The organism is Xanthomonas nasturtii, assembly GCF_001660815.1.
Classification (GTDB): Bacteria; Pseudomonadota; Gammaproteobacteria; order Xanthomonadales; family Xanthomonadaceae; genus Xanthomonas; species Xanthomonas nasturtii.
In genome coordinates, this window is record NZ_LYMI01000008.1 from 57,672 (window position 1) to 101,464 (window position 43,793).

Genomic DNA, 43,793 nt, shown 5'->3' on the forward strand with positions numbered 1-43,793 from the left:
GGATTGGCGACCGGGCTCGGCAGTCTCATGGTGGTGTTCGCCAAGAAGCCCAATCCGCGGCTGTTGGCGTTCGGGCTGGCGTTCGCCGGTGGCGCGATGGTGTACGTGTCCTTGTCGGAGATCCTCAACAAATCGATCGCCGCGTTTTCGCATGCCTACAACGACAAACTCGGCTTCACCTTCGGCACGCTGACCTTTCTCGGTGGCATGCTGTTGATCATGGTGATCGACCGCCTGGTGCCCAATCCGCACCAGAGTCTGTCCAGCGACGATCCGCAGTTTCGTGACGACAACCGCGCCTACATTCGCCGGGTCGGCTTGATGACGGCCATTGCGATCACCGCACACAATTTCCCCGAAGGGTTGGCCACCTTTTTCGCCACGCTGGAAAGCCCGGCGGTGGGCATGCCGCTGGCCTTCGCGATCGCCATCCACAACATTCCCGAAGGCATCGCGATTGCGGTGCCGGTGTATTTCGCCACGCGCAACAAGTTCTACGCATTCGGTGCCAGCCTGCTCAGCGGACTGGCCGAACCGATCGGCGCGGGGATCGGGTATCTGGCCTTATCCAATGTGCTGTCCGAAGCGGTGTTCGGCACGGTATTCGGCCTGATTTCCGGGGTCATGGTGTTTCTGGCACTGGACGAACTGTTGCCAGCCGCCAAACGCTACGCACAAGGCCACGAGACCGTGTACGGCCTGGTGTCGGGCATGGGGACGCTGGCGATCAGCCTGGTGCTGTTCCGCTTCGCGACACCTTAAACCGCGTCTTACGCCGGCGGCGCCAATCCTCATTCGCTGGTAACGACGCCTGACCCAGTACCGACTGACACAGCCACTACAGTGGTGATGTTGCTGTGTCGCGACTGGCAAGCGCATGACGCTTGCGGCGTGTTCGCAATCGCGCTGCCTTACTCTCAGCGAGTCCTCACGCACGCGGCTCCCCGCATGCCTGCTGAACACCGCTGCGCCTGGTCGGCCGCACAGCCGTTTCAGCAAGCTGCCAGACATCCAAGCCGACGCATGGTACGCGCGTCATAAACGCGCACACTGCGAGGTGCCGTATGCAACGCACATGGTCACAAGGGCGCCTTGCCTGGGCGCTGGCTGTCGCATCCACCGTGGACGCGTGCACTTGGCGATGCGTATGCCAAGGCAGCTGACGACGTGCTCAACGCGGTTCAGCTCATGCGCCAGCGCGCCCAGGCCAGCGGCCATTTGCGCAGTACGCCGCAACAGCAAGTGCAGGTGGCGCGCCATGTGCTAACCCCCGATCCTGGGTGAGGCGCGCATTGCGCCGCCCGCACAGGTGATCACCATCGAGCCAGCACAGCCGGATGTGGTGTAAGTGCAGCGCTACGACCCCGGCGTGGTCTACAGCACGCCGGTCGATGTGTATCGCGATTATCGCTATCGCCCGGTGCGTTGGGACGATCACAGCGACGTGGTTACCACCGGCCTGGTGTCGTTTTGCGTCGGCGTGCTGGTAGGCGGCGCACCTGAGCACCATCACGGCTGGTTCGGCTGGGCCGAGCCAGCGCCGTCCTGGCACCGCTGGGGCTGCAACAACTGGGGGTGGACTGGAACGCGCCGCCGGCCTCACCGCATTACGTGGTCTACCAGAACGTGGTCTACCAGAACGTGGTCTACCAGAATCATGTCTATGCACTACGCACCACCATCATCAACAACCGAACGACCTATATCGATGCACGTTCGTATGTGCATCAGGATCAGCGTCACGGGTTCAACACGACCTCTGCGCCTGCGCCCGTTGCAGGCGTTTCGCCGCCCGGCTTTGCTGTGGCGCGGGCGGCTGCTGTGCCGGCCGCGGCGGCCAATCCGCGTGCACTCAGCGCGTTTTCCGGCTCCGCTACGCCGGCGCCCTCGCCCGCCCAGTTTTATCGCGCGCCCGACTACGCGCATCTGTCAGCGCCGCATTTCAACGCGCAGATGCTGCAGCCGGGGCGTCCGGTGGCGCTGCATGCCTCGTCGCCGCCGCATGCAGCGTCAGTGGCAGCTGTGTCGAATCCGATGCGGCAAGTGCCGGCTGCGCTGCATGCGTCTGGTCTGCAAGCGCCGCCATCCGTACCGCGCCCGGCCATGAAGCCGGAACCGCAGCAATACGCGCAGCGGATGGCTTCGTTTACTCCGCCACGCGCTGCAGTGGTGCGTTCGGCCGATCCGCACCCGCAGCGCCCGCATCCGTCAGCGCAGCCGCAGCATCACGACCACCGCCAGGACAGTTGAGCCAGCGCGCTGACGCAACCACCCTGGCCGTGTCAGCGACCCAGCCGGCCCAGCGCTTCGGCCAGTTCGGGCGCCAGCGGTGCGCTCAGCACGTACGGCGTCTTGCCAGCATCCAGCGCAAATTCAAGCGACGCCGCGTGCAGGAACAGCCGCTTCAGACCCAACTGGTCGCGCAACCGCTTGTTCACCTCGGCCTCGCCGTACTTGTCGTCACCCGCGACCGGGTGTCCCAGGTGCTGGGCATGCACACGGATCTGGTGGGTGCGGCCGGTCTCGATGCGAACTTCGCAATACGAATGCCCGCCGCGCCGTTCCAGTAACTTGAAATGGCTCAGCGATGGCTTGCCGATCGCATTCACCTGTACATGCCGCTCGCCACCCTGGCGCAGGCCGATGTGCAATGGCGCATCTACGGTCATCACGCCGTCGGGCATGCGCCCGACCAGCAAGGTCAGGTAGCGCTTGGTGATGCCGCGGCCTTCGACACGGTCGTCCTCACGCATCAGCGCCTGCAGCTCGGTCAGCGCCGAGCGCTTCTTGGCCACGATCAATAGGCCGGATGTATCGCGGTCGAGCCGGTGTACCAGCTCCAGGCTCTGGTTCGGCCGCAGCGCCCGCAGCGTTTCGATGGCGCCGAAACTGATCCCGCTGCCGCCGTGGCTGGCCACCCCGGACGGCTTGTTGAGCGCGAGCAGGCGCGCATCCTCGAACACGATCGCCGCTTCCAGCCGCGCCATGAACGACGACGGTGGCGCTGTCTTATCGCCTTCCTCAGTCACCCGCACCGGCGGAATCCGCACTTCCTCGCCACCCTCGAGCTTGCGCTCGGCCTTGGCACGCCCACCGTTCACCCGCACCTGACCGCTGCGGACCAGCTTGTAGATCAGGCTGCGCGGGGCGCCCTTGAGCTGGCCAAGCAGGAAATTGTCCAGCCGCTGCCCAGCACGGTCTTCCGGAACTTTGAGAATGCGCACGCCGACACGGTCGGTCGGCGGCTTGGGGGGCTGGGGGTCGGTCATCCGGCTCTTTATTCTGTTACACTCGGCGAGCGAGATAAGGGTTTGATTTTGTTGGAAGTTGATTGGCCAGAAGCCTGTCTTCCGATGATTCCGGCACAGTGCGCGACCACCGCCCCCGGGGCGGCCATGTTAGCGGCTCACCGGCCTGCCCGGCCATCGCCTGCGGTTTTTACCGCTGCGCTGAACATGTCCCGTGCGCTGCCCCGGTTCGTCCGGACGCGGCTGCCGGCCCTGAAACACCTATAAAACTTAAATACAAGCGCTCCCGCGGCCTGCCGTGGTGTTGCAGCGCTGGAAACCCTGGTCAGGCCTGTCCGCGCGTTGCGCGAAGGGCCGACAAGCTGTTCCAGAGGCGAAACGTCACGGCGTTCCGCGCGGTAGAGCGCGTGAGGAACGCAACAATGAAGCGAATGCTGATCAACGCAACGCAGGCCGAAGAGCTGCGCGTGGCGATTGTGGACGGCCAGACCCTGTACGACATCGACATCGAACAGCCGTCTAAGGAACAAAAGAAGTCCAACATCTACAAGGGCCGTATCACCCGGCTTGAGCCTTCCCTGGAAGCGGCGTTCGTGGACTACGGCGCCGAGCGTCATGGCTTCCTGCCGTTGAAGGAAATTTCCCGCGATTACTTCCAGGCCGGCGTCGACCACAACAAGTCGACCATTCGCGAGTTGCTGCGCGAAGGCCAGGAAATCGTGGTGCAGGTCGACAAGGAAGAGCGCGGCAACAAGGGTGCTGCCCTGACCACGTTCATCTCGCTGGCCGGCCGCTACATGGTGCTGATGCCCAATTCGCCGAGCGCCGGTGGCGTTTCGCGTCGCATCGAAGGCGAAGACCGCGCCGCACTGAAGGAAGCCCTGGACAAGCTCGACATTCCGGACGACATGGGCGTGATCATCCGCACCGCCGGTGTTGGCCGTGACGCCGAAGAACTGCAGTGGGATCTGGACTACCTGCTGCAGACCTGGAAGGCGATTGCCGAGGCGGCACTGAGCAAGCCGGCCGCCTTCCTGATCTACCAGGAATCGCGCCTGATCATCCGCGCCCTGCGCGACTACCTGCGCGCCGACGTCGGCGAGATCCTGGTCGATACGCCGGAGCTGTACGCCGACGCCCAGGAATTCATGAAGCAGGTGATGCCGCAGAGCCTGCGCAAGCTCAAGCACTACACCGACGACATCCCGCTGTTCAACCGCTTCCAGATCGAATCGCAGATCGAAGGCGCCTACGAGCGCAATGTGCGCCTGCCTTCGGGCGGCTCGATCGTGGTGGACCAGACCGAAGCGCTGACCGCCGTCGACGTGAACTCCTCGCGCGCCACCAAGGGCAGCGACATCGAAGAGACCGCGTTCCAGACCAATCTGGAAGCGGCCGAAGAAGTGGCCCGCCAGTTGCGCCTGCGCGACCTGGGCGGCCTGGTGGTCATCGACTTCATCGACATGGCCTCGACCAAGCACCAGCGCGAAGTCGAAAACAAGCTGCAGAACGCGCTCAAGTACGACCGTGCACGCGTGCAGCTGGGCCGTATCTCGCGCTTCGGCCTGATGGAAATGAGCCGCCAGCGCCTGCGTCCGAGCCTGGGCGAATCCAGCCAGATCGTGTGCCCGCGTTGTGACGGGCATGGCCGCATGCGCAGCGTCGAGTCGCTGTCGCTGTCCATCATCCGCGTGGCCGAAGAACACGCCATGAAGGAAAATACCGGGCAGGTGCTGGTCCAGGCGCCGGTGGAAATCGCCAACTATCTGCTCAACGAGAAGCGCAGCGCGCTGCGCGAGATCGAAAATCGCCACGCCTCGCCGATCATCATCGTCGCCGACGAGCAGCTGCACACGCCGCATTACGAAGTCACCCGCCTGCGCGAGAACGAGCTGGGCGAAGACAGCGGCAAGCCGAGCTACCAGCGCGGCACCCCGCGCAAGCTGCCGGTGCACGCACTGACCAAGGCGCAGTTGAACATTCCTGCAGCCCCGGCGGTCACCTCGATCAAGCCGAGCCAGCCGGCGCCGGTGCGTGAAGAGGCCCCTGCCCCGGTGGCCGCAGCTCCTGCGCCGGCGCCGGTCGTCGCACTGCCGCTGCCTGCGCCGGTGACCGGTGTGGTCGGCTGGCTGAAGCGGATCTTCGGCGGCGTCGAACCGGTCGCTCCTGCGCCGGAAACGACCCAGCGCCCGCGCCAGAACGATGCTGGCCGCGGCAACCGCAACGAGCGTGGCGACCGTGGCGGCCAACGCCGCGACGGTCGCGATGCCCGCAACGGCGGCAACGGTGGCAATCAGCAGCGTGGCAATGGCGGCAACGGCAACGGCGCCAACAAGGAACGCCGTGACGAACGCCGCCAGCCGGCAAATGGCGCAAGCATGCAGAACGGTGCTCAGGCCCAGCAGCAGGTGCAGGTCGCCAAGCCGCCGCGTAATGAGGCGCAGCCGCCCAAGCAACAGCAGCCGCAGCAGTCTCAGCAGCAAAAGCAAAAGCCGCAGAACCAGACGCCGCGTCCGCCACGAGTTCCCGCACAGCAGGACGGCGCCCAGTCCGAGCGGCAGCAGCGCCCTGCCCGTCAGGATGAAGGCACTGCTTCGGCACAGACGCTGACCGCAACTGCGGCAACTGCAACGACGTCGAGCGTGGTTGCGGCGATCGCCGACACCGCTGCACCGGTAACGACGCAGGCCCCCGCGGCCGAAGCGAGCCAGGCGCATCCGGTGGATGTGATCGTGACCGACGCGCATGCCGATCGCGGCACCGACGCGGCTGCAGACGGTCAGAACCCGGACGTTCCGGGCGATGATTCGGCCAATGGCGACGGCGGAAGCCGTCGTCGTCGCGGTCGTCGCGGTGGCCGTCGTCGCCGTCGCGGCGCTGGCGCAAATGGTGAAGGCGGTAGCGGCGTCGATGGTCTGGAAACGGACGATCTGGACGGCGATGCAGAAGGCGATCTCGATGGCGACAACGAGAATGACGCTGACGACACCGCCGCGCAGACACAGACCTCGTCTGCGCCGCGCGCCGGCCAGCCCGAGTTCGACTTCGATGACGAGGCCCCTGCTGCGGCAGTGGCGCGCGCCAAGCCCGAGTCCAGCGCGCCGGCAGCGGTGAAGCCGCGTCCGGTGCCGAAGGAGCGTGCGGAAACGCAGGCCGAGGCCGACACGTCGTCGACCACCGCGCCGGTGTCCAATGCCGCGCCGTCATTCGAACAGCAGGCCGCCGCTCCGGCTGCTGCGGCAGTGAATCGGGCTCGTAGCGATGCAGCGGTGACGGCCGCGGCACCTGCTGCGTGGAAGCCTGCGGCCCAGGCATCAGGTTCGGCCCCGGTTGCTCCGGCCCCGGTTGCAGGAACGGCTTCGGTTACCGAGCAGTCCGCGACAGTGGCCGCGCCGGTGGCCGCACCGTCGCCGGCAGCTGCTGCGACCGCCATGCCTTCGGCACAGGCTTCGGAGCCCGCTGCGAAGACAGTCTCTGAGCCTGCGGTTACTGCCTACTCTGCACCCGCTACCGCGTCTGTTGCTCCGCCTGCGGTTACCAAGCCTGTTGAGCAGCCCGGCACGACGGTATCGCCGACCGCTGCAGAGCCGGCTGTGCAGCATAAGCAGGTACCGTCGGCGTCGGCAGACGCTTCGGCACCTGCCACAGCTACGCAGACGCGCGTCGTACCTGCTGTTTCCCCGGAAGCTGCAGCGCAACCAGAGCCCACAAAAGCTGACGCGCCTGCCGTTGCTGCAGATGTGAAAGCACCTGCAACAACGCCGAGTCCGTCAGCAGAAGCAGCTGTGGTCACGGTCAAAGCGCCGCATGCGGAGCCCACCAGCGCTGCAAGTTCCGCAGATGTCGCAGCGACCTCCACGGCACAGGTGACGCAGGCGACGCCGGCAGCGGACAACGCATCTGCTGCACCGGTGCGCAAGCCGTACGCTCCGGTGCAAACCACGTTGCTCGACGCGCTGGCTCCGCAAGACGCTTCCGCGTCGTCATCGACGTCGGCCGCTGCACCGGTGCCGTACAAGGCGGCGGAGCAGTCGGCAGCGGTTGCACCGGTTTCGCCTGCGCACGTGGCGGAACCGTCGACCGACAAGCCCAAGCCGACCGTCACCGTTTCCGAAGCGGTGAAGCGGGCAGCCCCGGCCAGCCCGACGGCCGACGCGCAAGCGGAAGAAGACGACACCGACAAGCCGCATCACGATCACTGATCGCGACAGGGCTTGTCATCCAGCCTGGAACACGCAGGCTGGATCAGCGTCAAGCAGAGCGGCCTTCGGGCCGCTTTGTTTTTTGTGGCTTATGGATCACCAGAACGAAAGACGTTCGATCCACGCAAGCGCGATGACAGGCACTCGAGCGTCTATCGCACGAGCGTCGCTGCAATACCTGCAAATTTCTGGTCCCAGCATCCTGGCAAACGTTTCGCAGCCTCAGTTCGCGGTTGCTAGAGAAATGCTGGGCGCTAGCGTCGACATGCGCGTGCAGACGCGAAAAAGCATCTTGCCACTCGCTCGCTTTCAATGCGGCAAGAAGCGCCTCTACCTCCAGATTTACCCTTTCGACCCAGCATGCCTCACTGCCATGGCGCGGCAAACAATGTTTTTGCGCGACGCCTCGTTGATGCAACAGCAACCTCAGAGCAGTGGCGTCTAGTGCAGCCAAGGCGCGTGAAGCACCTGGGTGTCAACAAAACGATAGAGGCGGCGGTCGACAACAAGCCACTGGCCCTGGGCCTAGCTCCATCTCAATCAAGAAACAGCTTCGGACCAACCACTGCATCAACGGCAATGACGCTGTAGACCTGGCGGGCCTGGCAACCCGCACAACGCACTACAGCGTTCGCGCAGGATCCGTCAGCCCGTACTGGTTGGCCAGACGCGCCAATGCGATGTTGTCCTGGATGCCGACCTTTTCGAACAGGCGCGCCTTATGCGTGTTGATGGTCTTGGAGCTGAGGTTCAAGCGCTTGGCGATGTCTTCCTGACGCAGCCCCTGGGTTAGCAGCAAGGCGACTTCCAGTTCCCGCGGGGACAACGAGTCGAACGGCGAACCGCCGCCTTCCAGATTCGACAACGCCAGGTTCTGCGCGATCGTATTGCCCAGATAGCGCCGCCCCAGCGCGACTTCGCGCACTGCACGCAATAGTTCGTGCGCATCGCCACCTTTGCCGACATAGCCGGACGCACCGGCTTCGAGCAGACGCTTGGGCAGCGGGCCGTCTTCGAGCACCGATACGATGATCACGCGCGTGCCGTAATCGCCCTTGACGATACGCTCGGTGATCTCCAGTCCGCTCACGCCTGGCAGATGCAGATCGCACAGTACAATGTCCGGTTTGAGCTGACGAATCTGCGGCAGTGCGGCTTCGCCACTCTCTGCTTCGCCCACGACATCGACGTCCACTTCCTTGGACAGAATCATCTTCATGCCGGTACGCACGAGTGCATGATCGTCGATCAGAAAAACTCTGATGGTCATCCTTGTTGTCCTCGCTAGCGGCTGGCTGATGCAGCCTATCTCCGTGAATAATTCAGGGCAAGCTCGATGCGACGTATTACGCTCAAGTCAGAGCGCCAAGACGCATCACTACAGCATGCATGACATGCGCAAATCCCGACGTTGCAACGTGTAACAATGATGCGAGCGCCTGTACGACCAGGTGCATCGGGCAACCCAGTCGCGCTCGGTCAGATTTTCCCTGTATCGGCAGTACCTTCGCCATCAATCAACGGGTTCAGTGCCGGATCCAGTGCGATGCGTTCGTCGAAGACGAAGCAACGGCCGTCATAGCCTTCTCCACCGACCTCTTCGAAATAGCCCAGGATTCCGCCCTCCAGTTGCAGCACGTTGTCCATGCCATCGGCCTGCATCCACAGCGCGGCTTTTTCGCAACGGATGCCACCGGTGCAGAAGCTGACCACCGTGGTATCGGCCAACGCCGCACGATGCGGTTCCAGTGCGTCAGGTAAGTCGGTGAACTTGTCGATGGGCAGCGTCAACGCACCCTGGAAGGTTCCGTACGCCACTTCCTGCGCATTGCGCGTGTCCAGCAGCACCAGCGGGCGGCCACGATCGTCCTGCCCATGACGCATCCACTCACGCAGCACGGCAGGCGTTACCGAAGGCGCGCGACCTTGCAATGGCGATGCGTCGCTGCGCCGGAAGCTGATGATTTCCGGTTTGATCTTGACCTTGAGCCGCGCGAACGGCTGCTGCGCACTCTCGCTGTACTTGATCCGTATCCGCGCGAAACGCGCGTCGGCCTGCAGCCACGCGTAGAACGCGCCGATCTGCTCGGCCGCGCCGGCCAGGAACAGGTTGATGCCTTCCTCGGCCACCAGCACCGACCCTTTCAGCAACCGTTGTTCGGCCTGCGCGAGCACGCTTGCAGCCAGCGTCTGCGGATCCTGGATGGCGACGAATTGGTAGGCTGCGGTATTGGTGATCATCCGGCTATTTTAAGGCCGCGGGCAGCCTCTAGCGAGCGCTGCGAATTTGAAGGCGAGGCGGCGCAATAGTGCGCGTACAACCGCATCAAACCGGGCCTTCAGCCGCGCAGCAGCAGAAACGGCAGCAAGACCAGCGAGGCGATCACCAGCATGCCGATCAGCGTCGCGATCACGAAGACCGGTCGCCTGCGCAGCAGCGCGCCGAAGGTTTCCGCGGTGCCGGCTGCCAACTCCTCCTGGCGCTGGGCGCGTGCAATCGCACCGCGCTGCGCCTGGTAGGCATCCATCGCCGCCTTGGCGCGCGGATAGTCGGTATCGTCGCTCAGCCAGAGACCGCCTGCAGAAATCCCCCAGTTGCTGGGACGCGTTTCGTAGAACCGCACCGCCTGCTCGCGCATCAGCGCACGCACCTCGTCGGCTTCGTCTTCGGGAACGTTACGCAGATTGAGCAGCAGCTTGGCCATGCCGCGATGATACCGGGACCCAGGTGCGATAATGGCCGCCTTCCTTCAAGGACCCTGCCATGCGCCTTCTGTTGACGCTCTGTGTCGCCCTGCTGCTCGCAAGCTGCGCACCCGCCCTGCCGCCCTCCGGTGGCACCATCGCCAGCTTCGAGCGGATCGACCACACCGTGGGGACCGGTGCAGAAGCCACGCCAGGTGTGATGGTGACCGTGCACTACACCGGCTGGCTGTACGACGAAAAAGCCGCCGACAAGCATGGCAAGAAGTTCGACAGCTCGCTGGATCGCGCCGAGCCGTTTCAGTTCGTGCTGGGGGGCCACCAGGTCATTCGCGGCTGGGACGATGGCGTTGCCGGCATGCGTGTCGGCGGCAAGCGCACCTTGATGATTCCGCCTGAGTACGGCTATGGCGACAACGGCGCAGGTGGCGTGATTCCGCCCGGCGCATCGCTGGTGTTCGATGTGGAATTGCTGGGCGTGCAGCCGCGCTGAGTGCCAGAACGATGACGGATCTGAGCACGCGGCGGCTGGCCGTGATCGGTGGTGGGCCGGCCGGTTTGATGGCGGCGGAAGTGGCCTGCGCGGCAGGCCTGGCAGTGGATCTCTACGAGGCCAAGGGCTCGGTGGGGCGCAAGTTCCTGATCGCCGGCAAAGGCGGTTTGAACCTGACCCATTCCGATCCGATGCCGCTGTTTGCGCAACGCTATCGCGAGCGTCTGCTGCCGGTTGCTGCGTGGTTGCACGACTTCGACGCTGACGCGCTGCGCGAGTGGGCGCGCGGGTTGGGGGTTGAGACCTACGTTGGCAGCTCCGGACGGGTATTCCCGATGGATCGCAAGGCGGCGCCATTGCTGCGCGGTTGGGTGCGCCGGCTCAAGGACCAAGGCGTCGTGTTTCATGTGCAGCATCGTTGGCTGGGCTGGGGCGAGAACGGCGCATTATGTTTCGACACCCCTAGCGGCGCCGTCGAACGCACAACGGATGCAACGGTCTTGGCGCTTGGTGGCGGCAGCTGGCCGCAACTCGGCTCCGATGGTCTGTGGCAGGCATCTCTGCAGCGACACGGCATTGCGGTTGCGCCACTGGTGCCGGCCAATTGCGGCTTCGATAGCGAGTGGAGTGCGCACTTCGTGCAGCGTCATGCAGGTGCGCCGCTCAAACCGGTGGTTGCGCACTGGCAGGATCGCAATGGCGTGCAGCACGCGTTGCAGGGCGAATGCGTGGCTACGGCGACCGGCATCGAGGGCAGCCTGATCTACGCCATGGCCGCGGACCTGCGCGAGCAGATCGATGCGCATGGCGTTGCCGAAATCGTGCTGGATCTGATTCCCGGCCGCTCGCTCGAACGCGTGCATACCGAACTGGAGCAGCCACGCAAGGGACGCAGCTTCAGCGAGCACTTGCGTCGCCAGGTCGGGATCGAGGGCGTCAAGGCAGCCCTGCTCTACGAACACCTCGGCAAGCAGGCGGGCAACGATGTTGCACTAGTCGCGCGCACGCTCAAGCAGTTGCCGCTGCGCTTGCTACGGCCGCGCCCGCTCGCCGAAGCGATCAGTTCGGCAGGGGGCGTGCGGCTGGAGGCGCTGGACGATCGGTTGATGGCGCTCGCGCAACCCGGCGTGTTTTGCGCCGGCGAAATGCTCGATTGGGAAGCGCCGACAGGTGGCTACCTGCTCACCGCCTGTTTCGCCAGCGGATTACGGGCTGCACGTGGCGCGGTGCAGTGGCTGGAACAACACGAGGTGCGCGCTACAGGCGATCGCCGACCGCTGCACGTGGCCACACCGATTTGACGTCGTACACCACGGCACCCGGTTTGCCGAGCGCAGCGATGCGTGCCACGTCGTAGTCACGATACTGCGCATGCGCTACCGCCAGCACCACGGCGTCGTAGGCGCCCTCTTCTGGCGTCTCGCATAACTGCACGCCGCCATGCTGCAGCGCCTCTACAGGGTCAGCCCAGGGGTCGCAGGTGTCCACCTGCACGCCAGCAGCCTGCAGTAGCTGCACCAGTTCCAGCGCACGGCTGTTGCGCAGGTCGGGGCAGTTCTCCTTGAAGGTGGCGCCCAGCACCAGCACCCTGGCCTGCGCGAGCGCGACGCCACGCATGGCCAGCATGCCGCAGACGCGCTCGGCCACATGTCGGCCGACACGGTTGTTGACCTGACGCGCGGTGTGGATCAGGTCCGGGTGATAGCCCACGCTTTCGGATTTGTGCATCAGGTAATACGGGTCCACGCCGATGCAGTGCCCACCGACCAGGCCGGGACGAAACGGCAGGAAATTCCATTTGGTTCCTGCAGCCTCGAGCACATCGAGCGTGTCGATTCCCAACTTGTCGAAGATCAATGCCAGTTCGTTGACCAGCGCGATATTGACGTCGCGCTGGATGTTTTCGACCACTTTGGCCGCTTCGGCCACACGCATCGACGAAGCGCGCCAGGTGCCAGCGGTAATGATGCTGGTGTACAGCGCATCGACCGCATCAGCGGCTTCCGCCGTCGAGCCGGAAGTGATCTTGCGGATGTCGCGCAGACGCCGCTGGCGGTCGCCGGGGTTGACGCGTTCGGGGCTGTAGCCGCAGAAGAAATCCTGGTTGAAGCGCAGCCCGGAGGCTGCTTCAAGCAAGGGCACGCAGACTTCTTCGGTCGTGCCCGGGTAGACGGTGGATTCGTAGATCACCAGATCGCCGGGCTTGAGTGCAGCGGCGATCAAGCCAGTGGCGCTACGCAACGGCTCCAGGTCCGGCTGCTCGAAGCTGTCGATCGGCGTCGGCACGGTCACGATGAAAATGCTGCACGTGGCCAGGTCCGCAGCGTTTGCGGTGTAGCGCAACTGCGTTGCCGCGGCCAGCTCGGTGGCGTCCAGTTCCAGCGTGGCATCGTGGCCATCGCGCAACTGCGCAACGCGCTGCGCATCGATGTCGAAGCCCAGCGTGTCGCGCTGCTCACCGAATGCAACCGCCAGCGGCAGGCCGACATAGCCAAGCCCGATGACGGCGATACGCCCCTGTGGCGATGGGAGAAGCGTGTTGCCGGACATGCAGTTCCTTGGGAATGGTGCGCGACCGCTAGCCGCGTGCTGTGCGGCGGCAGCATAGCGCAGGCAGCAAGAGCGAGGCAGTGCATGATGGACATCGCAGCGATTCACAATCGCCGCGCAATCAGGCACGCTATCGCAATGCCCGGGTGGCGAAATTGGTAGACGCAAGGGACTTAAAATCCCTCAGCCGCAAGGCTATGCGGGTTCGACCCCCGCCCCGGGCACGTTTTATTCGCAACCCGTGCCAGCGCACGCTGGAGTGGTTTTCGAGCTGCGTGACGCTCAACCACGCGCCACCGACACATGATCGCGTGAGTCCGCAGCAGATGGGTGTTTACCCGCGGCGCCGGGCTGCGCGCTCGACAGACTTGTGCTGCATATCGCGTTGCCAGGTGGTCTCGACGCCACCTGCCCCCTACTCATCCAAGCCGTCTGCGCGCGCAAGAAGCGACTGGAAGGAGCGTCCACTATCGGGACGCTTGAACGTGATTGCACAGGGCGTCGCGCAAGACACCCACTCCGCAACACATCACATCACATCGATGTCTGCCGCAAATAAAAAACCCTGGATATCGTGCGATATCCAGGGTTTAAATTTGGAGCGGGAAACGAGACTCGAACTCGCGACCTCAACCTTGGCAAGGTTGCGCTCTACCAACTGAGCTATTCCCGCGTGGAGCGAAATTGTACAGCGTGTTACTTGTTTGCGCCAGCCCTGTCGTTGCTACCAACTGCAGAAAACAGCGCATGCAATGTGGAGGCCTGGGCCGGAATTGAACCGGCGTACGCGGATTTGCAGTCCGCTGCATAACCACTCTACCACCAGGCCGAAACTTCAAACCCAAGGCATCCTGCCTTGAAACAACGAGGCCCCTGACGCGGGGCCTTATCTATATCTGGAGCGGGAAACGAGACTCGAACTCGCGACCTCAACCTTGGCAAGGTTGCGCTCTACCAACTGAGCTATTCCCGCTTGGGAGGCGAAATTCTACAGCGAACAGAATAGGTGTCAACTGTTGCTTTCGATTTTTTTCGGCTTGGTGCTGATCGCCGCTTTTTCGTCGGCGCGCAGGCTCGGCCAGGCGGCCTGCAGGTACTGAAAGCCCGACCACAGCGTCAATAGCGCAGCGACTGCCAGCGTCCAGTAACCGGCACGGAAGATCAGGTTGCCGAACCAGATTTCATGCGTGGGCATCTGCCCCGGCGTGACCGAGTACAGCAAACAGAGCAATGCCACCATTTGTGCGGTGGTCTTGACCTTGCCGATCGCCGCCACACGCACCTTGGCGCGCTGGCCGATCTCAGCCATCCACTCGCGTAGCGCAGAGACGGCGATCTCGCGCCCGACGATGACTGCGGCCCAGAACGCCATCCACGGCGTGGGGTGGCCCTGCACGATCAGGAACAACGCCACGGCGACCATCAGCTTGTCGGCGACCGGGTCCAGAAACGCGCCGAACGCGGAATACTGGTGGTAACGCCGCGCGACCCAGCCATCCAGCCAGTCGGTGATGGCAGCCAGCGCGAACACGCCGGCGGACGCAAAATTCGTCCACGTGTACGGCAGGTAGAACACCACGACCAACACCGGGATCATCAGGATCCTCAGCAGTGTCAGCCACGTGGGGATGGTCAACTTCATTACGGACTCGACTCGCCTGCCGCATCGGGAAGCGCCAGCCCGTGCAGGTTAGCGTAGATTCGCGCGGCAAGTGCGGCATTGACCCCTTCCACGCGGGCAATCTCGGCCTCGCCGGCGGCCTTGAGGCCCACCAGCCCGCCGAAATGCTTGAGCAGACTTGCCCGACGCCGCGGGCCGATGCCGGGGATGTCCTCGAGCTTGCTGGTCATGCGCGCCTTCTGGCGGCGCCCGCGGTGACCGGTGATCGCAAAGCGGTGCGCTTCGTCACGGACCTGCTGGATGAACTGCAGCGCTGGCGAAGCCGCGCCCGGCCGCAGCTCGCGGCCGTCGGCCATGATCAACGCCTCGTGCCCCGCCCTGCGTTCTTCGCCCTTCGCCACGCCGACCAGCAGGACGTTTTCGACCCCGAGGTCGGCCAGTGCGGCCTGCGCCTGCGCCAGCTGGCCGGCGCCGCCGTCGATCAGCAGCACATCGGGCAGGACGCCGTTCTCTTCCACGGCGCGACGGAAACGGCGCTCGATCGCCTGCCGCATCGCTGCGTAGTCGTCGCCCGGGGTGATGCCGGAAATATTGAAGCGGCGGTACTGGCCGCGCACCGGGCCGCTGGCATCGAACACCACGCACGAAGCGACGGTCGCCTCGCCCATGGTGTGGCTGATGTCGAAGCACTCCACCCGCTTGACCGCTTCGGCCAGCCCGAGCATTTCGCGCAACGCCTCGCTGCGTGCGTGCTGCGCGCTCTGGCTGGTGAGTTCGGTGACCAGGGTCAGCTGCGCATTGCGCGTGGCCAGCAGCAGATAACCGGCCCGCTCGCCGCGCACGTTCCACTTCAACGCCACCTTGTGTTCGGCGGCCGTGCTGAGCGCGGCTTCGATCAACTCGGCTTCCGGGATCTCGCGGTCGAGCAGGATCTCGCGCGGCGGCGAATGCTCGGCGTAGTACTGCGACACGAACGCGCCCAGGATTTCGTCGGCGCTGTCTTCGCCATTGGTCTTGGGAAAGAACGAGCGCGTGCCGAGGTTGCGGCCATCGCGAAAACTCAGCAGCAACACGCAGGCCTGGCTGGATTGCGTGGCGCAGGCCAGCACGTCCAGATCGGCCGCGCGGCCGTCGACATACTGGCGGTTCTGCATGCTGCGCAGCGACGACAACAGATCGCGCAGACGCGCGGCACGCTCGAATTCCAGCGCCTCGCTGGCCTGCTGCATCGAGTGCATGATCTCTTCGCCAAGCTGGTCGCTCTTGCCCTCCAGAAACATGGTGGCGCGACGTACCGATTCGGCGTAATCGGGCGCTGCCACCAGGTCCACGCACGGGCCGCTGCAACGCCCGATCTGGTACTGCAGGCATGGCCGCGAGCGGTTGCGGAACACGCTGTCTTCGCAACTGCGCAGCTTGAACAACTTGTGCATCAGGCTGAGTGTTTCGCGCACGCCGGTGACGCCGGTGTACGGGCCGAAGTAACGCCCCTGCACCGCACGCGGACCACGATGCAAGGCGATGCGCGGCCAGTCTTCGCGCGTGAGCAACACATACGGGTAGCTCTTGTCGTCGCGCAACGAGACGTTGTAGCGCGGCGACAGCGATTTGATCAGCTGGTTTTCCAGCAGCAGCGCTTCGGCTTCGCTACGGGTCACGGTGACGTCCATGCGCGCCACCTGCGACAGCATCGAAGTCAACCGGGCGTTCTTCGGTGTGCCGTTGAAATAGCTGCCGACGCGCTTGCGCAACGCACCGGCCTTGCCGACGTACAGCAAGGTGTCATCGGCCGCATACATGCGGTAGACGCCAGGCGCGGTGCTCAGCTGCGCAGCAAACGCTTTTCCATCGAAATCGCTTTGGGGCCTTGCGCTCATTCGTCTATCGCAACATCACTCAGCGCGCCGCTTGCAAGGTCGTAACGCAAGATCGCGTGTGCATCGGTTTCTGCGATCCATACCGCACCGGCGGCAACCGCGAGGCCGGCTGGACCGTGCAGGCGACGCGGCAACTCGACCGTGGTCAATTCGCCGCCGCCCAGACGCAGGCAGCGCAGGCGGCCGTTGCCGGTGTCGGCGATCCACAGCAGCGGCGAATCGGCCGCCAGCGCGATGGCTTGCGGAAACTGCAGCCGCGCGGTGCCGCGCGGGCCGTCCTCGTCGCCGAACTGCCAGGTGCCCTGCCCGCCGACCAGGGTCTGCACCAGGTCGCCACGCAACTGCATGATGCGGATCGATGAGCCCAGCCCATCGCAGACATAAGCCACCTGCTGCACGGATGCCAGGCCGGCTGGCTGCGCAAACGCAGCAAGGTGGCCGCTGCCGTCGCGAATCTCAAGTGCACCGGTGCCTGCGCGCGCGGTCAGTGCAGCGCGGCCCAGGTGATAGCTCCAGATCCGGTTGTCGCCAGCCATGGCGATCAGCACCTGGTTGTCGGCGATTGCCAGACCTTGCGGATAGTTCAGCGCAGAGGCGCCGGACGACGCCAGCGGGCCTTCGACCGGCTCGCCGGAGCGGCCGGTGCCGCACAACGTGTCCACCTGCCCGCTGCGCAGGTGGATGCGACGCAGTGCGTGGTTACCGGTGTCGGCCACGTATAACTGGTCGCGCTCCAACGCCAGACCCTGCGGACGCCGGAATGCGGCTTCGCCGATGCCGCCGTCGATGAGGTCGGCGTTGCCATGCCCGAACTGACGCAGCACGCGGCCGCCGTGCGTGCACTCAAGCACGCGGTGGTGGCCGGTATCGGCGACGTATAGCCGGTCTTCGGTTGCCACAAGGCCGGTTGGAAAACGCAACGCCAGGCGCGGCTCGGGCTCGCGTTCTGTTACGCCGTGCAGGTCGGCATCCGATGGCGGCTGCTGGCCTTCGCACAAGGCGCTCAGTGCCTTGTCGAGATCGCCGGTGATGCCCACCAGGCGCTGCCGCTCGCGGCCGTAGGCATCCAGCAACACCAGCGTGGGCCAGGATTCGATACCGAAGCGGCGCCAGGTTTCCCAATCCTTGTCGAGCAGGATCGGCGCGCTGACACCGTGTCCGCGCAGTTGTTTAAGCGCGCGTTGCGGCAGGCGCTCGCTGTCGAACCGCGGGACCTGCACCACGATCACCTGCAGCCGGCCCGGGCTGCGCGCCTGCCAGTGGGCAAGCTCGGCCAGGCGTTCGGCGCACCACACCGAACTGGCATTGACGAACGCCAGCACCAGCGCACGGCCGCGATGCTCCTGCAAGGTAGATGGCCTGGCATTGAGCCAGGTGGGAAATTCCGGCAGTTCCTGGGTGAGCTGGGCATTCATGCGGTAATTATGCCCAAGCGCGATTAGCCGCGGGTGAGCCTGGCCACCGTCAGGCGTGCGGCAGCGTCGACCAGCTGCCATACCTGCTCGAAGTCGTCCATGCCGCCGGTGTAAGGGTCGGGGATGTCATCACGGGTTTCGATGCCGGCCCAGGGCAGCCACAAGGCAAGTTTTTCGCGCTGCGCCGCCGGCGCGATACGCTGCAGATCGCGCAGATTGTTGCCGTCGGCGCACAGCAGCCAATCGAAATGCTCGAAATCCGAGCGCTTCACCTGACGTGCGCGAAGACCGGAGATATCCACGCCATGGCCGCGCGCGCAACGAATCGCGCGCGGGTCCGGCGGATCGCCGGCATGCCAGTCGCCGGTGCCGGCCGAATCGACGTCGATGCGCCGAGACAACCGCGCCTGGTCCAGTTGCGCACGCAAGGCGCCCTCGCCCATCGGCGAGCGGCAGATATTGCCCAGGCAGACGATCAGCACCTTCATGCCGAGGCGACCCGCATCTGCGCACGGGCGAGGTCGTCAGGGGTGTCGATACCCGGCGGAAACGGCTCGGGCGTCACGGCCACTGCGATGCGATAGCCGGCCTCCATCACGCGCAGTTGTTCCAGCGACTCGATGCGCTCCAGCATGCCGGGCGGCATCGCCGCAACGCGTTGCAAAAAGCCTGCGCGATAGGCGTAGATACCGATGTGGCGCAGCCACTGGCCCTCGGCAGGCACGCTGTCGCGCTGGTTGGCGAAGCTGTCGCGATGCCAGGGGATCGGCGCACGGCTGAAATACAAGGCATCGCCGCCGGCGTTGCGCACCAGCTTCACCACATTGGGATCGAACAGGTCGTGCGCGTTGTCCACCGGCGCGGCCAGCGTGGCCATTTCGGCGCCGGAACGCTGCAGCAGATCGGCGACCGCGCGGATGCCGGCCGCCGGCGCGAACGGTTCGTCGCCTTGCAGATTGACCACGCAGGTCTGCTCGTCCCAGCCGGCAATGCGTGCGCATTCGGCAAGACGGTCGGTGCCGGAAAGATGCGCAGTGCCGGTCATCGCCACATGCACGCCGGGCAGATGCTCGATCGCCTCGGCAATACGCGCATCGTCGGTGGCCACCCAGACCTCGCGCGCGCCCGTCAGCAACGCACGCTCGGCCACGTGCTGAATCATCGGGCGATCGCCGATGCGTTGCAGCGGTTTGCCCGGCAGCCGCGTGGAAGCGTAACGGGCGGGAATGGCGACGACGAAATCGGCAGGTGTGGTGGTCATACGGGCGTGCTCTGGGAAGCTGGAATGTGTGGGGAAACGAGATGGGCAAATGGCATGATGCATCTGTGTGCGTGAGCGCAGGCATGGCGTCCAGTTGGCGCGGCCATGTGCCACATCAGCACCGGGACGCCGCTGCACGCACCGCTCGCATGTACACCGACCATCTTGATTGGTGCTTGCCCGCCCGCCGTCGCCGGACCTTACGCGGCATGAAGGCTGCGTAAGCGCCTGCATGGATGGATTCACGCCCCGTCTGGTAATGGTGGGCGGGCAAGGACGCTGCAGCCAAGCCGCACAACACCATTGCCAAAAAAAGCGCTCTTACACGCCCTGCCGGCTCGCCAATGTGTTCAAGCGGTCCAGCAAACTTACCCAGAATGCGGCCGGCAGCTCTGCCTTGAGCGGTACGCTGTAGAGCCACTCGTCGGCGAATGGACGGCACTTCACCGCGTCCTTTTCGGTCATCAGCACCGGCAGGCGGCTTCCAAAGCTGAAATCCGCGGCGCGATAGACATGATGGTCCGGAAACGCGTGCGGCACCACGCCGATACCGCGCGCCCGCAGCATCGCGAAAAAGCGCTCTGGATGCGCGATACCCGCCACGGCATGCACGCGTTGCCCGGCGAGCATGCTCAAGGGCTGCACGCGCTTGCCGTCCATCGGCTGCACGCAGTCGATGCTCAGACGCATCTGCCACTCGCCGAAACCGGCCGCGTCCGGCGCCTGCGGTGCCGCCGTGGCGCTGGCCTGGCCAAGATTGACCACGCGGAAATCGCAGTCGCGCGCGCGCGCGGCAGGCTCGCGCAGTGGTCCGGCAGGCAGCAGGCGTCCGTTGCCGTAGCGGCGTTGGCCATCGACCACTTCGATCTCCACATCGCGTGCCAGGCGGTAATGCTGCAGTCCATCGTCGCAGACCACGATGTCGCAGCCGGCTTCGACCAGGGCGCGTGCGGCGGCGAGCCGGTCGCTATCGACGCGCACGCGCGCACCGGTTTTCCAGGCGATCAACACCGGCTCGTCGCCGCCGAGTGCGACCGGCGTGTCTGCCTCGACCCACCGCGCGGTACCGGCGTCATCGCGGCCGTAGCCACGGCTGGCCACGCCAGGGGTCCAGCCGGCTTCCTGCAGTTTGGAGACCAGCGCGATGGTCAACGGCGTCTTGCCGGTGCCGCCGGCAGTGACGTTGCCGACCACGATCACCGGTACCGGCACGCCGTGGCGCTTGCGCCAACCGCGGCGATACAGCGCCCGTCGCAACGCGATCGCAGCACCGTAGACCGGCGCCAGGATGCGCGCCGGCAACGGAATCGGCGTGTTGTCGTACCAGTAGCCCGGCGTGCGGGTGCCGCGCTTGCTCATGCCTGGCGTTCGCGGAACTGCATGCCGTGCAGGTGCGAATACAAGCCGCCCTGCGCCAGCAATTGGTCATGCGTCCCGCGCTCGACGATGCGGCCCTGGTCCATCACCAGCACCTGATCGGCATGCTCGATGGTGGACAGGCGGTGCGCGATCACCAGCGTGGTGCGGTCCGGCATCAACTTGTGCAAGGCATCTTGCACCAGCCGCTCGGATTCGTTGTCCAGCGCTGCGGTGGCCTCGTCCAGGATCAGGATCGGCGCGTCCTTGAGCATTGCACGCGCGATCGCCAGACGTTGGCGCTGGCCGCCGGACAGGCGCCCGCCCTTGGTGCCGACATGCGACTGCAAGCCTTCTGGCAACTGTGCGACGAATTCCATCGCATTGGCGCCCAGAATCGCGCGCTCAAGCTGGCTGGCATCGGCGTTGCGCATCTCGCCGAACGCCACGTTGTCGGCGATGCTGCCATCGAACAGCATCACCTGCTGGCCGACCAGCGCAATCTGCCGGCGCAGATCTGCCAAGGCGTACGCCTGCACCGGGTGGCCGTCGAGCAGGATCTGCCCGGCCTCGGCTTCGTAAAACCGTGGGATCAACTTGATCAGGCTGGATTTACCGCTGCCCGAGCGCCCGACAATGGCAGTGACCGTGCCCGGTTGGGCGACGAAGCTGACATCGGCCAGGGCCGGATTGACCTGGCCCGGGTAGCGCGCAGTGACATCGCGAAATTCGATCAGGCCCTTGGCGCGCGTCATCGGTACGGCGCCCTGATCCGGCTCGTCCGGGCTGTCGAGCACCGAGAACAAACGCTCGGCCGACGCCAGGCCACGCTGCACCATGTTCTGCACGTTGGTCAGCTGCTTGAGGCCGGGGATGATCGTCAGCATCGAGGTCATCAGCACGACGAAGTCGCCGGCCGTCAGCCGCCCGGCCAATGCCTGCGCACCAGCAACGAACAGCAATGCCGACAAGCCGATCGCACCGATCATCTGCACCGTGGCGGTGGAAATGCCGCGCGTGGATTCGACCTTCATCGCCAGGCGCAGATTGCGGTCGGCCAGCGCGCCATAGCGCTCCATCTCGGTCTGCTGCGCGCCGTAGATCTTGACCTCCTGATGGCTGGACAAGGTCTGGTCGGCGGCCTGCAACAGATGCGCGCCGCTTTCCTGGATGCTGTGGCTGATGCGTCGATAGCGCCGCGCCACCTTGTCCATCACCCAGGCCAGCACCGGGGCGAGCACCAGGATGGTCAGGGTGACCTGCCAGCTATGCCACAGCATCAGCGCCAGTGCGCCGATGACCTGCAGCGATTGCTGGATCATCACCTTCACCGCATCCACGGCGGCCTGCGCCACCTGGTCCGAATCCGAACCCAGGCGTATCAGCATCGACGGCACCGGTTCCGAGTCGAAGCGCGAACCGGGCAGACGCAGATATTTCGCCATCACCTTGATGCGCAGATCGCGCGCGATGCTGCGCGCGGATTTCCCCATCGCCATGTCGGTGATGTAGCCGGCGATGCCGCGCACCACGAACAGCAAGATGATCTGCACCGGCAGCCAGCGACTGACTTCGGCGTTCTTGTAGATGAAGGTTTCGTCGGTGATCGGCTTCATCAACGCCAGAAAACCGGTGGTGCCGGCCGCTTCGATCAACGCCGCGATCAGCGCGGCGACCAGCAGCAGCCGATAGGGTTTGGCGAACGCCAGCAGGCGACGGTACGTGCGCCAGGACGAGACTGGCGCCGGGCGGTCGGTGGAGATGGTCACTGGCGGATTCCGTTGGTGCTTGTCTTGCCGGTCGTGCTGGCGGCGCCGGCCGGGGGCGCAGTAGCGATCGCGATGCGCCGGAAGCCGAGCTGGCCCAGCGCGTCTTGCGCGGTGACCACGGCCTGATACGGCGTGCGTGCATCGGCGCGCATCAGTACGGTCTGGTCGCGGTTGTCGCCGGCGATCTGGGCGATGGTTTGCTTGAGCGAATCCACGTCCGAGCGCAGCACTTCCTGATCGTTGATGAAATAACGCCCATCGGCGTTGACCAGCACGCTCAACGAACGCGGCGGTGCGCCGGTGTGCTGGTCGCTGGCGGTCGGCAGCTGCAATTGCAGCGTGGAGCGTGCGTCGAAGGTCGTGGTCACCACGAAAAAGATGATGAGGACGAGGATGACGTCGATCAATGGGACCAGGTCGATCTGCGGCTCGTCCTGGCTTCGGTCGCTACCGATGCGCATCCGTCAGCCCTTTGCCGCGACGGGCTTGGCGCCTGCTTCAACCGGCGCGACGGCTGCCGGCACCACGCGGCCATCCATGGTGTCCAGCAGCAAGGTGGCTTCCTGCTCCATCTCGATGATGTAACCGGCAATGCGCCCCTTGAAGAAGCGATGCGCCATCAATGCAGGCACGGCAATGATCATGCCGGTGGCGGTGCACACCAGCGCCTTGCCGATGCCACCGGCGAGCTGATTCACATCGCCCACGCCATGATCGAGGATACCCATGAACATCTGGATCATGCCGACCACGGTGCCCAGCAGCCCCAGCAACGGCCCGGCCGATGCGATGGTGCCCAATGCGTTCAGATAGCGCTCCATGCGGTGCACCACATGCCGGCCAGTGTCTTCGATGCGTTCGCGGATCAGCTCACGCGGCCGGCCACGCACCTCCAGCGCGGCGGCCAACAACGCGCCCAACGGGGAATTGCGGCGCAACGATTCGATATGGGTGGGGTCCAGCTTGCCGCGCGCGGCCCAATTGCGGACCTCTTCGCCCAGACCGGGCGGCGTCACTTCATTGCGGCGCAGGCTCCACAGACGTTCCAGCACGATCGCCAGGGCAACCACGCCCAGCAACAGCAACGGCACCATCGGCCAACCGCCCGCCTTGACCAGCTCCAACACGATTCGATTCCTCCGGCAACGCGGCCGCCTATTCGCTGGCCGATAGGATAGCAGCCGACCGCCGCCGTTCCGCAGCATCCCATAGCCGCGGCTGCCAGCGCCGTCGCTCGCGCAGCTGCAGGCCATCGGCACCCAGCCAGACCCGGATTGCGCCAGCCTGTGCCGTGTCGAGCACCTCTGCCCCGCCCGCCTGCCAACGTTGCGCCACCTCGGCGCGCGGATGTCCGAAGCGGTTGCCATGGCCGGAGGACACCAGCGCCAGACGTGCGCCCGTCGCTGCGATGAAGCCGGCATGCGAGCCATCGGCGCTGCCGTGGTGCGGGACGATCACCAGATCCGCACGCAGCTCCGAGGCCTGTCCACGCAGCAGGCGGCGTTCGATGATTTCGCCGATGTCGCCTGGCAACAGCGCGCTCGCATGCTGCGTTTCCACCCGCAAGACGCAGCTGGATTGATTGCGCAAATACGGAAAGCCAGCGCTGGGGTGCAGGAAGCGGAAGCGCACGCCATCCCATTCCCAATGCTGCCCGGCGCGGCAGCGCGTACTGACCTCCAGCGGCGCATCCGGCGGTGCAGCGGTGAATGCGACCGGCAGCCCCGCACGCACCGCGGCATAGCCACCGGCATGATCGGCGTCGGCATGGCTGAGCACGATCGCGTCCAGCCGGCGTACCCCGAGCGCACGCAGCGCCGGCAGCACTACCCGCTCGCCGGCATCGAACCCATCGCGCACCGCCGGCCCGGTATCGAACAACAGCGCATGCCGTTGCGTGCGCACCAGCACCGCCAGGCCCTGCCCCACATCCAGCACCTGCACATCCGCCTCGCCTGCGGCGGGCAGTTCGCGATCGGGCCAGAGCAGCGGTAACCACAGCAGCGCCGCCAAGGATTTGCCCGGCGTCCCGCGCGGCAGCAACAGCCAGAACGCACCGAACAGGGCCGCGATCAGGGCAACCCCATCGGACTCGGGCACCCACCACAATGCCACCGTCGTCTGTCCCAGCCAGACAAACCCCGGCCAGGTCAGCTCGAAGCACCCGCCGGCAAGCTGCCATGCCCACCCGCCGGCACCTGGGTAGACCGCTTCAAGTGCGGTCCCGAGCAAGCAAAGCGGTACCACCACGAAGGTCCACCATGGAATGGCAACCAGATTGGCGAAAGGCCCGACCAGCGACGCCTGCCCGAACAGGGCGACCGTCAACGGCAGCAAGCCGACCGTGGCGACGGTCTGCGCAGACAGGAAACCGCGCACGATGGCGCGATCGTCCGAGGGCAGGCACCACACCAGCCACGCCACGCCGGCAAAGCTGAGCCAGAAGCCAGCCACCAGCACGCTGAGCGGGTCCCACAGCAACACCGTCAGCAAGGCGAGCGCGAGGATGTGCGCGGTCGTGGCGCGTCGCCGCAGCACCCTTGCCATGGCCACCACCGCAATCATCAACACGGTGCGTACCGTCGGCAGCGCCAGACCTGCCAGCACCGCGTAGGCGGCCGCGCCAATCAGCGCGGCAATCGCCGCGGCATGTACACGTGGCAGCAGCGTGCCAAGCCGCGGCTGCCAACGCCACACGCCGGCGACCAGCATCGCGAAAAATGCTGCAACCAGCCCGACATGAAATCCCGAGATCGCGATCAGATGGCTGAGCCCGGTCGCGCGCAAGGTCGCCCATGCCGCATCGTCGAGTCCCCGCGTGTCTCCCAGAGCTAGCGCACGCAGGTATGGCGCAGAAGGGCCACTGACACGCTCGGCGATGCGCTGCGACATCTGTTCGCGCCAGGCATCCACGCCTTGTGGCGGTACGGTCTGGCGTGCGGCTGCGGGCACGCGCACATAGCCCGTTGCGACCAGGCGCTGCGCCAGCGCCTGGCGCTCGGCATCGAAGCCGCCGGGATTGCGCAGGCCGCGGGGCGCGCGCAGCTTGAGTCGCAGTTGCCAGCGCGCACCGGCCTGCAGCGCTGCGCGCGGGCCGATGCGTTCAGCACCGAAGTCGTCGTACCAGGCCAGCTGCAAGAGCTTGCCGCGCAGCGCTGCGGGCTGCGCCGGATCGTCGTCGACACGCAGCTGAAAGCGGGTACGTCGTTGCTCGGCAATCGGCAGCCCGACAATTTGCCCACGCACGCTGACCTGGCGCGCTTCATCCTGCGGAAGCAATTGCGCCCGCAGGACCCCGGCCACCTGCCACCCCATCGCACCGAAGCCGAACAGTGCGGCCGCCATCGCCACCAGCAGCGCGCTCCAGCGCGGCCGCAGCCACACGCTCGCTCCGATGCCCAGCCCTGCAACGCAGACGCAACCGGCATAGACCACCCGCGGCAGCAGCGCGGGCGACCAGGCGCACGCCACCACGCCCAGCAGCAATGCCGCAGCGAGAGCGACCGCCGATGCCATCTGGGGTGGTGCTGCCTGCGCTGAAGCCTGCGTGCTGCCGGTCGCCATCCTGGCCCCTATCAATCAACGCCTTGACCTTAGATTGCAGCCCACTCCGGGCACAGCAGTGGTTTACCTGTCTCAGGGTAGGGAGAACCCTGTTGCTGCGCTCGCCGGTTGCAACTGCATCGCGCCAATATCGGTACTGCAGGACGTCGCAACCACTCGCTGCGATGCGTAACCCGGCGCTCGTGTGGATGTGCATGCGGCAAAGCGAATCCACCAATCAGCTACGCCGGTACACCCTTCCCTCAGGCATTCGCCTCGATTTTATGGCGTTGCCGCTATGGTCATCGTTGTTTTCCAGGAGTTCCCCCATGCGTAAAGGCACTGCACTGATCGTCGGTGTGACCGGTATTTCCGGTTACAACCTTGCCAACGTGTTGCTGGCCGACGGCTGGACCGTTTACGGCCTTGCCCGCCGGCCGCTGCCGCACGACGGCGTCATCCCGGTGGCGGCGGATCTGCTGGATGCCGAAAGCACCAGCAACGCACTGCGCGATTTGCCCATCACGCACGTGTTCTTCTGCACCTGGACGCGTCGCGACACCGAACGCGAGAATGTCCAAGCCAATGGCGCAATGATGCGGCACCTGTGCGATGCGCTCAGCCATGCGCCGCTGCAGCACATGGCGCTGGTCACCGGCACCAAACACTACCTGGGTGCATTCGAAAACTACGGCAGCGGCAAGGCAGAGACGCCGTTCCGCGAAAGCGAGCCGCGCCAGCCAGGCGAAAACTTTTACTACACGCTGGAAGACCTGTTGTTCGCGCATGCAGACCAACACGGTTTCGGCTGGAGCGTGCACCGCTCGCACACCATGATTGGCATGGCCAATGGCAGCAACGCAATGAACATGGGCGTGACGCTGGCGGTCTATGCATCGCTGTGCAAGCACACCGGGCAACCCTTCGTGTTCCCAGGCTCGCAAGCGCAGTGGAATAGCCTGACCGACCTCACCGATGCCGGCCTGCTAGGCCGCCAACTGGCCTGGGCCGGGCTCAGCCCGGCAGCGCGCAATCAGGCCTTCAATACCGTCAACGGCGATGTGTTCCGCTGGCGCTGGATGTGGGGCGAGATTGCGAAGTTCTTCGAACTCGACGCGGCGCCCTGCCCCGCTACGCCGGCACCGCTGGAACCACGCCTGAGCCAGACCGCACCGGCGCTGTGGGCCGACTTGGCCGCGCAACACCACCTGGTGGAATCGGACGTCAATCGGCTGGCCTCGTGGTGGCACACCGACGCCGATCTGGGCCGCGAGATCGAGTGCGTCAACGACATGACCAAGAGCCGCGAACTGGGCTTTCTGGATTTCTACGACAGCCGCGCCTCGTTCTTCGAACTGTTCACCCGGCTGCGGGCGCTTCGCATCATTCCCTGATCGATGGCGTTGCATCGCTGCAGGTCGGCCTTCGACCTGCAGCGGTAAGCGATCTGCTGCATCACTGTCGGCAGGTTCGCAGCGGTAACGTGGCGTACTTCCTTCGCTGCGCGGAGTGTGCCGCACTGCTTTCGTTGCACAGAGCGCAACGCAGTCATTCGCATCCATGCCGGGTTCGCGCAATGGCAGCCGCATACTCACTTGCGATGCAACAACGATCTGCAGACATCGTGCAGATACCTTGCGTCACATCCGTGGAGGGCAAAAACTCGATCACCCTCCTAATGCAGCGCCGCCGAGCCGGCGACGGCGCCTTAGCGACTACACCGCAGACGGCGCCAATTCGCGCAGCTTGCCCTGATGCAGCTCCAGCACGCGGTCCAGGCGCCGCGCCAGGCTGCGGTCGTGCGTCACCAACACCAGGCTGGTGCGCTGGGCGCGATTGAGCTCCAGCATCAGCTCGAACACGGTGCCCGCGGTCTTGTCGTCGAGGTTACCGGTGGGCTCGTCGCCCAGCACGCAACCCGGCTTGTTGACCAGCGCACGGGCCACCGCACAGCGCTGACGCTCGCCGCCCGACAGCTCGCTGGGTTTGTGTTCAATGCGATGGCCCAGCCCGACCGACTCCAGCAACTGCAACGCCTGCGCTCTGGCGACCGAGACGTCCTTGCCCGACAGCAGCACCGGCATCATCACGTTTTCCAGCGCGGTGAATTCCGGCAGCAGATGATGGAACTGATACACGAAGCCAAGCGCCTGGTTGCGCAGCTTGCCGCGCTGCGCATCGGACAGTGCCGACATACGCTCGCCCGCTACATACACCTCGCCCGAGGTCGGAATATCCAGCCCGCCCAGCAGATGCAACAAGGTGCTCTTGCCGGCACCGGAGGCACCAACGATCGCCACGGTTTCGCCGGTGGCCACCGACAGATCCAGGCCGTCGAACACCGGCGTGCGCATCTTGCCTTCGGCGTAGGTCTTGCCCAGACCCTCGGCCCGAATCACTGCCTCTGCGTGGTTTGGCTTTTGCACGACCGATTCCCGATTCCCGATTCCCGATTTCCGAACCTCATTCATAACGCAGCGCCTCCGCCGGCTGGGTGCGCGAGGCGCGCCAGGCCGGATACAGGGTCGCCAGGAAACTCATCACCAACGCCACGACGGTGATCACCACCACGTCCTGGGTCTGCATATCGGTCGGCAGGCCGGTGATGTAGTACACGTCTTCGGGCAACAACTTCACGCTGAAAATCGCTTCGATCACGCCAAGGATGCGTTCGAGATTGAGCGTCAGCACGATGCCGCCGATCACGCCCATGAAGGTGCCCATGAAGCCGATCAACGAGCCCTGCACCATGAACACCTGCATCACCCCGCCCGGCGACAAGCCGAGCGTGCGCAGAATGGCGATATCGGCCTGTTTGTCGGTCACCAGCATCACCTGCGAGGACACCAGGTTGAACGCACCCATCGCCACGATCAGCGACAGCAGGATGCCCATCACGGTCTTTTCCATCTTCAACGAGTGATAGAGATTGGCGTTTTCCTGGGTCCAGTCGCTGACCCGATACGGGCCATGCAACTTCACCGCCAGGTCGCGCGCCACCGGCCAGGCCTGATCCATGTCGTGCAGGCGCAGACGCACGCCGGTCACGCCATCCATGCGCAGCACGCGCGCCAGATCCTGCATGTTGACCACGGCCAAGCCGCGATCGATCTCGTTGTAGCCGGCTTCGAAAATCCCGCTGACGGTGAAACGCTTGAGCCGCGGCATGGCACCCAACGGCGTGGCCTGGGTATCGCTGAGCAGCACGACGATGCTGTCGCCCACGTCCACGCCCAGCCACAGCGCCAGCTCCTTGCCGATCACGATGTTGTACGAACCAGACGTCAAGCTGTCGACCGAGCCCTGCTGCATCTTCTTGGCCAGTACAGACACCTTGTTCTCTTCGGACGGAACGATGCCACGCACGATCGCCGGCTGCTTGCGCGGACCCTGCAGCAGCGATTCTGTTTCGATATACGGTGCGGCGCCGGCAACACGCGGGTCGGCCATGGCGACCTCGACCGCGTGCTGCCAGTCGCGCATTGGTGCGCCTTCCGCGCTGACGGTGGCATGCGCGGCCATCTGCAACAGGCGGTCGCGGATTTCCTTCTGAAAACCGCTCATGACCGCCAGCGTGGTGATCAGCACGGTCACGCCCAGGGCGATGCCCAGGATCGATGCCATCGAGATAAACGAGATGAAGCCATTGCGCCGTTTGGCACGCAGGTAGCGCAAGCCGATGGCAACCGGGATAGGTTTGAACATGCGGTTCAACCGGGAAAGGGACGCTATGTTGCCACTAGCGGCCGCCGGGACGAAATGGCATGGGCCTGCGCGGCCAGACGCAGTTCACGTCGTTGCGGCGCCAGCAAGGTATCCGGCCAGAAATGCAGGCGTTGGCGTCGGCCATCCGGCTGCGTCCACGACACCACTGCAAGCGGACCGCGCCAGTGCACCTGCAGCCCGTCCACCTGTACTCCGTCAATGCTGGCGGGCGTTTCCGCCCACGGCACCAGCAGTTGCCGCACTGGCGAGCGCAACAGCTGACGCAGTGCCCGGCCGCCTGCAAGCAGCGCGTACGCAGATAGCAACACTGCCAGCCACGGTGGGACACCGCTACGCCACACAGCCCACACTGCGAGCAGCATCACTACGCCCAATGCGCAAATCAATCCGCGCGAAGGCCGCCACTCAAGCCGGCAAGGCGCGGATATCGGCGATGAGTGCGGCGTTGGCGGCATCGGGGCAAGCCTCGTATCCCATGAACCAGCGCCACAACTTATCGTCTTCGCAATCCAGTAGCTGTAGGAAAACCGCGCGCTCGGCGTCAGGCGCTTGCACCCAGCGCTGGTCCAGATAGCGCCCGAACAACTGGTCGAGTTCGCGCATGCCACGCCGGCAACGCCAGCGCAATTTCTTCAACAGGGTCTGTTCGTCCATCTCATCTCTCCACCGCGCCGCGTGGCGGGCCGAAAACGACAGCGGCACCTGACCATAAGGCCGGTGCCGCTGCGAACCACATCCCCGTCGCGGGGAATCACTACCGTGCGGTCAGGCGCGACGCGCCATCATCAACTTCTTGATTTCGGCGATCGCCAGCGCAGGATTCAAGCCCTTCGGGCAAGTGCGCGCGCAGTTCATGATGGTGTGGCAGCGATACAGCTTGAACGGGTCTTCCAGATCGTCCAGACGCGCACCGGTGTCTTCGTCGCGCGAGTCGACGATCCAGCGGTACGCCTGCAGCAGGATTGCCGGGCCCAGGTAACGCTCGCCATTCCACCAGTAGCTCGGGCAGCTGGTCGAGCAGCACGCGCACAGGATGCACTCGTACAAGCCATCGAGCTTGCGACGGTCTTCGGGCGACTGCAAGCGCTCGCGATCCGGCGGCGGCGGGGTCTGGGTGCGGATCCACGGCTTGATCGACGCGTACTGCGCATAGAAATGCGTCAGGTCCGGTACCAGGTCCTTGATCACGCTCATGTGCGGCAGCGGATAGATCGGCACCTCGGACTTGCCGCACGCGGCAATCGCCTTGGTGCAGGCCAGCGTGTTGGTTCCGTCGATGTTCATCGCGCACGAACCGCAGATGCCCTCGCGGCAGGAACGGCGGAACGCCAACGTCGGGTCGATCTCGTTCTTGATCTTGATCAGCGCGTCCAACACCATCGGGCCGCATTTATCCAGATCGATCTCGTAGCTGTCGGTGCGCGGGTTGGCGTCGACGTCCGGATCCCAGCGGTAGACCTTGAAAGTGCGCGTGTTCTTGGCGCCCTGTGCAGGGTAATGCTTGCCCTTGCCGATCTTTGAATTCTTGGGGAGGGTGAACTCTGCCATAGCTGCTCTCGTTGGCTCAGGCGATGCGCGGTGCGAACGACAACCGCACCGTGCGCATGAAGGTAAAGATGACGGATGCCACTGCCGAAGCAGTCGCGTAGCGGCCGGCCACTTGCCGGCGCTGCTCCAGCGTCATGTTGCGACACCATTGCAGCGACACATTGCCGCCACGCGCGGACGCGGTGGCAGGCAGTGGCACGGCAACAGTGAGTCGCTGCATGCGCATCGATCAGTAAACGCGCGGCTTCGGCGGGACCACGTCCACATCCTTGCTCAGCGTATACATGTGCACAGGGCGGTACTCGAATTCGCACTTGCCCTTGTCGTCGACAGTCACCAGCGTGTGCTTCTGCCAGTTGACGTCGTCGCGGTCCGGGAAGTCCTCGTGCGAATGCGCGCCGCGGCTTTCCTTGCGCTGCTCGGCCGAATTGATCGTCGCCACTGCGTTGAGCAGCAGGTTGTTCAATTCGTAGGTTTCGATCAGGTCCGAGTTCCATACCAGCGAGCGGTCCGACACCTTGACGTCTTCGAAGGTGGCGAAGATCTCGGCCATCTTGTCCACGCCTTCCTTCAGCGTCTTGCTGGTACGGAACACGGCCGCATCGGACTGCATGGTGCGCTGCATGTTGTCGCGAATCACCGACGTCGGCGTAGAGCCGTTGGCGTAGCGCAACTTGTCCAGCAGACCCAGCGCCTTGTCGCACGCATCCGACGGCAACGTCTTGTGCGGTTGGTTGGGCTTGACCGTCTCGGCGCAGCGGTTGGCCACCGCGCGACCGAACACCACCAGATCCAGCAGCGAGTTGGAACCCAACCGGTTGGCACCGTGCACCGACACGCAGGCGGCTTCGCCGATCGCGTACAGACCGGGGACCACCGCATCCGGGTCGTCGCCCTGCTTGCGCACGACTTCGCCGTAGAAATTGGTCGGGATGCCGCCCATGTTGTAGTGCACGGTCGGCAGCACCGGGATCGGCTGCTTGGTCACGTCCACACCGGCAAAGATGTGCGCACTTTCGGCGATGCCGGGCAGCTTTTCGTTGATGACTTCCGGGCCGAGGTGGGTCAGGTCGAGCAGGATGTGATCCTTGTGCTCGCCAACGCCACGGCCTTCACGGATTTCCACCGTCATCGAACGCGACACCACGTCGCGCGAGGCCAGATCCTTGTAATGCGGTGCATAGCGCTCCATGAAGCGCTCGCCGTTGCTGTTGCGCAGGATGCCGCCTTCGCCGCGCACGCCTTCGGTGATCAGGCAGCCCGCACCGTAGATGCCGGTGGGATGGAACTGCACGAACTCCATGTCCTGCACCGGCAAGCCGGCACGCATCACCAGGCCGCCGCCGTCACCGGTACAGGTGTGGGCGGAGGTGGCGCTGAAGTAGGCACGGCCATAACCGCCGGTCGCCAGAACCACGCCATGGGCGCGGAACAGATGCAGCGTGCCATCGGCCATGTCCAGCGCGAGCACACCACGGCAGACGCCTTCTTCGTCGAAGATCAGATCGAGTGCGAAGTACTCGATCATGAAGCGTGCATTGTGCGCCAGCGACTGCTGGTACAGCGTGTGCAGCATGGCGTGGCCGGTACGGTCGGCTGCGGCGCAGGTGCGCTGCGCCGACGGGCCTTCGCCGTACTTGGTGGTCATGCCACCGAACGGGCGCTGATAGATCTTGCCTTCTTCGGTACGCGAGAACGGCACACCGTAGTGCTCCAGCTCGATGATGGCTGGAATCGCTTCGCGACACATGTACTCGATCGCGTCCTGGTCGCCCAGCCAATCGGAGCCCTTGATGGTGTCGTAGAAATGGTAGCGCCAATCGTCTTCGCCCATATTGCCGAGCGCGGCGGAAATACCGCCCTGCGCGGCGACGGTATGCGACCGGGTCGGGAAGACCTTGGTCAGGCAGACGGTCTGCAGGCCTTTCTGGGCCAAGCCGAACGTGGCACGCAGGCCGGCGCCGCCGGCACCCACCACGACCATGTCGTACTTGTGTTCAGTGATCTTGTAAGCGGACATCTAATCTGGATTCCTGTTCTATGTGCCCGATGACTCAGGCACCGCCCAGCGCGATGCGCGCCACTGCGAAAATGCTGACGATCGCGCCAAGCACGGCGATGAACTTCACCGTCGTCTGCAACGCCAGCGCCAGCAGCGAATTGTGGATGTAGTCCTCGAGCACGACCTGCAGACCAAGCTGCGCATGCCAGAACATCGCCACCAGGAAACCGACCAGCAACACGGCATTCCACGGCTTGGACACCGCAGTGACTGCAGTCATGTAGTCGGAACCAAGCAGGCTCAGCACGAACGCCACAAACCAGATCGCCAGCACAACCAGCGCCGTCGCGGTCAGGCGCTGCATCACGAAATGTTCGGTACCGGTCTTGGCTGCGCCCAGACCACGCACATTTTTCAACGGAGTGCGATAGCGGCTCATGCGGAAGCTCCAGTCAGGACATACGCCCAGATTGCGCAGGTCAGTACCAGGCTGGCGATCACCGATGTCCAGCTGCTGCGGATAAAGGCCGGAATGCTGAACCCGCGGCCAAAGTCCTGGACGATGTGGCGGATGCCGTTGGACAGGTGGTAGGTAAAGGCCCAAGACCAGGCAAACAGGAACACCTGGCCGTACCAGGCGCCCAGATGCTGGGTGAGGCAATTCCAGTGGTCCTCACCTAGCACCAGCAAGAGCAACGAGACGGCGATGACCAGCGCGCCTCCGGAAAGGATGACACCGGTGGCTCGATGCAGGATCGAGGTCGCCATCTGAATCTGCCAGCGGTAGACCTGCAGATGTGGAGAAGTGGGACGTTCGCGGATCGCCATTCGCTGGGCTCGTTTTCTCGGCTGGGCGGCACTAGGCCGCTGTGGCTAAAAGCTGCTCAAAAATCGATGCAGCGTCCATTTTTTTCCCAGTCGCCGTAACGCGTTGGCTCGGGGCCGTCGCGTCCACCAATCTCCTTCGGCAGTGGCTTCTTCTCGGGTTTCTGCTCCTGAGGGGAAGGCTGCGTCTCGGAATCCTGCGCTGGGGTGGGGGTTGGATGGCCTATCATAGTGGTCTCACAACGTTGCGATTTTAGTCCTCCCCATCCATGGCTGACAACCTGAATCTTATTCCACAGGGTTTTGGCTCCCTGCACGATATGCAATACGTCCGACTCGTCGGCGCGGATGCAGCGGCGTTTGCGCATGCCCAATTCGCCAATGACGTGCAGGCGTTGGCGGTTGGGCAGTGGCAGTGGAATGCGTGGTTGACCGCGAAGGGGCGCGTCATTGCCATCTTCGCACTCCTGCGTGAGGACGACACACACTTGCTGATGCTGTTGCCCGATGGCAACGCGGCCGAGATCGCCGCGCAGCTCGTCCGTTTCGTGTTCCGCCGCAAGCTGAAAATCAGCACCGCCGCCCTGTTCGCCTGTGCCGGCTTCGCCGCGCCAGTGCACGCGCACGCTGCGCAGGCCGATATCAGAACGCAGCGTATCGAACTGGATATGGGCAGCGCCGCGCTGCCGCGCACCTTGCTGTTGTACGCCGAAGATGCATTGGCGGCGCCTATCGAACCAGCGAGCGCAGATGCGCAATGGCGGCGTGCGGATCTGCAACTGGGACTCGCCCGCCTGGTCGAGGGCCAGCGCGAACTGTGGACGCCGCAGCAGCTGGCACTGGACCGCCTGCAGGCCTATAGCGTGAAAAAGGGCTGCTATCCGGGCCAGGAGATCGTGGCGCGGACGCACTTTCTGGGCAAGGCCAAGCGCGCATTGCAGTTGCTCGAAACCGATGCTGCGGCCGATGCCGGGGATGCCGTCGCACTGGACGGCACCGCGATCGGCACGGTGGTAAGCGTGGCCGGCAACCTCGCGCTGGCGGTGTTGCCGCTGGAACTGACCCTGGATGCCGGCACCGCCTTGCAGGCCGGCGCGCACGACGCTAGGCCGCACGTAATCGTGCCCGGCCTGGAGCGTTAGGCGCAGCTAGAAACGTAGCAAGCAGTCGTCAGCTGGCTTGGCCGGCGCGCTCAACACCGTAGTGCGCATTTAGTCCATGCCGCTTCCGAACACCGGCCGTGCCCGTCTGGCGGCGAGCGCAGTCGTGTTATTGCCTGATCTAAGCCACTTCCAGGCGCTGCCCGGTGGCCGGGTCGAAGAAGTGCAAGGTGTCGCTGCGCAGCGCCAGACGCAGTGGCTGGCCCACCGCCGGCAAGGTCTGCGGCGGGACACGGATCACCAGCGGCTGACCTCCACGGTCGAGATTGAGGAAGATCTCGTTGCCGACCGGCTCGATCACATCGACCCGCGCATCGAAGCCCAGCACCGCGTTGTCGGATGGCTGCAGGTGCTCCGGGCGTACGCCGACGATCACGTCCTGGCCGAACCAGGCAGGGTCGACCCGCGCCGCGCCCAGCGGCACGCGCCAGCCATCGGCCATGACCAGATGCAGGCCATCCTGGGCATCCAGGCGTCCCTGCAGCACGTTCATTGCCGGGCTGCCGAGAAAGCCAGCGACAAACAGGTTGGCCGGGCGGTCGTACAGCGCCATTGGGCTGTCAATCTGCTGGATCACGCCGTCCTTGAGCACCACGATGCGCTGGCCGAGCGTCATCGCTTCGACCTGGTCGTGGGTCACGTAGATCATGGTAGTGCCGAGCTTGCGATGCAGCTGCGCAATCTCGGTGCGCACGCTGTGGCGCAGCTTGGCGTCCAGGTTGGACAGCGGCTCATCGAGCAGGAACACCGACGATTCGCGCACCATCGCCCGCCCGAGCGCCACACGCTGGCGCTGGCCGCCAGACATCGCCTTGGGCAACTTGTCGAGCATCGGGGTCAGACCCAGCAGCTCGGCAGCATTGTTGACGCGCTCGGCAATGACCTGCTTGGGGTGACCGCGCAGCTTGAGGCCGAAGGCCAGATTTTCCGCCACGGTCATGTGCGGATACAGCGCATAGCTCTGGAACACCATGGCGATGTCGCGGTCCTTCGGCGCTACGTCGTTGACCACGCGCTCGCCGATCTTCAGCGTGCCGGCACTGATGTCTTCGAGACCGGCAATCATGCGCAACAAGGTCGATTTACCGCAGCCGGATGGCCCGACCAGCACCATCAACTCGCCGTCGGCCACTTCAAAGCTCGCACCCTGCACTGCCACCTGGCCGTTTTCGTAGACCTTGCGGACACCTTCCAACTGCACTTTCGCCATCGTTCGGCCTCAACGTAAGTTGTGCGCCCTGCCCTCGGCCCTCCCGATGGCGGTGACGCCGCATGCGCATGCCAGAAACTACCTGCAAACGAATGCAATGGTTTATTCTGACATGTAATCGTTTTCACATGGCAACATCGATCTCGGGAGGGACCATGCCGCCACGCAGTTCCAGCGCCATTGCCTACGGTGCAGCTCGCCGTATGAGGCAAGGCATGCCGCCTCGCAGGTGGAGATATGCCGCCACAGCGCTAACCGCTGATCACCAGTTACTGCAACAATCGGGGATTGGGCGTGCGCGTCCATCCCCCGCTGCGCGCACGCAAGTGTCGCTCAGGAACAGACGTACCGACCGCCGGCCGTCCGGCGCCTTTCCGACAAGCTGCTGATAACGATGTCTCCAGAATCTGAAACGCGGTCCATGCACAACACCCTGATCCTGTTCGGCGCCACCGGCGATCTTGCCCAGCGCTATCTCTTCCCTTCCCTGCTGCGGCTGTTCGTCGACGGTTTGTTGCCGGAGGACTTCCGCATCCGTGCGCTGGCGTTGTCGCCGCACGACACCGAGGCCTTCCGTGAAGTGCTGCGGCCGCGCCTGACCGAGGCGCTTCCGATCGCCACGCCGGAGCAGATCCAAACGCTGCTGGAGCGCGTGGACTACCGATCGGTGGATCTGCGCGACGCCGAGTCTGTCGCCAATGCGGTGCGCGAGCTGGCCAGCCGTCAGTGCGTGAGCTATCTGGCGATTCCGCCGGGCCTGTACATCAGCACCTGCCAGGGCCTGGCCCTGGGTGGCGCGCTGGCGGCACCGCACCGGCTGATGCTGGAAAAGCCGATCGGCCATGACTCGGACAGCGCCCGCGAAATCCTGCAGTCGATCGGCGCGCTGATCGACGAAGACCGCGTATTCCGTCTCGACCATTATCTGGGCAAGGCGGCGGTGCAGAACCTGATCGCGCTGCGCTTCGGCAACACGCTGCTCGAAGCAGTGTGGAACCGCACCTATATCGAATCGGTGCAGATCCTGGTTGCCGAAAGCGAAGGCGTGGATGGGCGCGATGCCTACTACGCACGCTCCGGCGCACTGCGCGACATGGTGCAGAGCCATATCCTGCAGCTGTTGTGCCTGGTGGCGATGGAGCCGCCGGCCTCGCTGGAGGCCGACCGCATTCGCGACGAAAAGGTCAAAGTGCTGCGGGCGCTGCGCCCGATGACCGCCGAGCATGCCGCGCACGACAGCGTACGCGGCCGCTACACCGCCGGCACCATCAACGGCCAGCCGGCACAGGCCTATCACCCACCGGAAGGCAGCGACGTGGAAACCTTCGTCGCGGTGACCGCGCATATCGACAACTGGCGCTGGGCCGGGGTGCCGTTCCACCTGTGCACCGGCAAGCGTCTGGCCGAGCGGTCCACCCGCATCGTGGTCACGCTCAAGCCGGTGACGCATTGGCTGTTCGAGCGTCCGGACCGCCAGAACGCGGTGCCTAACCGCCTGACCTTCCAGTTGCAGCCGCAGGAGAACATCGAGCTCGGCCTGATGAGCAGCCTGGCCGGCCCGGAATGGGGCGCCATCGAACTGCAGCCGCTGGAACTGGAACTGTCGGTGCCGACCGGCCTGCACCGCCGCATCGCCTACGAGCGCCTGTTCGTGGATGCGTTCAACGGCAACCCGGCGCTGTTCGTGCGCGATGACGAGGTCAAGGCCGCGTGGTCGTGGATCGACAGCGTCAGCGACGCCTGGAAAGACGCCGCGCTGCCACTGCAGTCCTACCCGGCCGGCAGCTGGGGGCCCGAATCGGCGACCCACTTCCTGCCCCCGGCCACCGACGCACAGGGAAACAACGCATGATCGCTCCTTCCAAGCCGGTGCTGGTTGCCGATATCGGCGGAACCAATGCGCGCTTCGCGCTGGCCGACGTCGACGCCTCGCTGCCGTTGCTGGATGACACCTCGCGTGAATTTGCGGTGGTGGACTTCGGTTCGCTCGGCGAAGCCGCGCGCTACTACCTCGACCAGATCGGCGTGCAGGCCACCCAGGGCGTGTTCGCCGTGGCCGGCCGTGTGGATGGCGACGAGGCGCGCATCACCAACCACCCGTGGGTGATCTCGCGCTCGCGCACCGCCAGCATGCTGGGCTTCAGCACCTTGCATCTGATCAACGACTTCGCCGCGCAGGCCATGGCGATCAGCCTGTTGCGTCCGCAGGACGTGGTGCAGGTGGGCGGCGCCAGCTGGCGCCCGGCGCCGATCGATCAGCCGCGCAACTACGGCGTGATCGGCCCTGGCACCGGCCTGGGCGTGGGTGGCCTGATCATCCGCAACGGGCGCTGCTTTCCGCTGGAAACCGAGGGCGGCCATGTCAGCTTCCCGCCCGGCACGCCGGAAGAAATCCGCATCCTGGAAATCCTGTCCGAACAGTTCGGCCGGGTCTCCAACGAGCGCCTGATCTGCGGTCCTGGCCTGGTCAACATCCATCGCGCGCTCAGCGAAATCGCGGGTGTCGATCCGGGCCCGCTGCAGCCCAAGGACATCACCGCACGCGCGGCGGCAGGCGACCCGCGTTCGGCGCGCACGATCGATCTGTTCTGCGCCATCTTCGGCGCCATCGCCGGCGACATGGTGCTGATGCAGGGTGCCTGGGACGGCGTGTTCCTTACCGGCGGGCTGGTGCCCAAGGTGCTGGATTCGCTGCAGCATTCGGGCTTCCGTCAGCGCTTCGAACACAAGGGCCGTTTCTCCGCGATCATGTCGCGGGTGCCGTCGCTGGCGGTCATGCACCCGCATGCCGGCCTGCTCGGCGCTGCCGCGTATGCAGTGGATGCACAACGTCAGCACCCCGGGGAACAGCGATGAATTTGCAGGACAATCCACGCATCACCCTGGTGCGCTACGACGACCCGGCCGAATGGACCGAAGCGGTGGCCAGCGAAATGGCCGACCTGCTGGAACAGGAGATCTCGCGTCGCGGCCAGGCGCGCATGCTGCTCTCCGGCGGCACCACGCCGGCGCCGGTGTACGAATCCCTCGCCCACCGGCCGCTGGACTGGTCGCGGGTGGAAGTGGGCCTGGTCGATGAGCGCTGGCTCTCGCCGCAGGATCAGGACAGCAATGCCTGGCTGGTGAATCACAGCTTCCTGACCCACGCGCCGGCCGCCACCTTCATTCCGCTGGTGCGTCCGGGCAAGCAGTTGCCCGAATGCGTGCACACCGCGAACCTGCAGGCCAGGCATGCCGAACCGGCCTGCGTGGCGGTGCTGGGCATGGGCGGCGACGGGCACACCGCCTCGTTGTTCCCCGGTGCCACCGACCTGCCGAAGGCGCTGGCCAGCCCGCAGCCGTATGCATCGCTGGATGCCACCGGTTGCCCGGGTTCGAACCAATGGCCGCTGCGCATCACGCTGACTCCTGCGGGGCTGGCCAGCATCCCGACCCGCCTGCTGCTGTTGCGTGGCAAGCAGAAGCTCGACGTGCTGCAGGCGGCGCTGGCCGGTGACGACATCAACGAGTACCCGATCCGCGTGGCACTGCAGCAGCCTGCTCCCAAATTGCGGGTTCACTGGTGTGCTTGAGTGTGAGTTTTGATGTGAGTCATTGATGCGAGTCCCTCGCAGCAGCCGATGTAATGCGAGTCCCTCGCAACAGCCCGCACATCCGTGTGCGGGGAACTAAAAAAGCGTTTCCTTCCCCCGTTTCTCATAGCCGGTAGCCAATGAGCCTGCATCCGAACATCCAAGCTGTCACCGACCGTATCCGCAAGCGCAGCGCGCCGTCGCGCGCGGCGTATCTGGCCGGCCTCGATGCCGCCCTGCGTGAGGGCCCGTTCCGTAGCCGTCTGAGCTGCGGCAATCTTGCGCACGGCTTTGCGGCCTCCGAGCCCACCGATAAATCGCGTCTGCGCGGTGCGGCCACGCCCAACCTCGGCATCATCACCGCTTACAACGACATGCTGTCGGCGCATCAGCCGTTCGAGCATTACCCGCAATTGATTCGCGATGCCGCACGTGCGCTCGGCGCCACCGCGCAGGTGGCCGGTGGTGTGCCGGCGATGTGCGATGGCGTGACCCAGGGCCGCGCGGGCATGGAGTTGTCGCTGTTTTCGCGCGACAACATCGCGCAGGCTGCGGCAATCGGCCTAAGCCACGACATGTTCGACAGCGTGGTGTACCTGGGCGTGTGCGACAAGATCGTGCCGGGTCTGTTGATCGGCGCGCTGGCGTTCGGCCATCTGCCGGCGATCTTCATGCCGGCCGGGCCGATGACGCCGGGCATTCCGAACAAGCAGAAGGCCGAAGTACGCGAACGCTACGCCGCTGGCGAAGCCACCCGTGCCGAGCTGCTGGAAGCCGAATCGGCGTCGTATCACTCGCCCGGCACCTGCACCTTCTATGGCACGGCCAACTCCAACCAGGTGCTGCTCGAAGCGATGGGCGTGCAGTTGCCCGGCGCCTCGTTCGTCAACCCCGAATTGCCGTTGCGCGATGCACTGACCCGCGAGGGCACCGCACGTGCGTTGGCGATCTCCGCGCTGGGTCAGGATTTCCGTCCGTTCGGTCGTTTGATCGACGAGCGCGCCATCGTCAATGCCGTGGTCACCCTGATGGCGACCGGCGGCTCGACCAACCACACCATCCATTGGATCGCGGTGGCGCGTGCGGCCGGCATCGTGCTGACCTGGGACGACATGGACCTGATCTCGCAGACCGTGCCGTTGCTAACCCGCATTTACCCGAATGGCGAAGCCGACGTGAACCGCTTCCAAGCCGCAGGCGGCACGGCATTCGTGTTCCGCGAACTGATGGACGCCGGCTACATGCACGACGACCTGCCCACCGTGGTCGAAGGCGGCATGCGCGCCTACGCCAACGAACCGCGCCTGCAGGATGGCAAAGTCACCTACGTGCCCGGCACCGCGACTACTGCCGACGACAGCGTGGCGCGCCCGGTCAGCGATGCCTTCGAATCGCAGGGTGGGCTGCGCCTGCTGCGCGGCAACCTGGGCCGCTCGTTGATCAAGCTGTCGGCAGTCAAGCCGCAGCACCGCAGCATCGAAGCGCCCGCAGTGGTGATCGACACCCCGCAGGTGCTCAACAAACTGCATGCGGCCGGCGTGCTGCCGCACGATTTCGTGGTGGTGCTGCGCTACCAGGGCCCGCGCGCGAACGGGATGCCGGAGCTGCATTCGATGGCGCCGCTGCTGGGCCTGCTGCAGAACCAGGGCCGGCGCGTGGCGTTGGTCACCGATGGGCGTTTGTCCGGCGCCTCGGGCAAGTTCCCGGCCGCGATCCACATGACCCCGGAAGCCGCACGCGGTGGGCCGATCGGGCGCGTGCGCGAAGGCGACATCGTGCGCCTGGACGGCGAGGCCGGCACCTTGGAAGTGCTGGTGTCGGCCGAAGAATGGGCATCGCGCGAGGTCGCACCGAACACTGCGGTGGCTGGCAACGACCTGGGCCGCAACCTGTTCGCCATCAACCGCCAGGTTGTCGGCCCGGCCGACCAGGGCGCGATTTCGATTTCCTGCGGCCCGACCCACCCGGACGGTGCGCTGTGGAGCTACGACGCCGAGTACGAACTCGGTGCCGATGCGGCCGCCGCCGCCGCGCCGCACGAGTCCAAGGACGCCTGACCCCTTCCCTCTCTGCGGCCGCCCCGGCGGTCGCCGTCAACCGGAGTTGCAATGACGATTGCCCAGACCCAGAACACCGCCGAACAGCTGCTGCGCGACGCCGGCATCCTGCCGGTGGTCACTGTCGATACGCTGGACCAGGCGCGCCGCGTCGCCGATGCGCTGCTCGAAGGCGGCCTGCCCGCGATCGAGCTGACCCTGCGCACGCCGGTGGCGATCGACGCGCTGGCGATGCTCAAGCGCGAGCTGCCCAACATCGTGATCGGCGCAGGTACCGTGCTGAGCGAATTGCAGTTGCGTCAGTCGGTGGATGCCGGCGCCGACTTCCTGGTCACTCCCGGCACGCCCGCACCATTGGCGCGTCTGTTGGCAGATGCGCCGATTCCGGCCGTACCTGGCGCGGCTACCCCGACCGAACTGCTCACCCTGATGGGCCTGGGCTTCCGCGTGTGCAAGCTGTTCCCGGCCACCGCCGTGGGCGGCCTGCAGATGCTCAAGGGCCTGGCCGGTCCCCTATCCGAACTCAAGCTCTGCCCCACCGGCGGCATCAGTGAAGCCAATGCGGCCGAATTCCTGGCGCAGCCGAACGTGCTGTGCATCGGCGGTTCGTGGATGGTGCCCAAGGATTGGCTGGCGCAGGGCCAGTGGGACAAGGTCAAGGAAAGCTCGGCCAAGGCTGCCGAGATCGTACGGCAGGTGCGTGCGGGCTGAGTTGCTGGACACCTCTGTTCGGCGAATTGATGACCGGATGTGAGGGATCAGCGCGTCGGAAAGGACGTGCTGATTCTCTCAACAAGGTTTGGAGATCCAGCGCTCATGCGTGGTGGTTGCCACTCCAACCTCTTGATCGAAGGCTGACACACGATTTTTTAAAGCCTCGCTTGCTACGCGATTTTGCCGATCGACGCCATGGCGACGACGAACCGTGGCGGCAGCATGGCCGGGGATTGGCGGAGAGCGGCACAGGGATGTGCCGCGACGGCGCGTCAGACAGGAGGTCTGCCGCGCCGAAGAGCCGATTCCCGGCCGCGCTGCCGCCTGACGCCGAAGTCAGTGTCTGACAGCTGCATGCTGGGCAATAACTGGGGAAACCGTACCCTCACCCCAACCCCTTATCTCTTGGCGATCTGCCAGATTAGGTGTCGAGAGCCGGCGTGGTCGACCGATAACCCACAGGTCTAAACAACCGCGGGAGAGCGAGGTCGCCTCGCCGGGATCTCCTGGCAAACGCCCGAACAGTTGCTGGAGTTGGCACTCGTAACGATCAGGCTGGGCAGCCCAGGAGAGCTCTCGACCCTTCGAGCATAGCGGAGTTTTTCCATGGCATACGGCGTAGGTATCGATGTCAGCAAGCAGTGGTTGGATGTGCATGTGCATGGCTGCAAGGGCGAGCGGCGCTTCCCCAACACGGCGGCAGGTCTGCGCCAGCTGCGCAGCTGGCTGGGACACATGGAGCTGCACCAAGTGGTACTGGAAGCCACGGGCGGCTACGAACTGGCAGCGCTGGATGCGCTGCATGCGGCCGGCTTGCCGGTGGCGCGTGTGAACCCTCGCCAGGCGCGTGACTTTGCCAAGGCCATCGGCCAACTAGCCAAGACCGACACCTTGGATGCGCGTGTGCTGGCGCAGATGGCGATGCTGTTATCACTCACGCC

At 65.0% G+C, this 43,793-nt stretch carries 37 protein-coding genes, 4 tRNA genes and 2 pseudogenes (1 of these 43 only partly in view); 14 read left to right on the plus strand and 29 right to left on the minus strand.

The window, feature by feature from the left end; all coding sequences use genetic code 11:
• Positions 1–762 carry the 3' portion of a zinc transporter ZupT gene (zupT, locus tag A7D16_RS04010; RefSeq protein ID WP_064630055.1) on the plus strand. Its footprint begins 57 nt before the window's first position, so the window shows 762 of its 819 coding nt (coding positions 58–819); its start codon lies beyond the left edge, outside the window; the stop codon is at positions 760–762.
• Positions 763–1,122: 360 nt separating this feature from the next.
• Positions 1,123–2,250, plus strand: a pseudogene (locus A7D16_RS21195) (DUF3300 domain-containing protein); the annotation flags it as partial.
• 32 nt (positions 2,251–2,282) lie between these two features.
• Here the strand turns inward: A7D16_RS21195 and A7D16_RS04025 are convergent.
• The gene (locus A7D16_RS04025; protein ID WP_064630061.1) at positions 2,283–3,269 is read right to left on the minus strand and encodes an RluA family pseudouridine synthase; all 987 of its coding nucleotides are present in this window, start codon (positions 3,267–3,269) and stop codon (positions 2,283–2,285) included.
• Between the two features lie 410 nt (positions 3,270–3,679).
• On the opposite strand from A7D16_RS04025, the gene A7D16_RS04030 reads away from it, so the two are divergent.
• A complete protein-coding gene (locus tag A7D16_RS04030) occupies positions 3,680–7,450 on the plus strand; it encodes an Rne/Rng family ribonuclease (protein WP_064630063.1) in 3,771 nt (1,256 codons plus the stop codon).
• Positions 7,451–8,072: 622 nt separating this feature from the next.
• On the opposite strand, the gene A7D16_RS04040 is transcribed toward A7D16_RS04030, so the two are convergent.
• The 3 genes from A7D16_RS04040 to A7D16_RS04050 form a co-directional block, all read right to left on the minus strand.
• Complete coding sequence (locus tag A7D16_RS04040) at positions 8,073–8,720, minus strand: response regulator (RefSeq protein ID WP_064630067.1); 648 nt, start codon at positions 8,718–8,720, stop codon at positions 8,073–8,075.
• A 209-nt stretch (positions 8,721–8,929) separates the two neighbouring features.
• Positions 8,930–9,691 (minus strand): sulfurtransferase, encoded by a 762-nt coding sequence (locus tag A7D16_RS04045; protein WP_064630069.1) that lies wholly within the window; start codon positions 9,689–9,691, stop codon positions 8,930–8,932.
• 98 nt (positions 9,692–9,789) lie between these two features.
• Positions 9,790–10,155, minus strand: a complete 366-nt coding sequence (locus A7D16_RS04050; RefSeq protein WP_064630071.1) for a DUF6164 family protein — start codon at positions 10,153–10,155, stop codon at positions 9,790–9,792.
• A 59-nt stretch (positions 10,156–10,214) separates the two neighbouring features.
• On the opposite strand from A7D16_RS04050, the gene A7D16_RS04055 reads away from it, so the two are divergent.
• On the plus strand, positions 10,215–10,646 hold the full coding sequence (locus tag A7D16_RS04055; RefSeq protein ID WP_064630074.1) for an FKBP-type peptidyl-prolyl cis-trans isomerase: 432 nt from the start codon (positions 10,215–10,217) through the stop codon (positions 10,644–10,646).
• Between the two features lie 11 nt (positions 10,647–10,657).
• On the plus strand, positions 10,658–11,947 hold the full coding sequence (locus tag A7D16_RS04060; RefSeq protein WP_064630076.1) for a TIGR03862 family flavoprotein: 1,290 nt from the start codon (positions 10,658–10,660) through the stop codon (positions 11,945–11,947).
• Here A7D16_RS04060 and A7D16_RS04065 read toward each other — a convergent pair.
• Positions 11,904–13,196, minus strand: coding sequence for a nucleotide sugar dehydrogenase (locus A7D16_RS04065; RefSeq protein WP_064630078.1), 1,293 nt, complete (start codon positions 13,194–13,196; stop codon positions 11,904–11,906). The two genes, A7D16_RS04060 and A7D16_RS04065, sit on opposite strands and share 44 nt — an antisense overlap.
• A 140-nt stretch (positions 13,197–13,336) precedes the next feature.
• On the opposite strand from A7D16_RS04065, the gene A7D16_RS04070 reads away from it, so the two are divergent.
• Positions 13,337–13,420, plus strand: a tRNA-Leu gene (locus A7D16_RS04070).
• 373 nt (positions 13,421–13,793) lie between these two features.
• Here A7D16_RS04070 and A7D16_RS04075 read toward each other — a convergent pair.
• The 13 genes and pseudogenes from A7D16_RS04075 to A7D16_RS04135 all read right to left on the minus strand — a co-directional run bounded on the left by A7D16_RS04075 (position 13,794) and on the right by A7D16_RS04135 (position 26,059).
• Positions 13,794–13,869, minus strand: a tRNA-Gly gene (locus A7D16_RS04075).
• 82 nt (positions 13,870–13,951) lie between these two features.
• Positions 13,952–14,025: transfer RNA gene (locus tag A7D16_RS04080), tRNA-Cys, on the minus strand.
• A 68-nt stretch (positions 14,026–14,093) separates the two neighbouring features.
• Positions 14,094–14,169 (minus strand) — tRNA-Gly (locus tag A7D16_RS04085).
• Between the two features lie 36 nt (positions 14,170–14,205).
• Positions 14,206–14,838 carry a CDP-diacylglycerol--glycerol-3-phosphate 3-phosphatidyltransferase gene (gene pgsA / locus A7D16_RS04090; RefSeq protein ID WP_064630080.1) on the minus strand — a complete coding sequence of 211 codons (633 nt, stop codon included), beginning with the start codon at positions 14,836–14,838 and terminating at the stop codon, positions 14,206–14,208.
• Positions 14,838–16,694, minus strand: coding sequence for an excinuclease ABC subunit UvrC (gene uvrC, locus A7D16_RS04095; RefSeq protein ID WP_064630082.1), 1,857 nt, complete (start codon positions 16,692–16,694; stop codon positions 14,838–14,840). Before uvrC ends, pgsA begins: the two co-directional genes overlap by 1 nt.
• Entirely contained in the window at positions 16,691–18,109 is a 1,419-nt protein-coding gene (locus A7D16_RS04100) for a hypothetical protein (RefSeq protein WP_064630084.1), read from the minus strand. The genes uvrC and A7D16_RS04100 overlap by 4 nt, the downstream gene beginning before the upstream one ends.
• Positions 18,110–18,132: 23 nt before the next feature.
• The gene (locus tag A7D16_RS04105) at positions 18,133–18,597 is read right to left on the minus strand and encodes a low molecular weight protein-tyrosine-phosphatase (RefSeq protein WP_064630086.1); all 465 of its coding nucleotides are present in this window, start codon (positions 18,595–18,597) and stop codon (positions 18,133–18,135) included.
• The gene (gene kdsB, locus A7D16_RS04110) at positions 18,594–19,370 is read right to left on the minus strand and encodes a 3-deoxy-manno-octulosonate cytidylyltransferase (RefSeq protein WP_064630088.1); all 777 of its coding nucleotides are present in this window, start codon (positions 19,368–19,370) and stop codon (positions 18,594–18,596) included. Before kdsB ends, A7D16_RS04105 begins: the two co-directional genes overlap by 4 nt.
• A gap of 321 nt (positions 19,371–19,691) precedes the next feature.
• Complete coding sequence (gene lpxK / locus A7D16_RS04115) at positions 19,692–20,729, minus strand: tetraacyldisaccharide 4'-kinase (RefSeq protein WP_064630090.1); 1,038 nt, start codon at positions 20,727–20,729, stop codon at positions 19,692–19,694.
• Positions 20,726–22,495, minus strand: coding sequence for a lipid A export permease/ATP-binding protein MsbA (gene msbA, locus A7D16_RS04120; protein WP_064630092.1), 1,770 nt, complete (start codon positions 22,493–22,495; stop codon positions 20,726–20,728). Before msbA ends, lpxK begins: the two co-directional genes overlap by 4 nt.
• Positions 22,492–22,956, minus strand: coding sequence for an ExbD/TolR family protein (locus A7D16_RS04125; protein WP_064630094.1), 465 nt, complete (start codon positions 22,954–22,956; stop codon positions 22,492–22,494). The genes msbA and A7D16_RS04125 overlap by 4 nt, the downstream gene beginning before the upstream one ends.
• Positions 22,957–22,959: 3 nt before the next feature.
• A complete protein-coding gene (locus A7D16_RS04130; RefSeq protein WP_064630096.1) occupies positions 22,960–23,622 on the minus strand; it encodes a MotA/TolQ/ExbB proton channel family protein in 663 nt (220 codons plus the stop codon).
• Positions 23,513–26,059 (minus strand): annotated as a pseudogene (locus A7D16_RS04135) (DNA internalization-related competence protein ComEC/Rec2). Before A7D16_RS04135 ends, A7D16_RS04130 begins: the two are co-directional and overlap by 110 nt.
• Before the next feature lie 308 nt (positions 26,060–26,367).
• Here A7D16_RS04135 and A7D16_RS04140 point away from each other — a divergent pair.
• On the plus strand, positions 26,368–27,432 hold the full coding sequence (locus tag A7D16_RS04140; RefSeq protein ID WP_064630100.1) for an SDR family oxidoreductase: 1,065 nt from the start codon (positions 26,368–26,370) through the stop codon (positions 27,430–27,432).
• A gap of 321 nt (positions 27,433–27,753) precedes the next feature.
• Here the strand turns inward: A7D16_RS04140 and lolD are convergent, their stop codons facing one another.
• The 10 genes from lolD to A7D16_RS24300 form a co-directional block, all read right to left on the minus strand.
• Positions 27,754–28,509 (minus strand): lipoprotein-releasing ABC transporter ATP-binding protein LolD, encoded by a 756-nt coding sequence (gene lolD, locus A7D16_RS04145; RefSeq protein WP_064630101.1) that lies wholly within the window; start codon positions 28,507–28,509, stop codon positions 27,754–27,756.
• A complete protein-coding gene (locus A7D16_RS04150) occupies positions 28,502–29,743 on the minus strand; it encodes a lipoprotein-releasing ABC transporter permease subunit (protein ID WP_064630103.1) in 1,242 nt (413 codons plus the stop codon). Before A7D16_RS04150 ends, lolD begins: the two co-directional genes overlap by 8 nt.
• Before the next feature lie 23 nt (positions 29,744–29,766).
• Complete coding sequence (locus A7D16_RS04155; RefSeq protein ID WP_064630105.1) at positions 29,767–30,219, minus strand: hypothetical protein; 453 nt, start codon at positions 30,217–30,219, stop codon at positions 29,767–29,769.
• The gene (locus tag A7D16_RS04160; RefSeq protein WP_064630107.1) at positions 30,170–30,418 is read right to left on the minus strand and encodes an FAD assembly factor SdhE; all 249 of its coding nucleotides are present in this window, start codon (positions 30,416–30,418) and stop codon (positions 30,170–30,172) included. Before A7D16_RS04160 ends, A7D16_RS04155 begins: the two co-directional genes overlap by 50 nt.
• Positions 30,419–30,529: 111 nt before the next feature.
• Positions 30,530–31,312, minus strand: coding sequence for a succinate dehydrogenase iron-sulfur subunit (locus A7D16_RS04165; RefSeq protein ID WP_064630109.1), 783 nt, complete (start codon positions 31,310–31,312; stop codon positions 30,530–30,532).
• A gap of 16 nt (positions 31,313–31,328) precedes the next feature.
• Positions 31,329–31,532, minus strand: coding sequence for a hypothetical protein (locus tag A7D16_RS04170; RefSeq protein WP_064630135.1), 204 nt, complete (start codon positions 31,530–31,532; stop codon positions 31,329–31,331).
• A 9-nt stretch (positions 31,533–31,541) separates the two neighbouring features.
• Entirely contained in the window at positions 31,542–33,332 is a 1,791-nt protein-coding gene (gene sdhA, locus A7D16_RS04175; RefSeq protein ID WP_064630110.1) for a succinate dehydrogenase flavoprotein subunit, read from the minus strand.
• Positions 33,333–33,366: 34 nt separating this feature from the next.
• Entirely contained in the window at positions 33,367–33,753 is a 387-nt protein-coding gene (gene sdhD, locus A7D16_RS04180) for a succinate dehydrogenase, hydrophobic membrane anchor protein (protein WP_064630112.1), read from the minus strand.
• Entirely contained in the window at positions 33,750–34,142 is a 393-nt protein-coding gene (gene sdhC / locus A7D16_RS04185; RefSeq protein WP_064630114.1) for a succinate dehydrogenase, cytochrome b556 subunit, read from the minus strand. The genes sdhD and sdhC overlap by 4 nt, the downstream gene beginning before the upstream one ends.
• A gap of 56 nt (positions 34,143–34,198) precedes the next feature.
• The gene (locus tag A7D16_RS24300; protein ID WP_249046998.1) at positions 34,199–34,507 is read right to left on the minus strand and encodes a DUF1674 domain-containing protein; all 309 of its coding nucleotides are present in this window, start codon (positions 34,505–34,507) and stop codon (positions 34,199–34,201) included.
• Here A7D16_RS24300 and ygfZ point away from each other — a divergent pair.
• Positions 34,409–35,281, plus strand: coding sequence for a CAF17-like 4Fe-4S cluster assembly/insertion protein YgfZ (ygfZ, locus tag A7D16_RS04190; protein WP_064630115.1), 873 nt, complete (start codon positions 34,409–34,411; stop codon positions 35,279–35,281). The two genes, A7D16_RS24300 and ygfZ, sit on opposite strands and share 99 nt — an antisense overlap.
• 139 nt (positions 35,282–35,420) lie before the next feature.
• On the opposite strand, the gene A7D16_RS04195 is transcribed toward ygfZ, so the two are convergent.
• Positions 35,421–36,509, minus strand: coding sequence for an ABC transporter ATP-binding protein (locus A7D16_RS04195; RefSeq protein WP_064630116.1), 1,089 nt, complete (start codon positions 36,507–36,509; stop codon positions 35,421–35,423).
• 421 nt (positions 36,510–36,930) lie between these two features.
• Here A7D16_RS04195 and zwf point away from each other — a divergent pair, with 421 nt between their 5' ends.
• The 6 genes from zwf to A7D16_RS04225 form a co-directional block, all read left to right on the plus strand.
• Positions 36,931–38,361, plus strand: coding sequence for a glucose-6-phosphate dehydrogenase (zwf, locus tag A7D16_RS04200; RefSeq protein WP_064630117.1), 1,431 nt, complete (start codon positions 36,931–36,933; stop codon positions 38,359–38,361).
• Positions 38,358–39,365, plus strand: a complete 1,008-nt coding sequence (glk, locus tag A7D16_RS04205; protein WP_064630118.1) for a glucokinase — start codon at positions 38,358–38,360, stop codon at positions 39,363–39,365. Before zwf ends, glk begins: the two co-directional genes overlap by 4 nt.
• Entirely contained in the window at positions 39,362–40,081 is a 720-nt protein-coding gene (gene pgl, locus A7D16_RS04210; protein ID WP_064630119.1) for a 6-phosphogluconolactonase, read from the plus strand. The genes glk and pgl overlap by 4 nt, the downstream gene beginning before the upstream one ends.
• A 140-nt stretch (positions 40,082–40,221) precedes the next feature.
• On the plus strand, positions 40,222–42,138 hold the full coding sequence (edd, locus tag A7D16_RS04215; protein ID WP_064630120.1) for a phosphogluconate dehydratase: 1,917 nt from the start codon (positions 40,222–40,224) through the stop codon (positions 42,136–42,138).
• 51 nt (positions 42,139–42,189) lie between these two features.
• Positions 42,190–42,849 carry a bifunctional 4-hydroxy-2-oxoglutarate aldolase/2-dehydro-3-deoxy-phosphogluconate aldolase gene (locus A7D16_RS04220; protein ID WP_064630122.1) on the plus strand — a complete coding sequence of 220 codons (660 nt, stop codon included), beginning with the start codon at positions 42,190–42,192 and terminating at the stop codon, positions 42,847–42,849.
• 609 nt (positions 42,850–43,458) lie between these two features.
• Positions 43,459–43,793 (plus strand): IS110 family transposase (locus tag A7D16_RS04225; RefSeq protein WP_153043122.1); only part of this gene is annotated, 335 nt, incomplete at its 3' end.

What these genes read in the sequence shown, in the direction of transcription:
- A7D16_RS04025 (WP_064630061.1), bottom strand. Translation starts at nt 3,269, where the DNA reads ATGACCGACCCCCAGCCCCCCAAGCCGCCGACCGACCGTGTCGGCGTG.
- A7D16_RS04030 (WP_064630063.1), top strand. Translation starts at nt 3,680, where the DNA reads ATGCTGATCAACGCAACGCAGGCCGAAGAGCTGCGCGTGGCGATTGTG.
- A7D16_RS04040 (WP_064630067.1), bottom strand. Translation starts at nt 8,720, where the DNA reads ATGACCATCAGAGTTTTTCTGATCGACGATCATGCACTCGTGCGTACC.
- A7D16_RS04045 (WP_064630069.1), bottom strand. Translation starts at nt 9,691, where the DNA reads ATGATCACCAATACCGCAGCCTACCAATTCGTCGCCATCCAGGATCCG.
- A7D16_RS04050 (WP_064630071.1), bottom strand. Translation starts at nt 10,155, where the DNA reads ATGGCCAAGCTGCTGCTCAATCTGCGTAACGTTCCCGAAGACGAAGCC.
- A7D16_RS04055 (WP_064630074.1), top strand. Translation starts at nt 10,215, where the DNA reads ATGCGCCTTCTGTTGACGCTCTGTGTCGCCCTGCTGCTCGCAAGCTGC.
- A7D16_RS04060 (WP_064630076.1), top strand. Translation starts at nt 10,658, where the DNA reads ATGACGGATCTGAGCACGCGGCGGCTGGCCGTGATCGGTGGTGGGCCG.
- A7D16_RS04065 (WP_064630078.1), bottom strand. Translation starts at nt 13,196, where the DNA reads ATGTCCGGCAACACGCTTCTCCCATCGCCACAGGGGCGTATCGCCGTC.
- pgsA (WP_064630080.1), bottom strand. Translation starts at nt 14,838, where the DNA reads ATGAAGTTGACCATCCCCACGTGGCTGACACTGCTGAGGATCCTGATG.
- uvrC (WP_064630082.1), bottom strand. Translation starts at nt 16,694, where the DNA reads ATGAGCGCAAGGCCCCAAAGCGATTTCGATGGAAAAGCGTTTGCTGCG.
- A7D16_RS04100 (WP_064630084.1), bottom strand. Translation starts at nt 18,109, where the DNA reads ATGAATGCCCAGCTCACCCAGGAACTGCCGGAATTTCCCACCTGGCTC.
- A7D16_RS04105 (WP_064630086.1), bottom strand. Translation starts at nt 18,597, where the DNA reads ATGAAGGTGCTGATCGTCTGCCTGGGCAATATCTGCCGCTCGCCGATG.
- kdsB (WP_064630088.1), bottom strand. Translation starts at nt 19,370, where the DNA reads ATGACCACCACACCTGCCGATTTCGTCGTCGCCATTCCCGCCCGTTAC.
- lpxK (WP_064630090.1), bottom strand. Translation starts at nt 20,729, where the DNA reads ATGAGCAAGCGCGGCACCCGCACGCCGGGCTACTGGTACGACAACACG.
- A7D16_RS04125 (WP_064630094.1), bottom strand. Translation starts at nt 22,956, where the DNA reads ATGCGCATCGGTAGCGACCGAAGCCAGGACGAGCCGCAGATCGACCTG.
- A7D16_RS04140 (WP_064630100.1), top strand. Translation starts at nt 26,368, where the DNA reads ATGCGTAAAGGCACTGCACTGATCGTCGGTGTGACCGGTATTTCCGGT.
- lolD (WP_064630101.1), bottom strand. Translation starts at nt 28,509, where the DNA reads ATGAATGAGGTTCGGAAATCGGGAATCGGGAATCGGGAATCGGTCGTG.
- A7D16_RS04150 (WP_064630103.1), bottom strand. Translation starts at nt 29,743, where the DNA reads ATGTTCAAACCTATCCCGGTTGCCATCGGCTTGCGCTACCTGCGTGCC.
- A7D16_RS04155 (WP_064630105.1), bottom strand. Translation starts at nt 30,219, where the DNA reads ATGCCGCCAACGCCGCACTCATCGCCGATATCCGCGCCTTGCCGGCTT.
- A7D16_RS04160 (WP_064630107.1), bottom strand. Translation starts at nt 30,418, where the DNA reads ATGGACGAACAGACCCTGTTGAAGAAATTGCGCTGGCGTTGCCGGCGT.
- A7D16_RS04165 (WP_064630109.1), bottom strand. Translation starts at nt 31,312, where the DNA reads ATGGCAGAGTTCACCCTCCCCAAGAATTCAAAGATCGGCAAGGGCAAG.
- A7D16_RS04170 (WP_064630135.1), bottom strand. Translation starts at nt 31,532, where the DNA reads ATGCAGCGACTCACTGTTGCCGTGCCACTGCCTGCCACCGCGTCCGCG.
- sdhA (WP_064630110.1), bottom strand. Translation starts at nt 33,332, where the DNA reads ATGTCCGCTTACAAGATCACTGAACACAAGTACGACATGGTCGTGGTG.
- sdhD (WP_064630112.1), bottom strand. Translation starts at nt 33,753, where the DNA reads ATGAGCCGCTATCGCACTCCGTTGAAAAATGTGCGTGGTCTGGGCGCA.
- sdhC (WP_064630114.1), bottom strand. Translation starts at nt 34,142, where the DNA reads ATGGCGATCCGCGAACGTCCCACTTCTCCACATCTGCAGGTCTACCGC.
- ygfZ (WP_064630115.1), top strand. Translation starts at nt 34,409, where the DNA reads ATGGCTGACAACCTGAATCTTATTCCACAGGGTTTTGGCTCCCTGCAC.
- A7D16_RS24300 (WP_249046998.1), bottom strand. Translation starts at nt 34,507, where the DNA reads ATGCGCAAACGCCGCTGCATCCGCGCCGACGAGTCGGACGTATTGCAT.
- A7D16_RS04195 (WP_064630116.1), bottom strand. Translation starts at nt 36,509, where the DNA reads ATGGCGAAAGTGCAGTTGGAAGGTGTCCGCAAGGTCTACGAAAACGGC.
- zwf (WP_064630117.1), top strand. Translation starts at nt 36,931, where the DNA reads ATGCACAACACCCTGATCCTGTTCGGCGCCACCGGCGATCTTGCCCAG.
- glk (WP_064630118.1), top strand. Translation starts at nt 38,358, where the DNA reads ATGATCGCTCCTTCCAAGCCGGTGCTGGTTGCCGATATCGGCGGAACC.
- pgl (WP_064630119.1), top strand. Translation starts at nt 39,362, where the DNA reads ATGAATTTGCAGGACAATCCACGCATCACCCTGGTGCGCTACGACGAC.
- edd (WP_064630120.1), top strand. Translation starts at nt 40,222, where the DNA reads ATGAGCCTGCATCCGAACATCCAAGCTGTCACCGACCGTATCCGCAAG.
- A7D16_RS04220 (WP_064630122.1), top strand. Translation starts at nt 42,190, where the DNA reads ATGACGATTGCCCAGACCCAGAACACCGCCGAACAGCTGCTGCGCGAC.